Source organism: Yoonia vestfoldensis SKA53 (assembly GCF_000152785.1).
Classification (GTDB): domain Bacteria; phylum Pseudomonadota; class Alphaproteobacteria; order Rhodobacterales; family Rhodobacteraceae; genus Yoonia; species Yoonia vestfoldensis_A.
On record NZ_CH672414.1, the window covers coordinates 269182 to 324526 of the forward strand.

The 55345-nt window shown below is 61.5% G+C and carries 58 protein-coding genes and 1 other RNA gene (2 of these 59 running past the window's edge); 29 read left to right on the forward strand and 30 right to left on the reverse strand.

The window, feature by feature from the left end; genetic code table 11:
- A protein-coding gene (locus tag SKA53_RS01390) for a zinc ABC transporter substrate-binding protein (protein ID WP_007204242.1) crosses the window boundary here: on the reverse strand, positions 1-736 show its 5' portion. Its footprint begins 272 nt before the window's first position; 736 of the gene's 1008 nt are visible here — the first part of the coding sequence; the start codon lies at positions 734-736; its stop codon lies off the left edge, out of view.
- A gap of 69 nt (positions 737-805) precedes the next feature.
- Between SKA53_RS01390 and SKA53_RS01395 the strand changes: the two genes are divergently transcribed.
- The 3 genes from SKA53_RS01395 to SKA53_RS01405 are packed head-to-tail and all read left to right on the forward strand — an operon-like array spanning position 806 to position 2828.
- The gene (locus SKA53_RS01395) at positions 806-1294 is read left to right on the forward strand and encodes a transcriptional repressor (RefSeq protein WP_007204243.1); all 489 of its coding nucleotides are present in this window, start codon (positions 806-808) and stop codon (positions 1292-1294) included.
- The gene (locus SKA53_RS01400) at positions 1285-2031 is read left to right on the forward strand and encodes an ATP-binding cassette domain-containing protein (protein WP_007204244.1); all 747 of its coding nucleotides are present in this window, start codon (positions 1285-1287) and stop codon (positions 2029-2031) included. Before SKA53_RS01395 ends, SKA53_RS01400 begins: the two co-directional genes overlap by 10 nt.
- Positions 2031-2828 carry a metal ABC transporter permease gene (locus tag SKA53_RS01405; protein ID WP_007204245.1) on the forward strand — a complete coding sequence of 266 codons (798 nt, stop codon included), beginning with the start codon at positions 2031-2033 and terminating at the stop codon, positions 2826-2828. The genes SKA53_RS01400 and SKA53_RS01405 overlap by 1 nt, the downstream gene beginning before the upstream one ends.
- 67 nt (positions 2829-2895) lie before the next feature.
- Here SKA53_RS01405 and dtd read toward each other — a convergent pair whose 3' ends face one another.
- The 10 genes from dtd to SKA53_RS01455 all read right to left on the reverse strand — a co-directional run bounded on the left by dtd (position 2896) and on the right by SKA53_RS01455 (position 11055).
- The gene (dtd, locus tag SKA53_RS01410; protein ID WP_007204246.1) at positions 2896-3333 is read right to left on the reverse strand and encodes a D-aminoacyl-tRNA deacylase; all 438 of its coding nucleotides are present in this window, start codon (positions 3331-3333) and stop codon (positions 2896-2898) included.
- On the reverse strand, positions 3330-4232 hold the full coding sequence (locus SKA53_RS01415) for a carbohydrate kinase family protein (protein WP_007204247.1): 903 nt from the start codon (positions 4230-4232) through the stop codon (positions 3330-3332). The genes dtd and SKA53_RS01415 overlap by 4 nt, the downstream gene beginning before the upstream one ends.
- Positions 4233-4247: 15 nt before the next feature.
- On the reverse strand, positions 4248-5342 hold the full coding sequence (locus tag SKA53_RS01420; protein WP_007204248.1) for a hypothetical protein: 1095 nt from the start codon (positions 5340-5342) through the stop codon (positions 4248-4250).
- Between the two features lie 11 nt (positions 5343-5353).
- The gene (locus SKA53_RS01425; protein WP_007204249.1) at positions 5354-5776 is read right to left on the reverse strand and encodes a hypothetical protein; all 423 of its coding nucleotides are present in this window, start codon (positions 5774-5776) and stop codon (positions 5354-5356) included.
- 7 nt (positions 5777-5783) lie between these two features.
- The gene (locus tag SKA53_RS01430; protein WP_007204250.1) at positions 5784-6875 is read right to left on the reverse strand and encodes an SPFH domain-containing protein; all 1092 of its coding nucleotides are present in this window, start codon (positions 6873-6875) and stop codon (positions 5784-5786) included.
- Between the two features lie 24 nt (positions 6876-6899).
- Positions 6900-7853 (reverse strand): DUF2927 domain-containing protein, encoded by a 954-nt coding sequence (locus tag SKA53_RS01435; RefSeq protein ID WP_007204251.1) that lies wholly within the window; start codon positions 7851-7853, stop codon positions 6900-6902.
- Between the two features lie 3 nt (positions 7854-7856).
- Positions 7857-9050, reverse strand: coding sequence for a toxic anion resistance protein (locus tag SKA53_RS01440; RefSeq protein ID WP_007204252.1), 1194 nt, complete (start codon positions 9048-9050; stop codon positions 7857-7859).
- Positions 9050-9943 (reverse strand): 5-bromo-4-chloroindolyl phosphate hydrolysis family protein, encoded by an 894-nt coding sequence (locus tag SKA53_RS01445; protein WP_007204253.1) that lies wholly within the window; start codon positions 9941-9943, stop codon positions 9050-9052. The genes SKA53_RS01440 and SKA53_RS01445 overlap by 1 nt, the downstream gene beginning before the upstream one ends.
- Positions 9943-10146 carry a hypothetical protein gene (locus SKA53_RS01450; RefSeq protein WP_007204254.1) on the reverse strand — a complete coding sequence of 68 codons (204 nt, stop codon included), beginning with the start codon at positions 10144-10146 and terminating at the stop codon, positions 9943-9945. The genes SKA53_RS01445 and SKA53_RS01450 overlap by 1 nt, the downstream gene beginning before the upstream one ends.
- 90 nt (positions 10147-10236) lie before the next feature.
- The gene (locus SKA53_RS01455) at positions 10237-11055 is read right to left on the reverse strand and encodes a pseudouridine synthase (RefSeq protein ID WP_007204255.1); all 819 of its coding nucleotides are present in this window, start codon (positions 11053-11055) and stop codon (positions 10237-10239) included.
- 64 nt (positions 11056-11119) lie between these two features.
- Here SKA53_RS01455 and SKA53_RS01460 point away from each other — a divergent pair, with 64 nt between their 5' ends.
- The 7 genes from SKA53_RS01460 to rnpB all read left to right on the forward strand — a co-directional run bounded on the left by SKA53_RS01460 (position 11120) and on the right by rnpB (position 15935).
- Positions 11120-11566, forward strand: coding sequence for a nucleoside deaminase (locus tag SKA53_RS01460; protein ID WP_007204256.1), 447 nt, complete (start codon positions 11120-11122; stop codon positions 11564-11566).
- Between the two features lie 76 nt (positions 11567-11642).
- Entirely contained in the window at positions 11643-12296 is a 654-nt protein-coding gene (locus tag SKA53_RS01465) for a ceramidase domain-containing protein (protein ID WP_007204257.1), read from the forward strand.
- A gap of 34 nt (positions 12297-12330) precedes the next feature.
- A complete protein-coding gene (gene gatC / locus SKA53_RS01470; RefSeq protein ID WP_007204258.1) occupies positions 12331-12618 on the forward strand; it encodes an Asp-tRNA(Asn)/Glu-tRNA(Gln) amidotransferase subunit GatC in 288 nt (95 codons plus the stop codon).
- Positions 12618-14099, forward strand: a complete 1482-nt coding sequence (gene gatA / locus SKA53_RS01475; protein WP_007204259.1) for an Asp-tRNA(Asn)/Glu-tRNA(Gln) amidotransferase subunit GatA — start codon at positions 12618-12620, stop codon at positions 14097-14099. Before gatC ends, gatA begins: the two co-directional genes overlap by 1 nt.
- A 40-nt stretch (positions 14100-14139) precedes the next feature.
- Complete coding sequence (locus tag SKA53_RS01480) at positions 14140-14853, forward strand: hypothetical protein (RefSeq protein ID WP_040483054.1); 714 nt, start codon at positions 14140-14142, stop codon at positions 14851-14853.
- Positions 14853-15530: an N-acetylmuramoyl-L-alanine amidase gene (locus SKA53_RS01485; protein WP_347360067.1), complete on the forward strand. Its 678-nt coding sequence runs from the start codon at positions 14853-14855 to the stop codon at positions 15528-15530. Before SKA53_RS01480 ends, SKA53_RS01485 begins: the two co-directional genes overlap by 1 nt.
- A 10-nt stretch (positions 15531-15540) precedes the next feature.
- Positions 15541-15935: RNase P RNA component class A (gene rnpB / locus SKA53_RS15065), an RNA gene on the forward strand.
- A 200-nt stretch (positions 15936-16135) separates the two neighbouring features.
- Here rnpB and SKA53_RS01490 read toward each other — a convergent pair.
- Positions 16136-16546 carry a BLUF domain-containing protein gene (locus tag SKA53_RS01490; protein ID WP_007204263.1) on the reverse strand — a complete coding sequence of 137 codons (411 nt, stop codon included), beginning with the start codon at positions 16544-16546 and terminating at the stop codon, positions 16136-16138.
- A gap of 249 nt (positions 16547-16795) precedes the next feature.
- On the opposite strand from SKA53_RS01490, the gene rpmG reads away from it, so the two are divergent.
- On the forward strand, positions 16796-16963 hold the full coding sequence (rpmG, locus tag SKA53_RS01495) for a 50S ribosomal protein L33 (protein ID WP_007204264.1): 168 nt from the start codon (positions 16796-16798) through the stop codon (positions 16961-16963).
- 146 nt (positions 16964-17109) lie between these two features.
- Here rpmG and SKA53_RS01500 read toward each other — a convergent pair whose 3' ends face one another.
- On the reverse strand, positions 17110-17847 hold the full coding sequence (locus SKA53_RS01500; RefSeq protein ID WP_040483055.1) for a Bax inhibitor-1/YccA family protein: 738 nt from the start codon (positions 17845-17847) through the stop codon (positions 17110-17112).
- Between the two features lie 151 nt (positions 17848-17998).
- Complete coding sequence (locus SKA53_RS01505) at positions 17999-18214, reverse strand: DUF1127 domain-containing protein (protein ID WP_165474480.1); 216 nt, start codon at positions 18212-18214, stop codon at positions 17999-18001.
- A 114-nt stretch (positions 18215-18328) separates the two neighbouring features.
- Here SKA53_RS01505 and SKA53_RS01510 point away from each other — a divergent pair, with 114 nt between their 5' ends.
- Complete coding sequence (locus tag SKA53_RS01510; RefSeq protein ID WP_007204268.1) at positions 18329-19198, forward strand: LysR family transcriptional regulator; 870 nt, start codon at positions 18329-18331, stop codon at positions 19196-19198.
- Here the strand turns inward: SKA53_RS01510 and SKA53_RS01515 are convergent.
- On the reverse strand, positions 19188-20147 hold the full coding sequence (locus SKA53_RS01515; protein WP_007204269.1) for an NADPH:quinone oxidoreductase family protein: 960 nt from the start codon (positions 20145-20147) through the stop codon (positions 19188-19190). The genes SKA53_RS01510 and SKA53_RS01515 overlap by 11 nt on opposite strands.
- A 266-nt stretch (positions 20148-20413) precedes the next feature.
- Here SKA53_RS01515 and SKA53_RS01520 point away from each other — a divergent pair, with 266 nt between their 5' ends.
- Positions 20414-20785: a helix-turn-helix domain-containing protein gene (locus SKA53_RS01520; RefSeq protein ID WP_007204270.1), complete on the forward strand. Its 372-nt coding sequence runs from the start codon at positions 20414-20416 to the stop codon at positions 20783-20785.
- Between the two features lie 69 nt (positions 20786-20854).
- Positions 20855-21652, forward strand: a complete 798-nt coding sequence (locus SKA53_RS01525; protein ID WP_007204271.1) for an inositol monophosphatase family protein — start codon at positions 20855-20857, stop codon at positions 21650-21652.
- A 32-nt stretch (positions 21653-21684) separates the two neighbouring features.
- On the opposite strand, the gene guaD is transcribed toward SKA53_RS01525, so the two are convergent.
- On the reverse strand, positions 21685-22980 hold the full coding sequence (gene guaD / locus SKA53_RS01530; protein ID WP_007204272.1) for a guanine deaminase: 1296 nt from the start codon (positions 22978-22980) through the stop codon (positions 21685-21687).
- A gap of 99 nt (positions 22981-23079) precedes the next feature.
- On the opposite strand from guaD, the gene mgtE reads away from it, so the two are divergent.
- Positions 23080-24453, forward strand: a complete 1374-nt coding sequence (gene mgtE / locus SKA53_RS01535) for a magnesium transporter (RefSeq protein WP_007204273.1) — start codon at positions 23080-23082, stop codon at positions 24451-24453.
- Positions 24450-24992 carry a 5-formyltetrahydrofolate cyclo-ligase gene (locus SKA53_RS01540; RefSeq protein WP_007204274.1) on the forward strand — a complete coding sequence of 181 codons (543 nt, stop codon included), beginning with the start codon at positions 24450-24452 and terminating at the stop codon, positions 24990-24992. The genes mgtE and SKA53_RS01540 overlap by 4 nt, the downstream gene beginning before the upstream one ends.
- A gap of 53 nt (positions 24993-25045) precedes the next feature.
- Here the strand turns inward: SKA53_RS01540 and SKA53_RS01545 are convergent, their stop codons facing one another.
- The 4 genes from SKA53_RS01545 to SKA53_RS01560 form a co-directional block, all read right to left on the reverse strand.
- Positions 25046-25795, reverse strand: coding sequence for a YebC/PmpR family DNA-binding transcriptional regulator (locus tag SKA53_RS01545; protein WP_007204275.1), 750 nt, complete (start codon positions 25793-25795; stop codon positions 25046-25048).
- Positions 25796-25856: 61 nt separating this feature from the next.
- Positions 25857-27638, reverse strand: coding sequence for an SLC13 family permease (locus SKA53_RS01550; RefSeq protein ID WP_007204276.1), 1782 nt, complete (start codon positions 27636-27638; stop codon positions 25857-25859).
- Complete coding sequence (locus SKA53_RS01555; protein WP_007204277.1) at positions 27631-28551, reverse strand: DMT family transporter; 921 nt, start codon at positions 28549-28551, stop codon at positions 27631-27633. The genes SKA53_RS01550 and SKA53_RS01555 overlap by 8 nt, the downstream gene beginning before the upstream one ends.
- Complete coding sequence (locus SKA53_RS01560; protein WP_007204278.1) at positions 28548-29363, reverse strand: TIGR00282 family metallophosphoesterase; 816 nt, start codon at positions 29361-29363, stop codon at positions 28548-28550. The genes SKA53_RS01555 and SKA53_RS01560 overlap by 4 nt, the downstream gene beginning before the upstream one ends.
- Before the next feature lie 84 nt (positions 29364-29447).
- Between SKA53_RS01560 and SKA53_RS01565 the strand changes: the two genes are divergently transcribed.
- The gene (locus SKA53_RS01565) at positions 29448-30362 is read left to right on the forward strand and encodes a DMT family transporter (protein ID WP_007204279.1); all 915 of its coding nucleotides are present in this window, start codon (positions 29448-29450) and stop codon (positions 30360-30362) included.
- A 76-nt stretch (positions 30363-30438) separates the two neighbouring features.
- On the opposite strand, the gene choV is transcribed toward SKA53_RS01565, so the two are convergent.
- From choV to choX, 3 genes are all read right to left on the reverse strand, one after another.
- Positions 30439-31446 (reverse strand): choline ABC transporter ATP-binding protein, encoded by a 1008-nt coding sequence (choV, locus tag SKA53_RS01570; RefSeq protein ID WP_007204280.1) that lies wholly within the window; start codon positions 31444-31446, stop codon positions 30439-30441.
- Positions 31443-32276, reverse strand: coding sequence for a choline ABC transporter permease subunit (gene choW, locus SKA53_RS01575; RefSeq protein ID WP_007204281.1), 834 nt, complete (start codon positions 32274-32276; stop codon positions 31443-31445). Before choW ends, choV begins: the two co-directional genes overlap by 4 nt.
- A 72-nt stretch (positions 32277-32348) precedes the next feature.
- Entirely contained in the window at positions 32349-33272 is a 924-nt protein-coding gene (choX, locus tag SKA53_RS01580) for a choline ABC transporter substrate-binding protein (RefSeq protein ID WP_007204282.1), read from the reverse strand.
- Positions 33273-33355: 83 nt separating this feature from the next.
- Here choX and betI point away from each other — a divergent pair, with 83 nt between their 5' ends.
- The 5 genes from betI to SKA53_RS01605 all read left to right on the forward strand — a co-directional run bounded on the left by betI (position 33356) and on the right by SKA53_RS01605 (position 39315).
- Positions 33356-33940: a choline-binding transcriptional repressor BetI gene (betI, locus tag SKA53_RS01585; RefSeq protein WP_207327905.1), complete on the forward strand. Its 585-nt coding sequence runs from the start codon at positions 33356-33358 to the stop codon at positions 33938-33940.
- On the forward strand, positions 33937-35445 hold the full coding sequence (gene betC / locus SKA53_RS01590) for a choline-sulfatase (protein ID WP_007204284.1): 1509 nt from the start codon (positions 33937-33939) through the stop codon (positions 35443-35445). Before betI ends, betC begins: the two co-directional genes overlap by 4 nt.
- A gap of 43 nt (positions 35446-35488) precedes the next feature.
- On the forward strand, positions 35489-36940 hold the full coding sequence (betB, locus tag SKA53_RS01595) for a betaine-aldehyde dehydrogenase (RefSeq protein WP_007204285.1): 1452 nt from the start codon (positions 35489-35491) through the stop codon (positions 36938-36940).
- On the forward strand, positions 36940-38598 hold the full coding sequence (gene betA / locus SKA53_RS01600; RefSeq protein ID WP_007204286.1) for a choline dehydrogenase: 1659 nt from the start codon (positions 36940-36942) through the stop codon (positions 38596-38598). The genes betB and betA overlap by 1 nt, the downstream gene beginning before the upstream one ends.
- 72 nt (positions 38599-38670) lie before the next feature.
- A complete protein-coding gene (locus SKA53_RS01605; protein ID WP_007204287.1) occupies positions 38671-39315 on the forward strand; it encodes a thermonuclease family protein in 645 nt (214 codons plus the stop codon).
- On the opposite strand, the gene SKA53_RS01610 is transcribed toward SKA53_RS01605, so the two are convergent.
- From SKA53_RS01610 to SKA53_RS01620, 3 genes are all read right to left on the reverse strand, one after another.
- Positions 39312-39761 (reverse strand): CoxG family protein, encoded by a 450-nt coding sequence (locus SKA53_RS01610; RefSeq protein WP_007204288.1) that lies wholly within the window; start codon positions 39759-39761, stop codon positions 39312-39314. The genes SKA53_RS01605 and SKA53_RS01610 overlap by 4 nt on opposite strands.
- A gap of 167 nt (positions 39762-39928) precedes the next feature.
- Positions 39929-41329 (reverse strand): helix-turn-helix domain-containing protein, encoded by a 1401-nt coding sequence (locus SKA53_RS01615; RefSeq protein WP_007204289.1) that lies wholly within the window; start codon positions 41327-41329, stop codon positions 39929-39931.
- Positions 41330-41380: 51 nt separating this feature from the next.
- Positions 41381-42592: a multidrug effflux MFS transporter gene (locus SKA53_RS01620; RefSeq protein ID WP_040482744.1), complete on the reverse strand. Its 1212-nt coding sequence runs from the start codon at positions 42590-42592 to the stop codon at positions 41381-41383.
- A 206-nt stretch (positions 42593-42798) separates the two neighbouring features.
- Here SKA53_RS01620 and SKA53_RS01625 point away from each other — a divergent pair, with 206 nt between their 5' ends.
- From SKA53_RS01625 to SKA53_RS01640, 4 genes are all read left to right on the forward strand, one after another.
- Positions 42799-44322 carry an acyl-CoA carboxylase subunit beta gene (locus tag SKA53_RS01625; RefSeq protein ID WP_007204291.1) on the forward strand — a complete coding sequence of 508 codons (1524 nt, stop codon included), beginning with the start codon at positions 42799-42801 and terminating at the stop codon, positions 44320-44322.
- A gap of 31 nt (positions 44323-44353) precedes the next feature.
- The gene (locus SKA53_RS01630; RefSeq protein ID WP_207327953.1) at positions 44354-44707 is read left to right on the forward strand and encodes a hypothetical protein; all 354 of its coding nucleotides are present in this window, start codon (positions 44354-44356) and stop codon (positions 44705-44707) included.
- A 325-nt stretch (positions 44708-45032) separates the two neighbouring features.
- On the forward strand, positions 45033-45245 hold the full coding sequence (locus SKA53_RS01635) for a hypothetical protein (RefSeq protein ID WP_007204293.1): 213 nt from the start codon (positions 45033-45035) through the stop codon (positions 45243-45245).
- A gap of 90 nt (positions 45246-45335) precedes the next feature.
- Positions 45336-47333, forward strand: coding sequence for an acetyl-CoA carboxylase biotin carboxylase subunit (locus SKA53_RS01640; protein ID WP_007204294.1), 1998 nt, complete (start codon positions 45336-45338; stop codon positions 47331-47333).
- Between the two features lie 4 nt (positions 47334-47337).
- On the opposite strand, the gene SKA53_RS01645 is transcribed toward SKA53_RS01640, so the two are convergent.
- A complete protein-coding gene (locus tag SKA53_RS01645; RefSeq protein WP_007204295.1) occupies positions 47338-47805 on the reverse strand; it encodes a DUF4174 domain-containing protein in 468 nt (155 codons plus the stop codon).
- Positions 47806-47907: 102 nt separating this feature from the next.
- Between SKA53_RS01645 and scpA the strand changes: the two genes are divergently transcribed.
- From scpA to SKA53_RS01660, 3 genes are all read left to right on the forward strand, one after another.
- The gene (gene scpA, locus SKA53_RS01650; RefSeq protein WP_007204296.1) at positions 47908-50034 is read left to right on the forward strand and encodes a methylmalonyl-CoA mutase; all 2127 of its coding nucleotides are present in this window, start codon (positions 47908-47910) and stop codon (positions 50032-50034) included.
- Between the two features lie 65 nt (positions 50035-50099).
- Positions 50100-50711 (forward strand): VOC family protein, encoded by a 612-nt coding sequence (locus tag SKA53_RS01655; protein ID WP_007204297.1) that lies wholly within the window; start codon positions 50100-50102, stop codon positions 50709-50711.
- Between the two features lie 90 nt (positions 50712-50801).
- The gene (locus SKA53_RS01660; protein ID WP_040483057.1) at positions 50802-51482 is read left to right on the forward strand and encodes a molecular chaperone DjiA; all 681 of its coding nucleotides are present in this window, start codon (positions 50802-50804) and stop codon (positions 51480-51482) included.
- A gap of 19 nt (positions 51483-51501) precedes the next feature.
- Here SKA53_RS01660 and SKA53_RS01665 read toward each other — a convergent pair whose 3' ends face one another.
- The 3 genes in view from SKA53_RS01665 to SKA53_RS01675 are tightly spaced (at most 50 nt apart) and all read right to left on the reverse strand, a layout consistent with a single transcriptional unit that may run on beyond the window.
- Positions 51502-53049, reverse strand: coding sequence for a Ppx/GppA family phosphatase (locus tag SKA53_RS01665; protein WP_007204299.1), 1548 nt, complete (start codon positions 53047-53049; stop codon positions 51502-51504).
- Positions 53050-53083: 34 nt separating this feature from the next.
- Positions 53084-55252, reverse strand: a complete 2169-nt coding sequence (locus tag SKA53_RS01670; RefSeq protein WP_007204300.1) for an RNA degradosome polyphosphate kinase — start codon at positions 55250-55252, stop codon at positions 53084-53086.
- A gap of 50 nt (positions 55253-55302) precedes the next feature.
- Positions 55303-55345, reverse strand: partial view of a DnaA ATPase domain-containing protein gene (locus tag SKA53_RS01675; RefSeq protein ID WP_007204301.1) — the 3' portion only. Its footprint extends 620 nt past the window's final position; only the last 43 of its 663 coding nucleotides appear in the window; its start codon lies off the right edge, out of view; its stop codon occupies positions 55303-55305.

A 55345-nucleotide genomic window follows, 5' to 3' on the forward strand; every position in this document is an offset into this window, starting at 1 on the left:
CACTCAGGCCGTAGCGGGCCTCGAAATACTGATAGCCATCATGGGGCAGGATATAGGCGAGACCCGCGAAAGGGGCCAATTGCGCGGCCAGTTCAGCATCCAGCGCCGTCAGGCGGGCAATCGCCGCATCGGCATTGGCGGTATAGGTTGCGGCATTGTCGGGATCAGCGGTGCCAAGCTGATCCGCAATTGCCGCCAGCCAGACCTGCGCGACCGTCGGGTCAAGCCAAGCATGCGGATCGAAATCGCCGTGGTCATGGTCATCATGCCCGTGGTCATCATGCCCATGTTCGTCATGCCCGTGGTCATCATGCCCGTGATCATCATGGTCGTCTTTGTGGTCGTCGTGATCGTCATGCCCGTGGTCGTCCTCGGCAGCTGGCATGATGAATTGCTGGATATCGCGGATCGGCAATCTGTCCCAGCCGGTCACATCCAGCAAGGCGACCTGTGCCGCACTTGGGGCGAGCGTATCGAGAAGATCGCTCAGCCACGGCGTCAGGCTGGGACCGGTCCAGAACACCAGATCGGCTGCGCCCAGTTTGGCGGCATCGCTGGGGCGCATCGCGTAATCATGCGGATCAGCGCCAGCGGGCAGCAAGACATCAGGCGCGCCCAGATCGCCCATGACCTGCGCGGTCAGGCTGTGGACGGGGGCGAAATCGGTCATCACCTGCGGCACCTGGGCAAAGACGGCGGTGGGCGCAAGCGCGCAAAGCGACAAAAAACGAATCATATTGTGGTCCTTGTGGTGATTTCACGCTGCTGCTATATTTGATATGTTATATCATAACAAGGCGTACCCATGTCCCAAGACCCGATGGCCTTTGCCCGCCACGATCATGACAGCTGTATCAGCGTGGCTTTGGCGGCGGCGGATACTGCTTGTGCGGCGCGCAAGGTCCGTATGACCCCCGTCCGGCGGCGGGTGCTCGAAATCCTGTTGGAAAGCCACAGCGCTCTTGGGGCCTATGACGTGCTGGCGCGGCTTGACGCCGAAGGGCTGGGGTCCAAGCCGCCGGTTGCGTATCGCGCGCTGGCCTTTCTGGTGGAACAGGGGTTCGCGCACCGGATCGAGCGGTTGAACGCCTTTATCGCCTGTATGCATCCCGGTGCGGCGCATGATCCGGCCTTCATGATCTGTCGCAAATGCGGCACCGTGGCCGAGGCGCAGGCCAGTTCGCGCAGCCTGACGCAGGCGGCGGCGGCCAACGGGTTCCAGCTGGAACAGACGATGATCGAGGCCGAGGGCATCTGCCCCGCCTGCCAACCGGATGCCGCCGCATGCGCCTGATCGACGCGCGCCATATCGACTTTGGCCATGGTGGCCAAAAGGTCTTGCAGAATGTCAGTATGTCGCTGGACCAAGGCGAGATCGTGACGATTGTCGGCCCCAACGGGTCGGGCAAATCCACGTTGCTGCGCCTGCTGATCGGCGCGCTGACGCCGCAAAAAGGCAGCGTGACCCGCGCGCCCGGCCTGCGCATCGGCTATGTGCCGCAGAAACTGCATATTGACCCGACCCTGCCGATCACCGTGGCGCGGTTTCTGAACCTGCCCAAACCGGTGCCTGCCAAGGCGGCTACTGAGGCCTTGCGCACAGCGGGTGTGGCGGGGTTGGACCACCAGCAAATGTCGCAATTGTCAGGTGGGCAGTTCCAGCGCGTGTTGCTGGCGCGGGCGATCCTTGCGAATCCGCATGTGCTGATGCTGGATGAAGCGACCCAAGGGCTGGACCAGCCCGGATCTGCCGCGTTTTACCGCCAGATCGCCGCGGTGCGCCAAGACCTTGGCTGCGCCGTGCTGATGGTCAGCCATGAATTGCATGTGGTGATGAGCGCGTCCGACAGGGTGATCTGCCTCAATGGCCATATCTGCTGTGAAGGCACGCCCGAAGTCGTGACCGCAGCACCCGCTTATCGTGAATTGTTCGGCACCGGCACGGGTGGCGCGCTGGCGCTTTACCGGCATGAACATGACCACGATCACAGCCATCATCATCATCATCATCATCCAGAGGCGGCAGAATAATGCTGGATGATTTTTTGTTGCGCGCGGCGCTGGCTGCTGTTGGTACGGCGGTTGCGGCGGGCTTGCTTGGCTGTTTCGTGGTCTGGCGGCGGATGGCCTATTTTGGCGATGCGACCGCCCATGCCGCCGTACTGGGCGTGGCGCTGGCGTTATTATTTGGCACTTCGATCACGCTGGGTGTGGGCATTGTTGCGTTGTGCATGGCGGTGCTGATCCACAGCCTGAGCGGGCAGGCGGTTGCTGTCGATACGATTCTGGGCGTGCTGGCCCATGGCGCGCTGGCGCTGGGGCTGGTGGCGGTGACGCTGGTGCCAGGGCAGCGGATTGACCTTGACGCCTATCTGTTCGGCGATGTGCTCAGCGTCACCCGTGCCGATCTGGCGGTGATCTGGGGTGGTGGCGTGCTGCTGGTCGGGGTGTTGTGGTGGCAATGGTCCGCGATGCTGACCGCGACGCTGAACCCTGATCTGGCCCATGCGGCGGGAATTAACCCGCGCCGCCAGCAATTGATCCTGACGGTGCTGGTCGCTGCTGTTGTGGCGGTCGCGATCAAGGTTGTCGGGGCCTTGCTGATCACCGCGCTGCTGATCATTCCGGCGGCATCAGCGCGCAGTTTTGCCAGCACGCCGGAACGGATGGCGTTTTTCGCCATGGCGATCGGGGCGCTGTCGGCCTTGGGCGGGCTGCGGCTGGCGGTGCATTTCGACACGCAGGTTGGCCCGTCGATCATCTGCGTGGCGGTGCTGATCTTTGCTGTCAGCCGGGTCGGCAAGCATTTGCCGCGTCTGCCTATCTAGCTGCCCTGTGGCAGTGCCGAAAAACTTTCAAGCCTCCGGCGGGGATATTTACGCTCGGAAGATGTAGTCAGACATCGAGCCAGATTGTGACCGGCCCGTCATTGACCAGTGCCACCGCCATATCCGCGCCGAATGATCCTGTGGCGGTCGGGATGTCCAAGGTACCGATGTCGGCGATGAATTGGTCATAAAGCGCGCGGCCCTGATCGGGGCTGGCGGCGGCGGAAAAACCGGGACGGTTGCCGCGTGATGTGTCGGCGGCCAGCGTGAACTGGCTGACGATCAGGGCGGACCCGCCTGTGTCCAGCAGGCTTTGGTTCATCTTGCCATCGGCGTCCTTGAAGATGCGCAGCTTGGCGATCTTGGCGGCAAGGCTGGCGGATGCGTCAGGCGTGTCGCCCGCCATCGCGCAGACAAGGATCAAAAGGCCCTGTCCGATTTGGCCGATCACTGCGCCATCCACGCTGACGCTGGCGGTGCTGACGCGTTGGACCAGCGCCCTCACAGCTCGGACGCCCAGGGCGGGTTGGCACCCGCGCGGCTGACGGTGATGGCGGCGACCCTTGCGCCGAAGGCCGCAGCGCGCGCGAGCACATCGCCGTCAGCCAGCGCAATGGCGGATTTGGTCAGCAGCCCCTGCGCGTCCAGATAAGCCAGAAACCCTGCGCTGAACGTATCGCCGGCACCCACGGTATCGACCACATCGGCCTTGACGGCAGGCACGTCGAAACTGCCTGCCGCTGTGATGACAGTCACGCCATCCGCACCGCGCGTTAGCAACATGACGGCGGCACCGGTGGCGGCGCGCAGGGCTACGGCGTCGGTATTGCCAGTGATCCAAGCCAGATCCTCGTCCGAGATCTTGATGATATCGGCCCGCGCCAGCATCCGGTCCAGCCGCGCGCGATAGGCGGGTTCATCCTTGATGAAACCGGGGCGGATATTGGGGTCGATCATGATCACCGCGCGCGGTGCTTCGCGCAGCATCAACGCCTCATAGGCGGCGGCACAGGGTTCCACGACCAGCGAGATGCCGCCAAAAAATACAGCGTCTGCCCGTGTATCCGGCAGATCAGCGGGTGCCAGCATCCGGCCTGCGGTATTTTCATCATAGAACGCATAGGCGGCATGGCCGTTCGTCAGCGTCACGAAAGCCAGCGTCGTGGGCCGGTCGCTGATCGCGGCGGGGCTGGCATCGACGCCAGAGGCATGCAGCTGGTTGCGCAGGATGGTGCCGAAGAGATCCGATGACAGGCCGGAAAAGAATTGCACCGGCGCACCGAGCCGCCCGAGTGCGATGGCCGTGTTGAACACCGCGCCGCCAGCATGGGGAGCGAAACAGGCCTCTTCTCCCGCTTGGCGCGGCAACATGTCGATCAGGGCTTCACCGCAACACAGGATCATCTTATCACTTTCAGACTATTGGCTGTTAGCGATAACAAATCCTGCGCCCGCTGCCAAGATCACACCGATAACCACCGCAAAGGCGATCTTCCATGCCGAATAGGGCCGTTCGCCCTGCACCCGTCCGGTGCGTCCGTTGACCACGAATTGGTAACTTTGTCCGCGGTATTTATAGGCAGCCAGCCAGATTGGCAGCAGGATATGTTTGAAGGTCACATCGCTGATCTGCGTATCGATCTGACCGATCCTTTGATCGTCGCCGCCGATGTCGTATTTCACATCGCGCGCGATCATCCGGTCCATATAGCCGCGCGCCTGTGTAAACCCGTCTTCGAGCGCGATCTGGTAGCCTTCGGCGCGGAAACCGGCAAGGTAATCGGGCTTGTAGGGTTCAACTGCGCTGAGGTCCCACGGTTCCAGCCCGTCGGTGTGCCGTTTTGGCAGGGATGTGGAGGCCAGCACCAGCACATCGTCGAAAAACCGCGCGACCTGCCCTGACACGGCGCGCCAGCGGGTCTTGCGGATGCGGACCTGTGTGGCCTTGCCGTTACGCATCACGGTCTGGGTGACGTAATAATGCGTGCCGCGTTGGCCGGTATAGCGGCTGGCGGTCGCGGCATCGAAGGTCCAGTAAGGCACATAGATGCCGGTCATCTGCCGCCCCTTGCGCGCGTAATCCTGCAATCCGTTTGGCGCGAACCACAGGCGGCCCAGCCAGTCGTTCATCGCCTTGTGCGCGGTGGATTCATCCAGCGCAAAGGGCAACAGCCCCGCAGGCTTGATATGCCGGTGGGTGCCAGTGTCGCTGACCACGGGGCTGGCGCAAAACGGGCATTGCGTGGCGTGGATATCGGGGTCGAATTCAAACTGCGCGCCGCAACTGTCGCAGGCGACGATGCGGGTGATCTCGAGATCGGCCTGCGGCAGGCGCTGGGCCAAGGCGCGCTTGAAATCCAGTTCCTTGATGCTGCCGGTAAGGTTGGTCTGCGGCATGGCTTGGGTGGTGCCGCAATGTTGGCAGACAAGCTGGTTGGTCTGCGGATCGAACCGCATATTCGCACCGCAGGCATCGCAAGCAAAGCGGTGATCGACGGGGGTGGTCGGGGGCATAGAATTCGGGGTCATAGAATCTTGTGCATGAAACGCGGCAGCATCATGCGCAGGGCGTTGTCATACAGCACATTATGCCGCCAGAAATGGAACAACCCGTGAAATGTGCCGACCATCAAAAGCACGAGCAGGCTGTTCCACGCCAGATCAAGACTGGCAAAGCCCAACAGCGCCGCTGCGTTGATCGCCACACTGGCTGCCATCACGCCGTAAAGGCCACGGTGCATCCATGGATAGGCCATGCGCAGCGTGCCTTGCAGCTTTGGCCCCGGTTTGCCCAGCATGCCGCGCATGGCGGTCATTGCCAGCCAGACGGTCCCCGCCCCGACAAAGGCCCAGCGCAGGATTTCATTTGCGCTGCCGCCCTTGATCATGGCCAAAAGCATCATGACCATCGACCAATGCAGCAAGATTGTCAGACGGCGTTGGGTCATCTGCGGGTCATGCGCCGGGCGGGGGAGGTGGCATCACGGTGAAGAGTTGCGCCAGTTCGGTCACATCCTCGGCGGTCATCCAACCATCCTGCCCTTGGGTCCAGACCATGCTGGCGCGGGTCAATGTGCCGTCGGTCACCTTGCGGCCCATTGCTGCCTTGGAATAAGGGCCGCTGACCTGTCCGCCTTCCGCGATGTGCCAGACATGTTCGACAGGCGGTGGCGGGGCAGGGGGCGGCGTGACCGGCCCCCAAGGTCCTGTCTGCGGATTGGCCATTTGCATGCCAAGGGCGGCGCCCATGCCCATGCCCATCGCCTGCCCTGCGGCCGCGTTTTCGGTGGCCATCGCCTCGGCGGCTTTGTATTTCAGATGATCGTCCAGATTGCCCGCGATCCCGCGCGAGGTGCGCGCATCCAGCGCCTTTTCCACCGCGGGCGGCAGGCTGATGTTTTCGATATAGAGTTCGGGCAGCGACAGGCCGTAGTTTTTCAGCGTGGGATCAATGGCACCCGCCACCAGCTTGCCCAGATCGGCGGTGTTGGCCGCCATGTCGAGTGCCGGAATACCTGACGCCGCCAGCGCGCGGCTGAATTCCTGCACGATGACGTTGCGGATCTGATAGCTGATTTCATCCATCGTAAATTCGCCATCGGTGCCGACGATTTCGCGCAGGAACAGGGCCGGATCGGCCACGCGGACCGTATAAGTGCCAAAGGCGCGCAGGCGGGTCGGCCCGAATTCGGGATCGCGCAGCATGATCGGGTTCTTGGTGCCCCATTTGAGGTTGGAAAACCGCGTCGTGTTGACGAAATAGATCTCCGATTTGAACGGGCTTTTGAACCCGTGATCCCAATGTTGCAGGCTGGTCATCACCGGCATGTTGTTGGTTTCGAGCATGTAAAGGCCGGGGGTGAATACATCGGCCAGCTGGCCTTCGTGGACAAACACGGCGGCTTGCCCTTCGCGCACCGTCAGTTTGGCGCCGTATTTGATTTCATGGCCGTGACGTTCGAACCGCCAGACCATCGTGTCGCGGGTGTTGTCGGTCCAGTGGATGACGTCGATGAACTGGCCGGACAAAAAATCGAAAATGGACATGGGCGGTTTTCCTTAAATTGGGCGTCAACTGGCCCCTGCGGCGATCAGGTCGCGCGCGATGTCGGCGGCGATCGGGGCGGCGGTGGCGGGGGGCATGCCGGCGGCAAGGCGGGGGTCATAAAGGATGCGCAGCAGCAAGCCATCATGCCGCGTCAGCAGCGCGAATTCCTCGCTGTCGTTGAAGATCGAAGGGCGCGCGGTGTCGCTATCATTGGCAAGCCCCATGCCTTGGGCCAGTTCCTCGTGGATACAGGCGGCGCGTATCAGGCTGGGATGTTCGGCGCGGATCACCACGACGGCCTGCGCATAGCCGGACTGGCCGGGCGGGAATACCCCAGCGACAAGGCATAATTGGTCGCGGGGCAGGTTGATGATGCCACGCAATGTCGCGCCAGAGATATTTGGCACCAAGGCGCGGATCAGGGGCGCGGCCGCGCGGCGGTCATCCTCGTCCAGAAACAGGACGTGGAAATTGGGGTTGTCGTCGCTTTGGCGGATTGGCACGCCGGTCAGGCGTGACAGGCGCCCGGCAAAGGCCGCTACGCTGGTGCGGTCCTGATCGCGCTGGGCCAGCGGCACGGTATCGCTGAATAGCACATTCATCCGGATCGGCTGTTGCCACCGGCGCAGAGTGCTGGCGCCTTGCCGGTAGACGGAAAAATCGCTGTTATCCGCATATTCGGTGGCAAGGGCGATCTGCGCGAAATTCCGCGCCAGCATCGTGTCGGTATAGGGCGTGTCGGCTGCGCCACCATCGCTGCGCAGCAGGTTCTGTGTCAGCATCTGTGTCTGCAAATTGGCGTAATGGGCCATCAGGGCGCGGCTGGTCAGGCTGGGGTCGCGCAACACAGGTTGGTCAGGCCCGGCAATGGGGGGCTCTGGCAGCGTGACAGGCTCTGGCGCAGGCGCAGCGGCGCATCCGGCCAGAACCGCCGCGAAAATGGCCAGCGCCAGTGATTGCCGGGCCGGGGTCCTCATTGCCTAGGCGCGACCTGTGGCGATGCCGATACTGTCGCCGCCGCCGGTTTTGCGCGCGCGCGCCGCTGACAGGGTCTGTTTCAGCTCTTCTTCCATCTTTTGCATTTCGGCCTCGGCCTCGGCGCGTTTACGCTTGCCTTCGTCCGCGATTTCCAGACTTTCGTTGATTGTGGCGATCAGATTGGCATTCGCGGCCTTGACGGCGTTGATGTCGAACACGCCGCGTTCCATTTCGGTGCGGATGATCTTGTTGGCGTCGCGCAGGTTCTGCGCATTGGCGGTCAGCAATTCATTGGTCAGGTCATTGGCCGCGCGCACGGCTTTTGCCGCCTCGCTTGACCGCTGGATCGTCACCGCCTGCGCCAGCTGGGTTTCCCACAAAGGCACCGTGTTTACCAAGGTCGAATTGATCTTGGTCACCAAGGATTTGTCGTTTTCCTGCACCAGCCGGATGGATGGCAGCGATTGCATCGTCACCTGACGGGTCAGTTTCAGGTCATGCACGCGGCGTTCCAGATCGTCGCGGGCAGACCGCAGATCGCGCAATTCCTGCGCCTTCATCATCGCTGCATCTTCGGGGGCGGCTGCGACTTCGGCCTCTTTTGCGGGGATGGTCGTGGCATCCAGCTCGGCCAGTTTTGCCGCGCCTGCCGCGATATAAAGCCCCAGTTCAGTATAGAATTGCAGCGTCTTGTCATAGAGCATGTCAAGGCTTTCGATATCTTTCAGCAGCACATGTTCATGGCGCAAAAGATCATCGGTGATCTTGTCGATCTGGCCTTGGACCTCTTCGAAACGGGCGGTGAATTTGGCGATCGGTGCGGCGCGCCCGATCAGCTTTTCCCACCATGTCCGGTCGCGGCGCACGTCGAGTTCCGACACCGAAAATCCCCGGATCGTGGTGACCATATTGCGCAGGCTGTCACCGGCGGGGCCGACATCCTTGTTGCGCACACCGGCCAGCATGCTTTGGCTGATCGCCTGCAAATCGGTCTGGGCGGATGCGCCGAAGGACACGATGGAATTGGTATCCCCGATACTGATTTCGGCCATGCGGCGGGTGATTTCCGTCTTGGTCGGCGCATCGGCGCTGTCCAGCACGATCAGATCGCGGGGCAGGTCGGGCAACACCACGGCTGTGACCTTTTCAACATCGGCGACTGCCTTGGCGGCCTGTTCACGGGTAAATTCTGACATCACTCGTTCCCTTTTGTTTTCAGGCTTACGCCCTCTCGCTGCAACCGGTCCCGCAGCACGTTGATTTCAATATCCATGTCGGCATGGTCATCCACCAGTATCTTTTCGGTACGGGCGGCAAAGTTCTGCTCAAGATCGGTCAACAAAGATTCGTATTTGGCGCGCGCTGTGGTGTCATTGGTATGGCGATACAGGGCCACAAACTTGGCCGTCGCGTCACGCGCCCCCATCAGATAGACGCCCAGATAGCGGCGTACGCTGGTCAGATCGCGGGGGTCGGCCTCGACCGTGGCGATCATGTGCCGCGCGGTTTGCTGAAATATGGCGACCCGAGCGATCAGGCGGCGGTCGTTCAGGCTGGCGATGGTGGTGGTCATCTGGGCCAAATGTGCCTCGGCCTCGTCCACCACCCGCGCGACCCGGTCTTGTTGAAACCGGTCCAGTCCCGCGACCTGTTTGTCGGCCAAAGGGTCGATCCCGAAAGCCGCGACATGCAGCGCAAGCGCGGCCACCCCATATAGCGCCGACCCCATGATGTCGCTGTCGCCGGTCAGGGCCGCAAGCGCCACGCCAAGCCCGGTCAACGCCGAGGCCAGTATCTTGCGCGGCAGCATAGGGCGGCGCGCGATCTTGCGCGCGTCATAGGCGGCCTGTGCGCGCAGGCCTTCCTGCAACAGCCACGCGGCCAGCGTCAGAACCCCCGCACCGGCCAAAGCAGTGACCAGCGCCGCGGGGCCAGCACCCAATGATGTGACCACCAACACAATCGGCGGGGCATATAAAAGACGTCCGCGCGATCCCGCCGCCTTGATCCGCACCGGATCGACCGCAGCGGCGCGCGGCTGGGGTGCGGCCGCGTCGGGGCTGAACCTGCCACCAAACCGCCGTGCCATCAGGCCGAGCCCAGCCAGCCGCTTGTCACACCGAACATCAGCACGACCAATACGATATAGGAAATCCGGCGAAACGGGGCTGGCATCGGCTCTGGGTCCTTGTCTGCGGCACCACCCGCCATCACGCGCACAGCCCCCAGCACAGCCAGAAAGCCCAGCGCCAGAACGGCGACAAAGCTCAGCAGCAGGATCAGACGCAGCATGGCAATGGTACTCCTGTCATGGTTGATTACCAGATAGGAAACATCGCAGCCGATTACGAGAGTTTTACATCAAATCGCAGCGTGAAACGCTCAGCCCTGCCGTTTTTTGCCGGTAACGGGCCGGTTGACCGGCTTGCGGACCCGTGTGGGTTTGGCGCTGTCCTTGCCCAGATCCTTATCGCTCAACCCCAGCTGGTCGCGCACCACGCGGCCCTTGACCTCTTCGACGGCGCCGGCCTCCAGGTTGCCCAGCTGGAACGGGCCATAGCTGACACGGATCAGGCGGTTTACGGTCACGCCGATCGCCTCCATCGCGCGGCGGATCTCGCGGTTCTTGCCTTCACGCAGGCTGACCGTTAGCCAGGCATTTGCGCCCTGCTGGCGGTCAAAGGTCACGATCATCGGCTGATACCGGATACCGTCCACCGTGATGCCCGCGCGCAATTGTTCCAGCCGCGCCTCGCTGACCGATCCATTGATGCGCACGCGATAGCGGCGCAACCAACCGGTACTGGGCAATTCCAAGCGCCGTTTGACGCCGCCGTCATTGGTCAACAACAACAAGCCTTCGGAATTCAGGTCCAGCCGGCCGACCGACATCACCCGTGGCATGTCTTCGGGCAAAGACGCAAAGACCGTTGGGCGGTCCTTTTCGTCGCGCTCGGTTGTCACAAGGCCGGCAGGCTTGTGATACAGCCAGATGCGCGGGGCCTCGGGCGCGCGCATGGCCTTGCCATCCACCACGATCCGGTCGGCATCGGTGACATTCAGCGCAGGGCTGGTGATGACCTTGCCGTTCACGCTGACGCGGCCTTCGGTGATCATGCGTTCAGCGTCACGGCGGCTTGCGACACCGGCACGCGACAGGACTTTGGCGATCCGGTCGCCCTGGGGTGTATCATTGCTCATCGCGCACCCTTAGCCGCTTTGATCGGCCCTTGCCAGAGATTGCGCGCGCAGGCATCACTCAGCCATGGTTTTTCGCTCGCATATGGATATCGCACTGACCGAGGCGCGCGCCGCCGCCGCCCGCGGCGAGGTGCCGGTCGGTGCCGTGATCACGCAGGATGGCGCGATCATCGCGCAGGCGGGCAACCGCACACGCGAATTGAACGACCCGACCGCGCATGCCGAAATGCTCGCGATCCGCGCCGCCTGTGCCGCCTTGGGGCAAGAACGGCTGACGGGCTGCGATCTTTACGTCACGCTTGAACCTTGCCCGATGTGCGCCGCCGCTATCAGCAATGCGCGCATTGCGCGGCTTTACTACGCCGCAGCCGACCCCAAATCGGGCGGCGTGGCCCAAGGCCCGCGCATCTTCACCCATCCGCAATGCCACCACCGGCCCGATGTCTATGACGGCATCAGCGCCACAGCGGCCGAACAGCTCTTGCGCGATTTCTTCGCCGCAAAACGCTGATCGCATCTTCTTATTTCCAAAAATACTCCCGCCGGAGGCATAAAAGTTTTTCCACCCCGCCCCTGAAAGGCCCCCCATGGACTGGCACAGCCATATCGACGCCTATTGCGAAAGGATCGACCCCGGGTTCTGGTCCGAACCGATCAACGCGCTGACCAATCTGGCCTTCCTTGTGGCCGCCCTTTGGGTCTGGCCACGCACAGCGGGGCTGCCACTGGCGCGTGCTTTGGCCGCGATCGTGTTTGCCATCGGGATTGGCAGCTTGCTGTTTCACACTTTCGCGACACTTTGGTCCGCGCTCATGGATGTCGTCCCCATCGGGGCCTTCATCCTGCTTTATCTTTTCGCCGTGCATCGTGACGTGATCGGGCTGGGGCTTTGGTCTGCCTTGGGGGCGACGGCGCTGTTTATCCCCTTTGCCGCGATCATGGTGCCGCTGTTGGGGATGCTGCCGTTTTTCGGCATTTCCGCCTTTTACTGGACCGTGCCGATCCTGCTGGTGATCTACGCGCTGGCCTTGCGCAAAACGCCCCAGATCACGCGCGGGTTCCTGACGGGGGCTGTGCTGCTGGCGTTGTCGATCAGCGCGCGGTCGGTTGATGAAACCCTGTGCAATCTCCTGCCTTTTGGCACTCATTTCCTGTGGCATGTCTTCAATGCAGTGATGCTGGCATGGATGATCCTTGTTTACCGCCGCCATATGCTTGCGGGCGCGGCCCGAGACCGCTAAACGCGCAGGAAGATTGCACCGGAGAGTTCTGCCAATGTCGATTGATACCGAAACCGCCCGCCGCGTGGCCAAGCTTGCCCGCATCGAGGTTGCCGAAGAGGCGCTGCCCGCGCTCGCCTCTGAATTCAACGCGATCCTCGGGTTCATCGAACAATTGAACGAGGTTGATGTCGACGGCGTCGAGCCGATGACCTCTGTCACGCCACAGCGGCTGACACGCCGCGCTGATGTGGTGACCGACGGCAACCAACAGGCCGCCGTGCTGAAAAACGCGCCCGATGCGCGCGAAGGATTTTTTGCCGTGCCAAAGGTGGTAGAATAATGTCCGATCTGACCAAACTGACCATCGCCGGTGCCCGCGACGCCATGCGCAAAGGCGATGTCACCAGCGCCGAGATTACGCAGGCCTGCCTGACCGCCATCGAGGGTGCCGATGCCTTGGGTGCTTTCGTGCATAAAACCCCTGAGATCGCATTGGCGCAGGCGCAGGCCGCCGATGCGCGGATCAAGGCGGGGGATGCCCCCGCGATGTGTGGCATCCCGCTGGGGATCAAGGATTTGTTCTGCACCAAGGGTGTGCCGTCGCAGGCCGCGTCCCGCATCTTGGAAGGCTTCAAGCCGGAATACGAATCCACCGTCACTGGCAAGCTGTTCGATGCCGGTGCCGTGATGCTGGGCAAGCTGAACATGGACGAATTCGCCATGGGCTCGTCCAACGAAACATCCGTCTACGGGCCAGCGATCAACCCTTGGAAGGTCGACGACCGCAACCTGACGCCCGGTGGCTCTTCGGGCGGGTCGGCCAGCGCTGTTGCTGCTGACCTCTGCCTTGCCGCGACCGGCACCGATACCGGCGGGTCGATCCGCCAGCCTGCGGCCTTTACCGGCATCACCGGTTTGAAACCGACCTATGGGCGCGTGTCGCGCTGGGGCATCGTGGCCTTTGCCTCGTCGCTGGATCAGGCGGGACCGATGACCAAGGACGTGCGCGATTGCGCCATCATGTTGCAGGCGATGTGCGGCCATGACGCCCGTGACAGCACCAGCGCCGATCTGCCTGTGCCGGATTTCGAGGCGGCCCTGACCGGCGACATCAAGGGCAAGACCATCGGCATCCCCCGCGAATACCGGATGGATGGCACCCCCGCCGAAATTGAAAAGCTTTGGTCCGACGGCACCGCGATGCTGCGCGACGCCGGCGCCAAGATCGTCGATATCAGCCTGCCGCATACAAAATACGCGCTGCCCGCCTATTACGTCATCGCCCCGGCCGAGGCGTCTTCGAACCTTGCGCGCTATGACGGCGTGCGTTTTGGCCACCGCGCGAAACTGGGCGCAGGCGACGGCATTACGCAGATGTATGAAAAGACCCGCGCCGAAGGCTTTGGCCCAGAGGTGCAGCGCCGTGTCATGGTCGGCACCTATGTGCTGTCGGCGGGGTTCTATGATGCCTATTACAACCGCGCGCGCCGGGTGCGGACCCTGATCAAGCGGGACTTTGACGATGCCTTTGCCGCCGGTGTCGATGCGATCCTGACGCCTGCGACGCCGTCTGCGGCCTTTGGCATCGGGGAAATGGCGGATGCGGACCCGATCAAGATGTATCTCAACGATGTGTTCACCGTCACCGTGAACCTTGCCGGTCTGCCCGGCATCGCGGTGCCCACTGGGCGCGACGCGCAGGGGCTGCCGCTGGGGCTGCAATTGATTGGACGCCCGTGGGAAGAGGCAGAATTGCTCAACATCGCCTACCGGCTGGAAACGGCGGCAGGCTTTGTGGCCAAGCCCGCCAAGTGGTGGTAGTTTCGATTGGGTGAAATCAGGTGATATGGGTGTGGATGGCATGAAAACAGGTCTCTTGATCTTGGTCGGTGCGCTTGTTCTGTCAGCCTGCGCACAGCAGCAATTCGACCGCCCGCGCGGCGTCGGTTTTGATGACCTGTCGAATTTCGATACCGACCGCGCCCGCCGCGAGGCGGCATTGGCAGGGGCGGTCGATCCTTTCGCGCCGCCACCGGCCGTACAATCCACCCCGATCGGCCCTGTTGGCGGTGTGATAGCTGCCAGCGATCTTGCTGCGGCAGGTATCGGCCAAGGCGGCACAGGCGCGCCGCTTGCGTCATCACCTGCGCAGCCTGGTCTTGTGCCGCAGATCGCGACCAATACAGGTATTTCCGACGAACAGGATTTTGATGCTGTCGCCGGGCGTGAAACCATTGAAAGCGACGCACAGCGCCGTCAGGCCGCGATTGCCGCTCAGGAACAGATTGCGCCGCAACCCTTGCCTGAACGCCCCGCAGCCACTGGACCCAATGTCGTGGAATATGCGCTGACCGCCCCCAATGCCAAAGGGCAGGAATGGTACAGCCGGTCGCTTTTGTCCGGTCAGGCGCGGTTCCAGCGCAATTGCGCGGCCTATGCGACGGCGGATGATGCGCAGCGTGATTTCCTTGCCCGCGGCGGGCCGGAACGTGACCGTTTGGGCATCGACCCCGATGGCGACGGTTTTGCCTGCGGCTGGGACCCAGAGCCGTTTCGCCGGGCCGTGCAAAACTGATCCGCGCGGACCGTCAATCGCCCAATTGCGGGCCGCGCCGCGATGGCGCACGGCCTGACATGGTGGTGATTCATTACACCGCCATGGCCAGCGCCGCGGCTGCCTGTGACACGCTGTGTAATCCCGCCACGCAGGTTTCTGCCCATTACCTGATCGTGCAGGATGGCACATTGCTGTCGCTGGTGCCCGAGGACTTGCGCGCATGGCATGCAGGCGCGGGCCGCTGGGGGGCGGTCAGTGATGTGAACAGCCATTCCATCGGGATCGAGCTTGCCAATGACGGGGCCAGCCCCTTTGCCGCCCCTTTGATGGACGCGCTGGAAGATCTGTTGCGTGCGATCATGCCGCGCTGGGATATCCCGCCCGCGCGGGTGATCGGCCATTCCGACATGGCGCCGCAGCGCAAGATCGACCCCGGCCCGCGGTTCGACTGGCGCAGGCTGGCATTGCAGGGCCTGTCGGTCTGGCCGGAAGCAGGGCAGGCTGACCCCGCCGGTTTCGCCGCCGGTATGCGTGCCTTTGGCTATACCGCGACGGATGATCCGGATTTGTTGTTGCAATGCTTTCGCCTGCGGTTCCGGCCTTGGGCGCGCGGCCCGCTGGATGCCACCGATGCGGGCCTGATCGCGGACCTTGCCCGCCGTTTCCCCGTTGACGCGGGCGGGCAGGCTGCCTAACTGGCGCTGCGCGGATGGCTGGATGGCTGCGGGCCTGTCATGGGTTCGAGGAAAGTCCGGACTCCACAAAGCACGGTGCCGGGTAACGCCCGGCGGGGGTAACCCCAGGGAAAGCGCCACAGAGAACAGACTACCTCGTATAGCGGGGAAAAGGTGAAACGGTGGGGTAAGAGCCCACCGCGGGACGGGCAACCGGACCGGCACGGCAAGCCCCACCGGGAGCAATGCCAAATAGGGACCGCGCGCGGTGTTGATCCTGCAAAGGATATCAGCCGCAGGGAGGCTTGAGCCCGAGCGGTCCGGGTTGGCAGCTAGAGAGCGTCTGGCAACAGGCGTTCCAGATGAATGGTCATCCAGGGTGGTTCGCCACCTGGACAGAATCCGGCTTACAGGCCATCCGCGCAATTGATATTCCGACCCGATCAGGACCGGCCCAGACCAGACCAGCGGTATTGCCGTCAGGCCCATGATCCTGCCGCGCAGCCCGGTTGTGGTGACATACACGCGATTGCGTGACACCGGCACTGGGGTAACCGACACACACACCCTTGCGCGCGCGCCCCGTGTTGCGCCTTTGCGCGGGGGGCAGACGGCGCGCTGGCGGGTTACTGGCTATCCACTGCGGCGGTTTCGGCAAGGCGCAGAAAGAAACCGGTGATCTCATCCGGCGTCGTGCGGTCCAATGCGCCAGCCGCGATATCCGATTGTGACCAGATCCACGTCTTGGCGGGATCATGCAGCATCGCCCATTCCCCGAACACGCGGGCATCAGTGGGTTCCGCAACATGGACCGTCACTTCCAGATGGCGGTCATCATGGCTGATCCGGCGGATTGCGTCGCGGACCTTATCCTGAGGCCCTTCGAGCCATTGCAGATAAATATCGGCGCGGCAGATCAATGCGCCGGTGATATCGTCGCGCGCATTGGCCTTGCGCGCCTGCATCAGGATGCTGCTCAGGATCGTTTCGTCAAATCCAAAGGGTTGGGACGTATAGATCGCGCGAAACAAGCTCATTATGGCGTCTTTCCTGTATGATTGCGGCGGATGGTGCAACATGGTGCTATCACGCTATCTGGCGTTATGGGCCGTTACAATGCCTGCCAACGGGGTTGCGGGGTCAACCTCGCCCTCCGGGGGCGGGTGTCAGCAGCAACTTCGCCCTGTTAATCGCCCGTTTGCGGTTGACTCGGCCCCGCTTCGCGGTAAAAGGCAGCTTCAATCATACACCCGTGGGCCCAGCCCCGCGAAGCCGGAGAAGTGAACATGGCGAAGCCAACCACGATCAAGATCCGCCTGAACTCCACCGCGGGGACCGGGCATTTCTATGTGACCAAGAAAAACGCACGCACGATGACCGAAAAGATGGCGATCAAGAAATATGATCCCGTCGTGCGCAAGCATGTCGAATACAAGGAAGGCAAGATCAAGTAATTGATCCAGCCCCTGTGGGACAATCAAAAGGCCGCGCAATTTGCGCGGCCTTTTTGTTTGCGCCACTGGCGCCATCCAGAACAGGGCCATGCACAACAAAAAAGGGCCGGTGTTTCCACCGGCCCCTGTGTTGGCGTTGCCTGCGCTTATTCGCGGTTGCCGAACAATTGCAGCAGGAACATGAACATGTTGATAAAGTTCAGATACAGGCTCAGCGCGCCCATAATTGCGGACTTGCCCAGCCATTCCGCATCGCCATGCGCAGCATGTGCGACATATTCGGTCTTGATCCGCTGGGTGTCATAGGCGGTCAGACCTGCAAAGATCAGCACGCCAAGGATCGAGATCGCGAACATGATCGCGGGCGATTGCAGGAACAGGTTGATGATCATCGCAACCACAATCCCGATCACGCCCATCATCAGGAACGTGCCCCATGCGGACAGGTCCTTTTTGGTGGTGTAGCCGTACAGGCTAAGGCTCGCAAAGGCGATCGAGGTGATCAAAAAGATCTGTGCAATCGACATGCCGGTGAAGGCCACGAAAATCCACGCGATCGACAGGCCCATGACGGCGGCGAAAGCATAGAAAAATGTCTGTGCGGCAGCGGCCGAAAAGCGGTTGATCATGGCGCCAAAGCCAAAGATCATCCCCAATGGCGCGAACATCACGATCCAGCCCAGGATATTGGGTTGCAGCGTGATCGGGTCACGGAACACACCCAGCAGGGCAGGGGCGGTGCCGACGGCCCAGGCCACGGCGAAGGTGATCAGCATGCCCACGGACATCGTGCCGTAGACTTTGCTCATATGGGCGCGAAGGCCCTCGTCGATTGCGGCCGTGCGGACCCCACCGGCCGTGCGAATGGTATCGTATTGAGCCATGTTTCCCTCCAAAAAAAAGACAGCGACGCCGGGGGCGGCATCATTGGTCAACATATTGGCAGGCCCATGTCCATTTTCAAGACTTTCTGTCGCAGCGCGCCCCTATTCCGAGTGTTTTGCGCAAGAATGTCGCACCTGTGGCGCTGTTGGCCTATGCCAGCCAATGGCGGGGGACATCCCAGACCGGTTTGCCCGCCTCTGCCTGTGCGTCGTCAGCGGTGATCCCGATATCGCACAAGATATGCGCATCAAGCGCCGCAAGCGCGCGGCGTTGCCGTGCAAGCTGCGCTGCCTGCATGATCCGTGACCACAAAGGCGGCCGCCGCTTGGTGTCCATGCAGATACCTGCATGTGAAAAACTGGCCATGACATTTCCTTTCCTGATGAATGGCGTCGTTTACATCGTGATGCTTGATATGTACTGGCGCACACGTTATAAGTGAAATGAATGTTTGATAGCTAAACCATCAGGAATGTTGATATGCCGCGCAATCTGGACCTGACCGCGCTGCGGTCTTTCGTGGCGGTCGCTGATACCGGCGGCGTGACCAAGGCGGCGGGCCTGCTGCATCTGACGCAATCGGCGGTGTCGATGCAGCTCAAGCGGTTAGAGGAATCGCTTGATGCGCCACTGCTTGACCGCGCGGGCCGCGGTATCGCGCTGACAGCACAGGGCGAACAATTGCTTAGCTATGCGCGGCGTATGCTGGTGTTGAACGATGAAATCTATGGCAGGCTGACATCCAACGCTTATGAAGGTGAGGTCACCTTGGGCGTGCCGCATGACATCATCTATCCGGTGATCCCGCAGGTTTTGCGCCGCTTTGCCGCCGCTTATCCGCGTATGCGGGTGCAATTATCATCGTCCTTTACCAGCACCCTGCTGGATGAATACCGGCGCGGGGGCATCGACATGATCCTGACGACCGAGGACAGCGTGGGCCAAGATGGCGAAACGCTGACCGCGATCCCGCTGGTCTGGTTGGGCGCGCCGGGCGGGCAGATCTGGAAGGAACGACCCCTGCGGCTGGCCTATGAACATCGCTGCATCTTTCGCGGCTTCGTGCAGCGCCAATTGGACGCGGCGGGTATCTCTTGGGAAATCGCGGTCGAAAGCCATTCCAGCCGCACGATCGAGGCGACAGTCAGCGCCGATCTGGCCGTTCACACGATGCTGGCGGGGGCAGAGCCGCGCCATTTTGAGCGGATCGCGCATGGCGGCGCTTTGCCTGACCTGCGGGATTTCAACGTTAACCTTTACCACGCCGACACCGATAATCCGGTGATCCGCGATCTGGCGGGGTTCATCCGCGACGGGTTTTATACGTTGCAGGCCCCGGCTATGGCGTGATCACGACCTTACCGGTCGATGCACGGCTGCGCATCAGATCCAGCGCCTTTTCCGCCTGCGCCAAGGGCAGGACATGGCTGATATGCGGCTTGAGCCGGCTATCTGCCAGCCAGCCCAGCAGCTCGGCCAGAGAATCGGACAAAAGGTCGGGTCGGAATTTCAGATAGCCGCCCCAATAGAACCCGATCAGGTCTACATTCTTGACCAGCAGGATATTGGCAGGCACCTGCGGGACATCGCCACTGGCAAAGCCGATCACGACATAGCGCGCCTGCGGTCTGCACGCGCCAAGTGCCGCCTTGAACGCATCGCCACCAACAGGGTCATAAACCACATCGGCCCCGCCCAGCGCCTTGACCACGGCCTTGATGTCCTGCGTGTCGCTGTCGATGACGTGATCCGCGCCAGCCGCCTGCGCCACCGCCAGCTTGTCCGCGCCGCGCGCCACGGCGATCACCCGCGCGCCCAACGCCTTGCCGATTTCCACCGCCGTCAGACCGACACCGCCCGCGGCCCCCAACACCAGCAGCGTTTCCCCCTGTTGCAGCCGCGCGCGATGGGTCAGCGCCAGATGCGATGTGCCATAGGCGACCATGAAACCGGCCGCGACCTCGGCGCTCATGCTGTCGGGGACTGGCCGGCACAGGTTTGCGGGAAACACGCCCTGTTCCGCCATGCCGCCCTGACCACCGAAAACCGCAACGCGGGTGCCGATGGCGGGCGTCGTCACGCCGTCACCCAAGGCCGTGACCGTACCGCACACTTCCATGCCCAAGGTAAAGGGTGGCATGGGTGTGTCCTGATATGATCCTTTGGCCATCAGCAGATCAGCAAAGTTCAAACCGCATGCCGCGATATCCAGCAGCACTTCGCCTGGTGCGGGCAGCGGGGCTGCGATATCGACAAGGGCCGGCGGGTTGGTGAAGGAAGACACCTGAAATGCACGCATTGGATCGAATCCTTTTTAATGATATTACTCCAAGGTGTAGCATCGCATGTTGGCGCAATGCGACCGCGCATTGCGGTTGTCCTGTGGTCACCCTATGCATATTACCTGTACTTAAGGGTAGGATGTTAACTGCAACCGTTGCGTGTCAGAAATGAATAGTGGCATTTTCTGGGCACAGCACGAACGGTTGAATGTTCAAATTTTACGTTTTTAATCGGGCCTTTCTGATGACAAGCAGGCGGCCTCTTTGTGAATAGGAAAAAACAATGAAGCATCCTGTCGACGTCTATGTGGGCAAGCGGATCAGGCATCGCCGTTGGATGAATGGGACGACGCAACAACAGCTTGCGGAAAATGTTGGGATCAAGTTCCAGCAGATCCAGAAATACGAAACCGGCATGAACCGCGTCAGCGCGTCGCGGCTTTGGGATATCTCGAATGTATTGGGCGTCCCGGTTTCGTTCTTTTTCGAAGGCTATGATGCGCAACCTGCAGTAGAGACGCGAATCAGCGACATGCCGGGTGATATTCTGACAGATAAAGAAGCGCTGGAATTGCTGCGGTCCTATTATGCAATTCCCGAAAACCAGCGCCGCCGCCTGTTCGATCTGGCCCGCGTGTTGAGCGAAGCCGCCTAAACCAACTTGCCTGTCAACCTGTGCTGCGTTACCGCAAGGTGTCAGACACAGCACAGGTTGACGGGTAAAGTGGATCAAGCAACGCAGGCCGACCTGATCCGGGTCGCCCATCTTTTGGCAGATACGGCCCGCCCTGTGACGCTTGCGCATTTTCGCACTGCGGCCCTGGTGGCTGATACCAAAGCCCTTTCCCATTTCGACCCCGTGACGATCGCCGACCGTGCTGCCGAACAGGCGATGCGCGATGTTCTGGCGCGCGAACGCCCCAATGACGGCATTTTTGGCGAAGAATACGGCCAGACCCCGGGCACATCTGGGCTGACTTGGGTGCTTGACCCGATTGACGGCACGCGCGGCTATATCAGCGGCACGCCGACTTGGGGTGTGCTGATCGCGGTGGGCGATGCGGATGGCCCTATCTACGGGATCATCGACCAGCCCTATATCGGCGAACGGTTTGCGGGCGGTTTCGGTCAGGCAGATGTGACGGGTCCAATGGGGACCGCGCCGCTGTCCACGCGCGCGCCGCGCGGTTTGGATCAGGCGATCCTGCTGTCCACCTTTCCCGAAATCGGCACGCCTGCGCAAATGGCTGCGTTTCAGGCCGTGTCGCGGCAGGTGCGACTGACCCGCTATGGGATGGATTGCTATGGCTATGCGCTGCTGGCGGCAGGGCAGGTCGATCTGGTGATCGAGGCGGGACTGAACGCCTATGACGTGCAAGCCCCTATCGCGGTGATCGAGGCTGCTGGCGGGATCGTCACCGATTGGTGCGGCGCGCCGGTCCATGCAGGTGGACAGGTGCTGGCTGCGGCCAATGCGGATATCCATGCCGCCGCCTTGAAAATCCTGCGCAGCCACCCCTAAGGCGGGGCCGCCGTTGGCAGGCACCGGCCCTTTTATTGTACGCCCTGCCGCACCCCCGCGATCCAGACATCGGCAATCGCGCGGTCATCGCCCATCATGATCGTCGGGAACAGCGCGTCCCAGATGTCATCGGCCCGCGCGCTGCGCTGTGCGATGGCGGGGGTGGATGCAAGGTCCAGCACGGTGATATCCGCCGCAGCCCCCACGCCCAGATGCCCGATTTGGCCCGTCATATGCAGCGCCTGTGCCGATCCTTCGGTTGCCAGCCACATCAGCTGCGCGGGATGCAGCGCCGTGCCGCGCAGCTGCCCGATCTCATAGGTGGCGGCCATCACCCGCAGCATTGAAAACGACGACCCGCCGCCCGTGTCGGTGGCCAGCCCGATCGTCAGCCCCGCGCGCGCCAGCCCCATCAGGTCAAACAGCCCCGACCCGATAAAGGTGTTCGATGTCGGGCAATGCACGACGGCGGCACCGACCTCGGCCAGCCGCGCAATCTCGCGCGGCTCCAGATGGATCGCATGGCCGTAGATGCCGCGCGCGCCCAGCAGGCCGAAGGCCTCGTATGTATCCAGATAATCGCGGGCCTGCGGGAACAGATCGCGGACCCAGGCGATTTCGGGCAATTGCTCGCTCAGATGGGTCTGCATCAGGCAGGTCGGGTTCTCGGCCCAGAGCGCGCCAAGGGCGGCCAATTGATCCGGCGTCGAGGTGGGCGAGAACCGTGGCGTGATCGCATAGCTTGCGCGGCCCGTCCCGTGCCAGCGCGCGATCAGCGCGGCGCTGTCGTCATAAGCCGCTTGCGCGGTGTCGCGCAGGTCGTCGGGCGCGTTGCGGTCCATGCAGGTCTTGCCTGCGACCACGGCCATGTCGCGCGCGGCGGCGGCGGTGAAAAACGCATCCACGCTGGCGGGATGAATCGTGCAAAAACTGGTCAGCGTCGTGGTGCCATGTGCCACGGCCAGATCAACCGTCCGCATCGCGATCTCGGCGGCATAGGCGGGGTCGGCAAGGCGGGCTTCTTGCGGGAAAGTATAGGTGTTCAGCCAGTCGATCAGCTGTTTGCCCCAACTTGCGATGATGGCGGTCTGGGGGTAATGCATATGCGCATCGACAAAGCCCGCGCTGATCAGCTTGCCTGTGTAATCCACCAACCGGGCATCGGGATGCGCGGCACGCAACGCCGCCCCGTCGCCCATCGCCACGATCCGGCCTGCGTCGATCAGCACGCCACCTGCTGGATCGTATTGCACCGTATCGGCCCAATCGCCCGCAAGCGGATTACCCGAAAACCCAAGCGTCTGGCCCAGAAGGAGATGTTTTGTCATCTGTCCCGTATAGGCTGCGCAAAAGGCTGCGTAAATCGGGGAATGGCGTTGTCCCTGCGGCGGCTTTGACTATGCTGATCGCGATAACGGAGATGATTGATGGTGGATATCGACGACGACCTTGATTCAGAGGCATTCGGCATCACCGACCGGATCGTGGCCGACGTGCTGAACGCCGTGATGCAGGGCGATGCGGCGGCGATTGATGCGCTTCTTGACCCGCTGCACCCCGCCGATATCGCGCATCTGATCGAACAGATCGACAGCCGCGAACGGCGCGACCTGCTGACGCTGTGGCAAGGCGGGATCGATGGCGACATCCTGTCCGAACTTGACGAAAACCTGCGCGAAGAGATTATCCAGCAGCTGCGCCCTGACGAGCTTGCCACTGCGCTGCGCGATCTGGACAGCGACGATGTCGTCGATCTGGTCGAATACCTGGGCGAAGATCAGCAAGAGGCGGTGCTGGACGCGCTCGACGCCAGTGACCGCGTGGTCGTCGAACAGGCGCTGTCCTACCCCGAGGAATCGGCCGGCCGGCACATGCAATCCGAACTGGTGCGCGCGCCCGAACACTGGACCGTCGGCGATGCCATAGACTACCTGCGCGCGGACGTGGTGCTGCCGGACCAGTTCTACCACATCATCCTTGTCGATCCCCGGCTCAAGGCTGTGGGCTATGTCACGCTGGGCCGCATCCTCAGCAATGCGCGCGCCACGCCTCTGCGCGATCTGACCGAGGAAACATTCCGCACCTTCCATGTCGCTCAAGGCGTGGAAGAGGTGGCGCAGGCGATCAACCATTACCACCTGATCACCGCCCCCGTGGTCGATGATGACGGCCGTGTTGTCGGTGTCATTACCATCGACGACGCCATGGCCTTTTTGGAAGAAGAAGCCGAAGAAGACATCCTGCGCCTTGCCGGTGTCGGTGAAGGCAGCCTGTCGGACAATGTCTTCGAGACCACCAAACAGCGGTTTCCGTGGTTGGCGGTCAATCTGTTGACGGCGATCCTCGCATCGCTGGTGATTTCGCTGTTCGAAGAAACTATCGCAGGGCTGGTCGCTTTGGCGGTGCTGATGCCGATTGTCGCGTCGATGGGTGGCAATGCGGGTACGCAATCACTGACCGTGGCAGTGCGCGCGCTGGCGACACGCGACCTGACGCCTTCCAACGTCTGGCGGGTGATCCGGCGCGAGGCGCTGGTCGGCATGCTGAACGGATTGGCCTTTGCGGCGGTGATGGGCGTGGTCGGGACAATCTGGTTTGATGCGCCGATGTTGGGCGTTGTGATCGCCGCGGCGATGGTGGTCAACCTGCTGGTCGCGGGTCTGGCGGGCATCGGCGTACCAGTCGTGATGGACCGTTTCGGGATCGATCCGGCACTGGCCTCTGGCACCTTCGTCACAACGGTCACCGATGTCGTGGGTTTTTTCGCCTTTCTCGGGCTGGCCTCGGTCATGTTGCTATGACCTTCAAATCCGCCGCCCGCAAAGCCGCCTTTGCGCGGCGCGCGGCCGCCCACCAGCCGGATGCGGCCAGTGCCGGCCACCTGAGCGCGGTTCTGGCCGGGTACCGTGGCGTTCCCATCGCTGGCTATATCGCGATGCGCACTGAAATCGACCCGACCCCCGCCATGGCCGAGGCATCGGCGCACGGCCCCGTCGGTGTGCCGGTCATCACTGCCAAAGGGCAAGCTTTGCGCTTTCGGCTGTGGGAACCCGGTTGCGCGATGATCGCGGGTGATTTCGGGGCGCAGATCCCCGCGACAGGCGATTGGATGATCCCGCAGATCCTGATCGTGCCTTTGGTGGCCTTCAGCCGCACAGGCGGGCGGCTGGGCTATGGCGGCGGGTTTTATGACCGGACGCTGCAACAGCTGCGCGCGCGCGGTCCTGTCATGGCCGTGGGTTTCGCCTATGGCGCACAGGAAGATTCCGACCTGCCACTGGAACCCACCGACCAGCCGCTGGACATGATCGTGACAGAACAGGGCATCATCACCCCCTGATCATCTTCCGAGCCCAAATATCCCCGCCGGAGGCATAAAAGTTCTTCCGACCCTCAGCTTTCCGAAAACGCCGCCATTACAGCGTCAGAGGCTTCGAAATTCGCCGTCACGCGCTGCACGTCGTCGTCGTCTTCCAGCGTATCAAGCAGTTTCATCAGCTTGGTCAGCCCTTCGGCATCAACCTCGGTGGTCATGTTGGGCTTCCAGATCAGCTTGGTCGAGATCGATTCGCCCAAGGCCGGTTCCAGCGCGCCGGATACTTCGGCCAGATCGGTGTCAGCGCAATAGATGACGTGGTTGTCGTCGTCGCTTTGCACGTCTTCGGCGCCCGCCTCGATCGCGGCCATCATCACGGTATCGGCATCGGCGACGGATGCAGGATAAACGATCTCGCCCATCCGGTCGAACATGAAAGCGACCGATCCGGTCTCGCCCAGATTGCCGCCATTCTTGGTAAAGGTGGAGCGCACGGTCGATGCGGTGCGGTTGCGATTGTCGGTCATCGCCTCGACGATCACGGCAATCCCGCCCGGCCCGTAACCTTCATAGCGGATCTCGTCGTAATTCTCCGCATCACCGCCTTGCGATTTCTTGATCGCGCGGTCGATCACATCCTTGGGGCAAGAATTCGATTTCGCCTCTTTCACTGCCAGCCGCAAGCGCGGGTTCTTCTCGGGATCAGGGTCGCCCATCTTGGCAGCCACGGTGATTTCCTTGGCCAGCTTGGAAAACAGCTTGGATCGCAGTTTGTCCTGCCGCCCCTTGCGGTGCTGGATATTCGCCCATTTGGAATGGCCCGCCATGGGAAACCTCTTGTCATCTCTGGTTTAAAGCTGCGTCTCTATAGGACATGGGCCAGCCTGCTTACAAGGGCCAGATCAGCGGGATCACAAAGGATACGATGGGCGCCAGCGTGATGTTCAGCGGAATCCCGAAGCGCAGGAAATCCGTGAACTTGTAACCGCCCGGCCCGAACACAAGCGTGTTGGTCTGATACCCAATGGGCGTGGCGAAACTGGCGCTGGCGGCGATCATCACGGCCACGACCAAGGGGCGCGGGTCCACGCCCAATGCTGCCGCCAGCCCGATGGCAATGGGTGTCATCACCACGGCGACGGCATTGTTGGACACCATCTCGGTCAGGGTGCTGGCCAGTACATAGACTGCCAGCACCACCAGAAACGGTGGCAAAGCCATCATATAGGGCGATGCCGCATTGGCGATCATTTCCACCGCACCAGAGGATTGCAGCGCCGATCCAACCCCCAGCATGGCAAAAATCAGCGCCAGCAACCGGCCTTCGATGAATGAAAACGCCTCGTCCGCATCGATGCAGCCGGTCATCAACACCACCGTCACCCCAAGCATCGCCAGCATCAGGATCGGCGCGATGTTCAGCGCCGCCAGCACGACGATCCCCAGCAACACGGCAATCGCCACCGGTGCATGACCGCGCCGATAGGCCCGCTGCGAGGGCGCGGACACATCACCAAGGTTCATATCCTCGGCCAGACGCTGGATATCGGCGGGCGCACCTTCAAGCAGCAGCGTATCGCCCACGCGCACGACCATATCGTCGATCTGCTGGCTGACATTGGCGTCGCGCCGATGCACCGCCAGCGGATAGACCGCATAGCGCCGGCGCAGCCGCAACGACCCCAGCCTGCGGTCAGCCATCTTGCAATTGGGGGTGATCAGCACCTCGACCGTGGTGGTTTCCACTGCCGAGATCTGATCGACGCGGCGCAACTCCTTGGTGGCCTGAAGCGACAGCAATTCCGTCATTTCGGTGCGCAGGATCACGCGGTCTCCCACCTGCAAGGTCACATTCGCCAGATCACGGCGCAGCGACAGATCGCCCCGCACCACGTCGATCAGGCGCACGCCGTCGCGTTTGAACAATTGCACGCCATTCACTTCGCGCCCGATCAGGTTGCTTTCGGGGGGGATCACTGCCTCGGAAAAGAACTTTTTCTTTGACCTGTCTGACAGCATCGTGGCCATGCTGTGCCGGTCGGGCAACAGGCGCGGGGCCATGAAATACATGTAGATGAAGGTCCAGATCACCACGATCACACCGACCGGCATGATCTCGAGAATCCCGAAAGGTTCCATCCCCGAGGCCCGCGCCACCCCGTCCACCAGCAGGTTGGTCGATGTCCCGATCAGCGTCAGCGTGCCACCGACGATGGCGGCATAACTTAGCGGGATCAACAGCTTGGAGGCCGACACACCCAAAGTCCGCGACAGCTGGATAAAGACGGGGATCATCACGACGACCAGCGGCGTGTTGTTCATGACCGCACTGGCCAGCGCCACGAAGATCAATCCACCCCCGATCGCACGTGCGGGGCTCACACGGGCCTGCCGTTCGGCCAGCCGCGTCAGCGCGTCCAGCGCACCGGTGCGTACCAAGGCGCCCACGATGATGAACATCGCCGCAATCGTCCAAGGGGCGGGGTTGGAAAACGTATCGACTGCGGCCTGATAGGGCAGCACGCCCGTCACCAGCAGGATTGATACGCCGCCCATCGCGACGACCTCGGTCGGATAGATTTCGCGCAAGAACAGCACGAACATGCCCACCAGCACGGCCAGCGTCAGCCACGCCTGTTGGCTTTGGGTCAGCGTGATCAGGTCACTCATGCGCCAAAGCCTTGCCCACGACAGGCGCTTCGGCCACCCGTGGCCGTACCAATGTCAGGCCCACGGCCATCGCCGCCAAGGCCGCCCAGACCCACAGGCTGTAGTTTTCGCGCAAAAGCAGCATCGCCCAGATCACTCCGAATCCCGTTACAAGATAGCTGATCTGGCCGGCAAAGACTGCCCCGCCGCGCCGAACCAGCCAGATATAGCCGGTATACACCACGACATGGATGACCGCACCGAGCAGCATAGTTACATCGGCCAGGATGAAAGGGGCTGCGGGCACGCGCAACTGGTCAGTGGCTAGCGCCAGTGGCAGCGCAATCACCACGCCGATGGCGGAGGCCCCAAACAGCACCTGCACTGGATCAAGCCCCATCGTGCCCCATTTTGCGACGATATTGCCCTCAACCGCATAGCAGAACGGGGCGATCAGCGCCAAGGGCAGGAAGGCGACCATGGCACGGTCGGGCAGGCTCGCCTCGGGCAGGGCGATCAGGGCGACGCCGATCAGCCCCAGCGCCAGCCCCGCCATCCGCCGCCATGAAAACCGGTCATTGCCCAACGCCAAGGCCAACGGAAAGGCGATCAGCGGAATGGTCGAGATCACGATGGACATGACCCCCGCAGGCAGATGAAAGGCCGCGCGATAGCTGCTGGAATTGGGGATCAGCGTGCCGAGCGCGGCAATCATCAGCCAGAACGCCAGCCTGCGGGGCGTGACGGGCAGCCGACCAAGCGTGCGCCAGCGCAAGCCGCCGAGCAGCAGCGTTCCGATCAGCATCTGCCAGAAGATTATGCCAAACGGCTCATAGCCGCCGGTGACGGTGATCTTGGTCAGCGGTTGGGTCAACCCCCATCCTGCCCCCAAGGCCACCAGCGCCAACGTCAGCAGCCCGTGATCGCGGTTCATGCAGGCCCACTTGGCGCAAGTTTGCCGCCCTGGCGGACCATCACGACGCGGGTGGCCTTGCCGGTGCGGTCGTCGGTTTCGACATAGAGGCCCGACAGGGTGGCTTCGGCTTCGGCCGGGCTGAACCGGTCCTTGGGCATGCCGGTGATGAACCGGCGCAGGGGTTCGGCCTTGTCCATGCCGATGACCGAATTGTAATCACCGCACATGCCCGCATCGGTCTGATAGGCGGTGCCGCCCCCCAGAATCATCGCATCGCCCGTCGGCACATGGGTATGGGTGCCGACGACGATGCTGGCGCGCCCGTCGCAGAAATGACCCAGCGCCATCTTTTCGGATGTCGCCTCGCAATGAATGTCTATCAGGCTGGCCTGCACCTGTCCGCCCATCGGATATTGCCGCAGCACGGCATCGAGCGCGGAAAACGGATCGTCGAAGGGCCGTTTCATGAACACCTGACCCAAGGCCTGTGCCACCAGAACCTTGCGCCCGCCCATGGCATTGAACACCCGCGCGCCAACGCCGGGGGCGGCTTTGGAAAAGTTCAGGGGCCGGATGATGCGTGGCTCCTGTGCCGCAAAGGCCAGCATGTCCTTTTGGTCAAAGGCGTGATCGCCAAGTGTGATGACATCGGCACCCGCCTCGAGCAGCAGTTTGGCATGCGGGGCCGACAGCCCCATGCCCGAGGTCGCATTTTCGCCATTGACCACGACGAAATCGAGCCGCCAGTCGGCGCGCAGGCGGGGCAGATGGGTGGTAATCGCGGTCCGGCCTGACCGGCCCATGACATCGCCAAGGAAAAGTATCTTCATCCGCCTTTGGTAAGGGCGGATCACAGGCAGTGCCAGTGCGAAAATGTCGCTGGTATCGCGCGTTTTTTGGTGCGACCCAAAGGCATGAGTGATTTGCAAGCAGCGCGGCCCCTGCCGAACCCGGTCGCAGGTGTGCTTTGGATGGTCCTGACCGGCGTGATGTTCGTCGCGGTCACGGCCATCGTCAAACATGTCGGCGATGATGTGCCAGCCGCGCAGGCGGCGTTTTTGCGCTATGTGCTCGGGTTGGTGTTCCTGTTGCCGATGATCCGCCCGATCATGGCGGCCCGCCTGACTGGGCGGCAGATAAAGATGTTCGCGATCAGGGGGGTGGTGCATGCGCTGGCCGTGATCTTGTGGTTCTATGCCATGGCGCGGCTTCCTATCGCCGAGGTGACGGCGATGAATTATCTCTCGCCGGTCTATGTCTCGATCGGGGCGGCGCTGTTTTTGGGGGAAAAGCTGCCGCCGCGCCGTCTGATCGCGGTGCTGCTGGCACTGGTGGGGGCCGCGATCATCCTGCGCCCCGGTGTCAAGGCGGTGGAAAGCGGTCATATCGCGATGCTTGGCACGGCGGTTTTATTCGCGGTGGGTTATCTTTTGGCCAAGCGGTTGTCGGGCGAGGTATCAGCGGCGGTCGTTGTGGGGATGCTGTCGATCACGGTCACCATCGGGCTGGCACCCTTTGCCTATGCGGTTTGGGTCACGCCGACGATTGCACAGCTGGGCTGGCTGCTGCTGGTCGCCTTTTTCGCCACCGCAGGCCATTATACGATGACGCTGGCCTTTGCTGTGGCGCCGCTGACCGTGACCCAGCCGGTCACGTTCTTGCAACTTGTCTGGGCGGTGGTGCTGGGGGCGGTGGTATTCGGCGAGGCGGTGGATGGTTGGGTCGTCGTCGGCGGGCTGGTTATTATGGCCTCGGTCAGTTTCATCACTTGGCGCGAGGCGGTTGCGCGCCGGCATGTGACGCCTGTCGTGACGCAGACCAAAGTGTAAAAGCGCCTGACGGCGCGCCTCCGGCGGGAGTATTTTGGGAAATAAGAAGTCGCAAGAGGTGCGGCGGGTGCTGTGCCTAAAGCGGGGCGAGCCGTGTGATCAGCGAGCTTTGGGTGATCTGGCCGACGGGCTGGCCGTTTTCGTGACTTGCAGCGGCTGCGTGCCGATTTGTTGCAAGATGGCTTGGAACCGGCGTGGTCACGTCGATCCGGGGTCCGTCGGCGGTGCCTGCGATCATCACGTCGCGCGCGGTCAGCACGCCCAGCGGGTTCATATGGGCCACGAAATCGGCGACATAGCCGTTGGCAGGATTGGTATAGATGTCGCGCGGGGTGCCGCATTGCACGATCCGCCCGCCTTCCATGATGGCGATGCGGTTGCCGATCTTGAACGCCTCGTCCAGATCATGGCTGACGAAGATGATCGTGCGGCCACGTTGTTTTTGCAGATCGAGCAATTCGTCCTGCAGCTTGGTCCGGATCAGCGGGTCTAGCGCGCTGAACGGTTCATCCATCAGCAGGATCGGCGCATCGGTGGCAAAGGCACGGGCCAGGCCCACGCGCTGTTGCATCCCACCGGAGAGTTCGCCCACCGGCGCATTGGCGCGCTCTGAGAGGCCCACCATCGCCAGTTCCTGATCGATGCGATCGCGTAATTTGGCCTTGTCCAGACCTGCCAGTTCCAGCCCCAGCCCGACATTGTCGCGCACGCTGCGCCATGGCAGCAGGCCGAATTGCTGGAACACCATCGACACCGATTTCTGCCGCAATCGTCGCAGGTCGGTGGCGTTGCAATGGGTGACGTCATAGCTGTGATCGCCGTCATTGACCCGCACCGCCCCGCGCACCACGGGGTTAAGCCCGTTGACCGCGCGCAGCAGCGTGGATTTGCCCGACCCCGATAGCCCCATCAGCACAAGGATTTCGCCCTGCGCGACATTCAGCGAACAATCATGCACGCCCAGCACCTGATCGGTGCGGGTCATGATCTCGGCCCTGTGCAGGCCTTCGTCCATCAAGGGCAGGGCGGTCTGTGGCCGTGCGCCGAAGACGATACTGACATTGTCGAATTCAACCGCATTCATTTTTGTTTTACCCGCAACATCCGGTCCAGCATGATCGCCACCACGACGATAACAAAGCCGGATTCAAACCCCAGTGACGTGTTGACCGTATTCAGCGCGCGCACCACCGGCACCCCCAGCCCGCTGGCCCCGACCAAGGCGGCGATGACCACCATCGACAGCGACAGCATGATCGTCTGGTTCAACCCCGCCATGATCTGCGGTGTGGCAGATGGCAATTCGACCTTGAACAAGATCTGCCGTTTGGTGGCGCCAAAGGCTTGGGCCGCCTCGAGCAGCGCCGTCGGCGTCGAAGCCACCCCCAAATACGTCAACCGGATCGGCGCAGGCAGCACAAAGATCACCGTTGCAATCAGCCCCGGCACCATGCCGATGCCGAAAAACACAATCGCAGGGATCAGATAGACGAAGGTCGGCAAGGTTTGCATCAGATCCAGCACCGGCACCATCGCGCGGTACAGCTTGGGCCGATGCGCCGCCGCGATACCAATCGGCACGCCAACGCCCATACAGACAACACAGGCCGACAGCACCAGCGTCAGCGATTGCATGGTTTCGCGCCAATAGCCTTGGTTGAGGATGAAAAAGAACCCCAGCACGATCAAAAGCGGCGTTTTCCAATTGCGCTGCATCACCCATGTCAGCCCTGCAAAGACGGCGATCACGATAAACGGATGCGGGGTTTCCAGCGTCCAAAGGATGCCGTCGATCATCGCCTCCATCGCATCCGAGATGATGTCAAAGACAAACCCCAGATTGCGGTTCATCGCGTCAAAGACCGATTTGGCCCAAGCACCTACGGGGATTTTCGTGCCGGTCAGCCAATCCATTGTTCTGATCCTTGCCTTGGTGGGACAGGGCCTGCGTGACTGCGGCCCTGTCCGGTCGACTAAAAGGGTGCTTTACAGCCCAAGTGCGGTTTTCACCGCCGCCATCCCATCGCCGCCATCGCGGGTGGTGACCCCGTTCAGCCAACCATCGAGCACCGCAGGATTGGCCGCAAGCCAAGCGCTGGCCGCTGCATCAGGGGCCATGCCATCATCGCTGATCGCGGCCATGATCTCGTTTTCCATCGCCAAGGAAAATTCCAGATTGTTCAGCAATTGCCCGACATTGGGGCAGCTTTCGGCGTAACCTGCGGTGGTATTGGTGTAAACCGTCGCTTCGCCCAGATTGGGGCCAAACCAATCATCGCCGCCTTCCAGATAGACCATATCGAAATTGGCGTTCATCGGATGCGGTTCCCAGCCCAGAAACACCACCGGTTCACTGCGACCAGCGGCGCGGTCGACTTGCGCCAACATGCCTTGTTCAGAGCTTTCGACCACTTCAAAACCGGTCAAACCAAATGCATCAGCCGCGATCATATCCATGATCAGGCGGTTGCCGTCATTGCCAGGCTCGATGCCGTAGATTTTGTTTTCCAACGCATCTGCATGGGTGACGATATCCGCAAAGGTCGCGATGCCCAGATCAGCGGCGGCGCGGTTCACGGCAAGGGTATATTTCGCCCCTTCCAGATTGGCGCGCACGGTGTCGACGGTGCCTGCTTCGCGGTAGGGGGCGATATCTGCCTCCATCGTGGGCATCCAATTGCCCAAGAATACGTCGATATCGCCTTCGGCCAGCGAAATATACGTCACCGGAACTGACAGCAATTTGGTTTCAGTCTGATAGCCCAGCGCGTTCAGCACGACTGTCGTTGTGGCGGTGGTGGCGGTGATATCGGTCCAGCCGACATCAGAAAAGGTGACAAGATCGCATTCGGCAAAGGCGGGCATTGCGGCAACAATCGCAAGCGCCGACAGGCTTGATTTCAGTTTCATGGTGGTCTCCCTGTGGTTTTTTGTTGATTGACGAGTCAATAAAGAACGAATTAGGTGTCTGGTGCAACCGGAAAGAGTGAAACATGCCCAAGCTAGGAATGGAACCGATCCGCCGTGCTGCACTGATGCAGGCCACGATTGACGAAATCGGCGCCGTGGGCAACCTTGATGTGACGGTCAGTGCGATTGCAAAGCGGGCTGGCATGTCATCTGCACTGGCGCATCATTATTTTGGCGGCAAGGAACAGATCTTTCTGGCGGCGATGCGGCACGTTCTGCGCGTCTATGCCGCCGAGGTGCGCGCCGCCCTGCGCGCTGTACATGGCCCGCATGCCCGGATCGAGGCAGTCATCCGCGCGGGTTTCAGTTCGACCAATTTCCAGCCAGATGTGATCGCGGCATGGCTGAATTTTTACGTCCTTGCCCAGACGTCACAGGATGCCAACCACCTGTTGCGCATCTATCAACGACGGTTGCACAGCAATCTTGTGCATGACCTGCGGCCCATGATCGGGGATCGTGCTGAAAATGCCGCCATGCGGATCGCGGGGCTGATTGACGGGTCATATCTGCGGCAAGGGCTGGCGCGCGGCCTGGGCGTTGCATCGGACGCGACCGAACAGGTGCTGGCGCTGCTGGAGATGGAATTGAAGGAGACCGTAAAATGACGAAGCCGAACATCCTGATTATCATGGTCGACCAGCTTAACGGCACGCTCTTTCCCGACGGGCCTGCAGACTGGCTGCATGCGCCCAACCTCAAGGCGCTGGCCGCCCGCTCCACCCGATTCGCCAACAGCTACACAGCCTCGCCGCTCTGCGCACCGGCGCGGGCGGCGTTCATGTCGGGGCAATTGCCATCGCGTAACGGGGTCTATGACAATGCCGCTGAATTCGCATCAAGCATCCCGACCTATGCGCATCACCTGCGGCGTGCTGGCTATCAGACCTGCCTGTCCGGCAAGATGCATTTCGTCGGTCCCGACCAGATGCATGGCTTCGAAGAACGGTTGACCACCGATATCTACCCCGCCGATTTCGGCTGGACGCCGGATTACCGCAAACCGGGCGAACGGATCGATTGGTGGTATCACAACATGGGGTCGGTCACAGGCTCCGGCGTGGCCGAGATCACGAACCAGATGGAATATGATGACGAAGTCGCCTATCACGCGACCCGAAAGCTCTATGATCTGGGGCGCGGCCATGACGCGCGGCCCTGGTGCCTGACGGTCAGTTTCACCCACCCGCACGACCCCTATGTGGCGCGGCGCAAATACTGGGATCTGTACGAGGATTGCGCCCATCTGATGCCGCAGACCGGCCCGATCCCTTACGCCGATCAGGACCCGCACAGCCAACGCATTCTGGATGCAAACGACCGCGACAATTTCACCATCAGCGATGATGATATCCGCCGGTCGCGCCGCGCCTATTTCGCCAATATCAGCTATCTTGACGATAAGATTGGTGAAATCCTGCAAGTGCTGGACGACACGCGCCAAGAGGCCACGATCCTCTTTGTGTCCGACCACGGCGATATGCTGGGCGAACGCGGCCTGTGGTTCAAGATGTGTTTCTACGACGGATCATCGCGTGTGCCGCTGATGATCGCCAGCCCCGCGATGGAACCCGGCCTGCGCAAAGTCCCCGTCAGCACGATCGACGTGACGCCGACGCTGTGCGATCTGGCGGGCGTGGACATGTCCGAGGTGATGCCATGGACCAGCGGCGAAAGCCTTGTGCCTTTGGGGCAGGGCGGCACCCGCGATGCGCCCGTCGCTATGGAATATGCCGCCGAGGCGTCACAGGCCCCGCTGGTCAGCCTGCGCTATGGCAAATGGAAATACAATCGCTGCACGCTCGACCCCGACCAGCTCTTCGATATGGATGCGGACCCGCACGAGCTGACCAATCTGGCCAGCCACCCCGCCCATCAAGGCACGCTGACGCAACTGCGCGCCAAGGCCGAGGCCCGCTGGGATCTTGCCCGTTTCGACGCCGATGTGCGCCAGTCGCAGGCCTGCCGCTGGGTCGTCTACGAGGCGCTGCGCAACGGCAGCTATTACCCGTGGGACTACCAGCCGCTGCAAAAGGCATCCGAACGCTACATGCGCACTCATATGGACCTTAACGTGCTCGAAGAAAGCCAGCGTTTTCCACGCGGTGAATGATCATCTTCAGAGTATAAATATCCCCGCCGGAGGCATAAAAGTCATGAATACCCAACCCACAGCCAGCCATTTCATCAATGGCAAATACGTCGAAGACACCGCCGGTGACCTAATCGAGGTGATCTATCCCTATACCGGTCAGGTCATCGCAAAACTGCATGCCGCAACCCCCGCCATCGTGGATCAGGCGCTGGATGCTGCACGGCTTGCGCAACAGCAATGGGCCAGCTGGACCGGGACCGAGCGTGGCCGCGTGCTGCGCCGCGCCGCCGATATCATGCGCGAACGCAATCACGACCTGTCGATGCTGGAAACCTATGACACCGGCAAACCGTACAGCGAAACCAGCGTTGCCGATGCCACATCGGGGGCCGATGCGTTTGAATATTTCGGCGGGCTGGCGGGCAGCATCACCGGCGCATACATCCCGCTTGGCGATAATTTCGTCTATACCCGCCGCGAACCCTTGGGCGTTTGCGTCGGTATCGGCGCGTGGAACTACCCCACCCAGATCGCCTGCTGGAAAGGCGCGCCCGCACTAGCCTGCGGCAATGCTTTGGTGTTCAAACCGTCTGAAACCACCCCGCTTTGCGCGCTGAAAGTCGCGGAAATCCTGATCGAGGCGGGCGTTCCGGCGGGTGTCTATAACGTGATCCAAGGCTACGGCGCTGTCGGTGCAGCACTTGTTACCGATCCGCGCGTGGACAAGGTCTCGCTGACCGGCTCGGTTGCGACAGGCCGCAAGGTCTATGCCGCCGCCGCCGAAGGCATGCGCCATGTCACGATGGAGCTGGGCGGCAAGTCCCCGCTGGTCATCTTCGACGATGCTGATCTGGATGCCGCCGTGTCCGGTGCGATCTTGGGCAATTTCTATTCCTCGGGGCAGGTCTGTTCCAACGGCACGCGGGTTTTCGTGCAAAAGGGCATCAAGCCGGCGTTTCTGGCCCGCCTGAGCGAACGGCTGCAAGGCGTTGTGATGGGCGACCCGCTGGACCCCGCCACGAATTACGGCCCCATGGTCAGCGCAGCCCAGCGCGACATCGTCGCAGGCTTCATCGCCAAGGGACAGGCCGAAGGCGCGCGGCTGGTGACAGGCGGCACAATCCCCGATGGGCCAGGCTTTTTCCTGCCCCCAACCGTCTTTGCCGATGTGACCGATGACATGACGATCGCGCGCGAGGAAATCTTTGGCCCTGTCATGTCGGTGCTGGATTTCGACACGGAGCAAGAGGTGCTCGCGCGGGCGAATGACACGCCTTACGGGCTGGCGGCCGGTGTATTCACCGCCGACATCACCCGTGCGCACCGGATGGCGGCGGGGTTTCAGGCAGGCACCTGCTACATCAACACCTATAACGACGCCCCGGTCGAGGCTCCGTTCGGCGGCATGAAATTGTCCGGTGTGGGGCGCGAAAACTCCAAGGCGGCGATTGAACATTATAGCCAGATCAAAAGCGTCTATGTCCGCATGGACAAATGCGAGGCACCGTTCTGATGCAGGCTGATTATGTCATCGTCGGCGCCGGTTCCGCCGGTTGCGCCATCGCGTACCGTCTGGCCGAGGCGGGCAAGAACGTGCTGATCATCGAACATGGCGGGTCGGATCGTGGGCCTTTCATCCAGATGCCAGCGGCTTTGTCCTATCCGATGAACATGAAAATGTACGACTGGGGGCTGAAATCCGACCCCGAACCGCATCTGGGCGGGCGGCAACTGGTCACGCCGCGTGGCAAGGTGATCGGCGGGTCGTCCTCGATCAATGGGATGATCTATGTGCGCGGCCATGCGCGCGATTTCGATCACTGGGCCGACACAGGGGCGCAGGGCTGGGGCTATGCCGATGTGCTGCCCTATTTCAAACGGATGGAACATTGGCATGACGGCGGCCATGGCGGTGATCCGGCTTGGCGTGGCACGGATGGCCCGCTGCATATCACCCGTGGCCCGCGCAAGAACCCGCTGACACGCGCCTTTGTCGCGGCAGGCGGGCAGGCGGGCTATCAGCTCACCGCTGACTACAATGGTGAACAGCAAGAAGGTTTCGGCCCTTTTGACGCCACGATCTACAAAGGCCACCGCTGGTCCGCCGCCAGCGCCTATCTGCGCCCGGCGCTGACGCGGCCCAATTGCACGCTGACCCGCGCCTTGGCGCGACGGGTGATCATCGAAGACGGGCGCGCTGTGGGCGTCGAAGTCTCGCGCGGCAAGAAGGTCGAGGTGATCCGCGCCAATGTCGAGGTGATTATCGCCGCCTCTGCGCTCAATTCGCCCAAGCTGCTGATGCTGTCAGGCATCGGCCCCGCCGCACATCTGGCCGACCATGGTATCCCTGTCGTCGCCGACCGGCCCGGCGTGGGGCAAAACCTGCAGGATCATCTGGAACTCTATATCCAGCAGGCCGCAACCAAGCCTGTCACGCTGTTTGCCTATTGGAACCTGCGTGGCAAGGCGCGGATCGGGGCAGAGTGGCTGCTCTGGAAAACTGGCCTTGGCTCGTCCAACCAGTTTGAAAGCGCGGGCTTCATCCGGTCGCGCGCCGGTGTGGATTACCCTGATATCCAGTTCCATTTCCTGCCCATCGCTGTCAGCTATGATGGCAAGACCGCCCCCGAAGGGCACGGGTTTCAGGCCCATGTCGGGCCGATGCGGTCGGCGTCACGCGGGCAGGTCACGCTGCGGTCGGCCGACCCCGAAGCCAATCCGCGCATCCAGTTCAACTACATGTCCGACCCGCAGGATTGGGTCGATTTCCGGCAATGTATCCGGCTGACGCGCGAGATTTTCGCCCAGCCCGCCTTTGACGACTACCGCGGCCATGAAATCCAGCCGGGTGACGCGGCGCAGACCGACGCGGATCTTGACGCCTTTATCCGCGACCATGCCGAAAGCGCCTATCACCCTTGTGGGACCTGCAAGATGGGGGCTGTGGATGACCCGATGGCCGTGGTTGACCCGCAAACCCGCGTGATCGGGGTAGAGGGGTTGCGCGTCGCGGATAGTTCGATCTTTCCGCGCATCACCAACGGCAATCTGAACGCGCCATCGATCATGGTGGGCGAAAAGGCCGCTGATCATATTCTGCGCCGTCAACCGCTGCCGCCTGCCAATGACCAGCCCTGGATGCACCCCGACTGGCAGCAGAGCCAAAGGTGATTTTAACGAAATATTAACCTTCGTTAATGAAATCAATTGATCCCCGCCCCCGCCCGCCGCTAGGTCGGAGGTATGTTGAAAGTATTGATCCTTCTTGGCCTTGTGCTTGCAGGTGCCGCCCATGCCAACCCCAGCGGGACGCTGCGGGTGATCGACGCGGATACGGTGGATGTCGGCGGGCTGCGGGTGCGGCTTTTCGGGCTGGATGCGCCGGAAATCGGGCAGCCTTGCGTGCTGGGCGGGCAGACCATCGACTGCGGGCGCTGGGCGGGCGATCTGGTGCGCGCGCGGTTTGGCGGGCAAGATGCGCGCTGTACAACGCGCGATGTAGACCGCTATGGCCGGCAGGTCGCGACCTGCGATGTGGGTGGCGTGGATATGGGGCAGGTGATCGTGGCCGAAGGCTGGGCCGTGGCCTATCGGCGCTATTCCATGATCTATGATCTGGATGAAAAAGCCGCCGTGCTGGCCGCGCGCGGGCTTTGGGCGATGACGATGGACGCGCCTGAATCTTTCCGCGCAGCGCGCAATGCGGCCCCCGCGGCCCCTGATCTGGCCTGCAACATCAAGGGCAACATCTCGGGCAACGGGCGGATCTATCACCGGCCCGGCAACCGCGATTACGACCGCACGGTGATTGATGAAGGCCGCGGCGAACGTTGGTTTTGTTCCGAGGCCGACGCCCGGGCCGCAGGTTGGCGCGCCGCGCGCAACTAGGCGTCGGTCCCTTCGACGGTTTGCTGGAACCGTTCGAAAAACTGGTCGGCCATTTTCTTGGCGAAACCGCCGATGATCCGGTTGCCAAGCTGCGCGAGCTTGCCGCCGACTTTGGCTGTCGCGTTATAGGTCAGTGCGGTGCCGCCTTCGACGGTGGCAAGTACGACATCGGCGCTGCCCTTGGCGAAGCCTGCGACCCCGCCTTTGCCTTCGCCTACGATGGTGTAGCTTTGGCCGGGGATCACGTTTTCCAGCGTCACCTCGCCTTTGAATGTGGCGGATACCGGCCCGACCTTTTGCTTGACGGTCGCGGCAAAGCCCTCCTCTGGCGATCCGGTCAGCTCTTCGCAGCCCGGAATGCAGGCGCGCAATGTGTCCGGGTTGTTGAGATGCGCCCAGACTGCATCAATATCCGCTGCGATCACGCGGCTGCCCGATAGTTCCATGATGGTCCTCCCCTTTGCCGTGATCTTCGGGGGGTGGCATCTGATTTGCAATCCCCATCTTTTGCATCTTCCGAGCCCAAATATCCCCCGCGGAGCGTTTGCGGCTTTGCCGCAAAAGGGGCTCCGCCCCTCGCCCCCGGAGTATTTTGGGAAATAAGAAGGTCTGGTCAGTCCAACTGATAGGGCAACAGACCGCGCGTGTTGGGATCGACGCGCAGGTGTCGTTCCAAGGGCGGGACAGAGCGTTGGTGGCAGTTGCGCCGTTCGCAGATCCGGCAGGAAATCCCGATCGGCGCATAGGCGTCGGAGGCGGTGATATCCATGTGATCGGCATAGACGATGGCCTCTGCGTGCCGCACCTCGCAGCCCAGCCCGATAGCATATCGGCGTGTGGGTGCGTGATAGGACCCGCCTGATTTACTGACATCGCGGGCAAGGCAGAAATAGCGTGCGCCGTCGGGTGTTTCGGCCAGCTGCCGCAGGAATTGCCCTGGCAATTCAAATGCCTGATGCACGTTCCAAAGTGGGCAGGCCCCGCCGAACCGCGCGAATTGCAAGGTCGTGGCGGAATGGCGTTTGGTGATCGTGCCGGCCTGATCGACGCGCACAAAAAAGAACGGGATGCCTTTGGCGCCGGGGCGCTGCAGGGTCGACAGCCTATGCGCCACCTGTTCCAGCGATGCGCCGAACCGTGCCGCGAGCAGTTCAAGATCGTGCCGATTGTCTTGGGCTGCCTGCAGAAAGGCGTGATAGGGCATCAGCGCTGCCCCGGCGAAATAATTGGCAAGCCCGACTTTCGCGATGCTGCGCGCCTCGTCGGACTGGAACCGCGCGAGGTCGAGCGTCGCGTCGAGCAAGGGCGCTTGTGTGACCAGCGCCAGTTGCAGCAGCAGTTGAAAGGTCTGTGTCGCCGGATGCGCCGCTGTCGCAAGGGTGAGCTGGTTGGTGGCTGGATCAAAGGCGCGCAACGTATCACTCGCGGCATAGCGTACGCCTATTCCTGTCGCCGCCAAAATCCGGATTGCCGCCTGTGCGATGCTTTCACCGGGCTGGCACTGGCCCGCCATCCGTTCGGCGCTGCGGTCCACCGCATCGATGTAATTGTCGCAATAATGAAAGAAATCGCGCACTTCTTCCCAAGGGCTGGGGCGCAGGCGGGCGTCTTCGCGGCCCAAAGCCTCGTCCAGCGAGGCCAGCCGTTCATGGGTCTGCCGGTAGCCCCGGTGCAGGTCCAGAAAGGCACGGGCCAAGGCGGGCGCATTGGCCGCTACCAGCCGCAGATCGGCCAGCGCGGGGGCGCTGCCGGTAAAGACCGGATCTGCCAAGGCCTCGCGCAGGTCGCCCACAAGGCGCGCCTCGTCGCCCGATTGCAATTCGGTGACGTCGAACCCGAATTCCTGGGCCAGCCCCAGCACCACTGTCGTGGACACGGGCCTGTTGTTGTTTTCCATCTGGTTGAGATAGGGCAGCGAGACGCCGAGCTTATCGGCAAACGCCTTTTGCGTCATCGCCAGCCGGCCGCGCAATTCGCGCAGTTTGGCCCCAGCATAGAGTTTCTGGATCGCCATGGCGCACCTTTGCAACTTTGCCAGCCATGATTAGCCGCTGCAAAGCTTGCGTCAAGCGGTCTGCTTTTCTCGCCAGACAACAAAGACCACGGACAGGAAGGCCATCATCGATGTGCCCAGCATGATCAGCTGCAAGGGCAGGGTGCCTGATTCCACCGTCAGGATGCTGCCTGCGACTTGCGACAGCGCCGCGCCGCCGCCGATCATGATCGCGCCGCCCAGCCCGCTGGCTGTGCCGGCCAGATGCGGACGTACCGAAATTGATCCGGCCATGACATTGGGCAAGATCAGCCCGTTGCCCAGTCCAAGGAAACTGCAAAAGCCGAAAAACACCAGCGGATGGATCAGCCCCGCCAGCGTCAGCAAGACCGATGTACCAAGCCCCGCGATCGTGATGCCGGTGCCGATCAGCGCCATCTTGTTGATCCCCAATCTGACTGAAAACCGCCCCGACAGGAAATTGCCCATCGCATAGCCGACGGCAGGTGCGCCAAGGGCAATGCCATTCCAAACGGGCGAAAGGCCAAAAATCGTCGTTCCGACAAAAGACGCGCCCCCCAGCAGCGCAAAAAACGCCCCCGAGGCGAAAGCCGCGCACATGACATACCCCCAAAACCGCGGCGAGCGGAACAATTCGGGGTAGGACCGCACCTGCGCGCGAAAGCCCATGCCGCCTTTTGCCAATGTCTCGCCCAGATCGTAATAAACCAGCGCGAGCGTGCCGATCCCCGCCAGGACCAGAAACACAAAGGTCGCATGCCAGTCGAACGCCTGTTCCAGCGCGCCGCCGATCATCGGCCCGACCATCGGCACCAGCGCCATGCCCATCGTGACATAGCCGATCATCGAGGCCGCCTGCGCATCAGGGACGATGTCGCGCACGATCGCGCGGCCCAGTACCATACAGGTTGCAACTGCAGCTTGCAGGATCCGAAAGAACAAGAATGCCTCGACCGTGGTCGAAAACAGCGCCCCAAGGGTGGCGATCACGAAGATCAACAGCGATCCGATCACGATCGGCCGCCGTCCAAACCTGTCGGATAAAGGGCCGACAAAGATCTGCAGCACCGCCGTCGCCGCCAGATAGCCCGACAGCGACACCTGCATCACCGCATATTCGGTATCGAAATAGGCTGTCATCGCCGCCAGTGACGGCAGGAAGATCGACATGTTCAGCGCCGAAATGCCGGTGATCAGGATCAGCGTCATGATATGTGGCGGGGTGGTTCGGTCCAGAAACCGGAGGGTTGGTGATTTTGTCATTGGTCCTGATTAGGACTGGCACACGATGATGTCCATGCTCAAGACTGTCGAAGCACCTGTGCGCGGATGAACCATTGGGCAGATATATTTGCATGTTTGCATTATTGTAGCTTTGCAAAATCATCACTTTGCAAATTTTCTTAATCCCGCTTCATTCGCGCCCTGAACATGCTATGCAGGTTCAAACAAAATAGGGAGGGGCTGGGATGGACATTCTGCAGGAACTCGAAGACCGGCGCGTCGATGCCCGCCTTGGCGGCGGCGAAAAGCGGATTGCGGCGCAGCATGCCAAGGGCAAGCTGACCGCGCGAGAACGCATTGATCTGCTGCTGGACGAAGGCTCGTTCGAAGAATTCGACATGTTTGTTGCCCATCGCTGTACCGATTTCGGGATGGAACAGGACCGGCCTGCAGGGGATGGCGTCGTGACCGGTTGGGGCACGATCAATGGCCGCATGGTCTATGTCTTCTCTCAGGATTTCACCGTCATGGGCGGGTCGGTGTCCGAAACGCACGGCAAGAAAATCTGCAAAATCATGGATCTGGCGATGCAAAACGGCGCGCCGGTGATCGGGATCAACGATTCGGGTGGCGCACGGATTCAGGAAGGCGTGGCCAGCCTTGCCGCCTATGGCGACGTGTTCCAGCGCAATATCACTGCATCGGGTGTCGTCCCGCAGATCAGCCTGATCATGGGGCCTTGTGCCGGTGGTGCGGTTTACAGCCCTGCGATGACCGACTTTATCTTTATGGTCAAAGATTCCAGCTATATGTTCGTCACCGGCCCCGATGTGGCCAAGACCGTGACCAATGAGATTGTGACCGCCGAGGAATTGGGCGGCGCCAGCACCCATACCCGCAAATCATCGGTGGCTGACGGTGCGTTCGAAAATGATGTCGAGGCTTTGGCCGAAACCCGCCGCCTGTTCGATTTCCTGCCGCTGAACAACCGCGAACAGCCGCCCGTGCGCCCGTTCTTTGATGATGTGAACCGGATCGAAGACAGCCTTGATACATTGGTCCCCGCCAATCCCAACACCCCCTATGACATGAAGGAACTGATCCTGAAAATCGCGGATGAGGGCGATTTTTACGAGATTCAGGCCGAATTTGCCAAAAACATCCTGACCGGTTTCATCCGTCTGGAAGGGTCCACCGTGGGTGTGGTCGCCAACCAACCCATGGTGCTGGCGGGCTGTCTGGACATCGACAGCAGCCGCAAGGCCGCGCGTTTCGTGCGGTTCTGCGACGCGTTCGAAATTCCGGTGCTGACGCTGGTTGATGTTCCGGGCTTTCTGCCGGGCACGTCACAGGAATATGGCGGCGTTATCAAGCACGGCGCGAAACTGCTTTATGCCTATGGCGAGGCGACGGTACCAAAGGTGACCGTGATCACCCGCAAAGCCTATGGAGGGGCCTATGTCGTGATGGCGTCCAAGCATTTGCAGGCCGATTTCAACTATGCCTGGCCCACATCGGAAATCGCCGTGATGGGTGCCAAGGGTGCGACCGAAATCATCCATCGTGGCAAATCCCCCGAGGAAATCGCCGCACGCACCGCTGAATACGAGGCGCGATTTGCCAATCCGTTCGTGGCCGCCGAAAAGGGGTTCATCGACGAGGTGATCATGCCCCATTCCACGCGCAAGCGGATCTGCCGCGCCTTTGCGTCGCTGCGATCCAAGAAAACCCAGATGCCGTGGAAAAAACACGACAATATTCCGCTTTGAACCAAAGGTCAGATTGATGGCACTGCCATATATGGACAAACACCGCGGCTTTCCGGGCCGCTTGCCGGGGACGGATTTTCAATTCGTGCTGCGCCGCGCGAACAAGGACGGGGCGACACCGCTGTCCCAACGCATCCGCTATCCCGACCGCCGCCCGGCCGACAAACGCGCCGATGCGGGGTTCATGCAAGCCTTGTGGGAGGCGTTTGGCGAAGATCCTTTCGTGCGCGGTAATTTGGACGCAGGCCGGCTCAGCTGGCTGTTCGGGCGTGAAGTCATCCCCGCCGAAGACCCGTTCGACCCCGCCAGTTACGAGGCGATGTTGCGGATCGACGTCAAGGTCGCGCGGCAAAGCTTTCCCGACATTCCCGGGTTGAACGAATGATCGCTGTCGTCGCGCATGTGGTAAGGCAGGAAACCGCCGATTTCGCAGCGCGGATATTTGCGGGCTTTGGCGCCGTACAAACCTGCGCAATGATCGGGCGTGCGGTGGCGCGGTCTGGCCTGCGCGCATTGTTATCCTTTGACCAGTTCGACCCTTCCCCTGACCGGCCTGCCTGTTCGCGTGGCGGGCCGGTTTCCTTTGGAACGGCGGGACTGGGCGGAAAACCGGATGATATTGGATATCACACGCATAAGGGTATTGAGTTATCGTGCATCAGCGACGGTTCTGGCGCTGTTTCCGAGAAACCGAATAAAGGCAGAACATCATGCAGAAGAAATCCATCATCCTGGCGGCATTTGCTGCTTTCGCTTTGTCTGGCTGTCTGGAAAGCGACACCGAACGTGCCGTCGCAGGTGCAGGCGCTGGTCTGGTCGCGTCGGAATTGCTGGGCACAGACCGTGCCGGCACGATTCTGGCCGGTGCCGCCGCAGGCGTCTTTTGTGACGACGTCGGCGTCTGCCGCCCCGTCCGCCGCTAATTTCGCAGCCCGCAACAGGGCTGTCAGTCACCATTGCCGCCGTCGGGGTCATGCTCCGGCGGCGGTTTTGCGTTCTTGGGGGGACCATTGATGTTCAAGAAAATACTGATCGCCAACCGTGGCGAAATCGCCTGCCGCGTGATCAAGACAGCCCGCAAGATGGGTATCCAGACAGTCGCGATCTATTCCGACGCCGACCGCCATGCGCTGCATGTCAAGATGGCGGATGAGGCGGTCCATATCGGGCCAGCCCCCGCCAACCAATCCTATATCGTCATCGACAAGGTGATGGCCGCGATCAAGGCGACCGGCGCAGAGGCCGTGCATCCCGGTTACGGTTTCCTGTCCGAGAATGCCAAATTCGCCGAGGCGCTGGAGGCTGCGGGCGTTGCTTTCATCGGCCCGCCAAAAGGCGCGATCTTGGCGATGGGCGACAAGATCACATCCAAGAAACTGGCGCAGGAGGCCAATGTCTCGACCGTTCCGGGTTACATGGGCCTGATTGCGGATGCTGACGAGGCGGTGAAGATTTCCAATCAGGTCGGTTATCCGGTGATGATCAAGGCCAGCGCCGGTGGCGGCGGCAAAGGCATGCGCATCGCATGGAACGATCAAGAAGCCCGCGAAGGGTTTCAATCCTCCAAGAACGAAGCTGCCAACAGTTTCGGCGACGACCGGATTTTCATTGAAAAATTTGTCACCCAGCCGCGCCATATCGAGATTCAGGTTCTGGCCGACCAGCATGGCAATGCGGTCTATCTGCATGAACGCGAATGTTCGATCCAGCGGCGCAACCAGAAGGTCATCGAAGAAGCCCCCAGCCCGTTTCTGGACGAGGCCACCCGCAAAGCCATGGGCGAACAATCTGTCGCCCTTGCGCAGGCCGTGGGCTATACCAGTGCCGGCACGGTGGAATTCATCGTTGATGGCGACCGGAATTTCTATTTTCTGGAAATGAACACGCGCTTGCAGGTGGAACATCCTGTCACCGAACTGATCACCGGCATTGATCTGGTCGAACAGATGATCCGCGTGGCGGCGGGTGAACACTTACCCTTTGTGCAAAGTGATTTGAAAATCAACGGCTGGGCGATGGAAAGCCGGTTGTATGCCGAAGACCCTTACCGCGGGTTTCTGCCATCCATCGGGCGGCTGACGCGGTATCGCCCGCCCGTGGAAGAGGCGACACCCACCCGCGCCGTGCGCAACGACACCGGCGTGTTCGAAGGCGGTGAGATCAGCATGTTCTACGACCCGATGATCGCCAAGCTATGTACTTGGGGGCCAGACCGTGCATCGGCCATCGCGGAAATGCGGCTGGCGCTGGATGCGTTCGAGGTCGAAGGCATCGGGCATAACCTGCCGTTTCTGGCCGCCGTTTATGACCACGAAAAATTCACCTCTGGCACCATGACGACCGCCTTTATCGCCGAGGAATTCCCAGACGGTTTCAACGGCACGACCTTGCCAGATGACACCTGCCTGCAGATCGCGGCATCGGCTGCGGCCATGCACCGCGTATCCGAAATCCGGCGTGCGCGCATCAGCGGGCGGATGGGCAACCATGAACGCCATGTTGGCGAAGATTGGGTCGTGTCGATGCAAGGCGCGCATCACCGCGTCCATATCGCCGCCGACAAGAAAGGTGCCGATGTCACCATCGGGGCCAATACGATGCGGGTGACAAGCGATTGGACACCCGGCCAGCCACTGGCGCGGCTTGATGTCGATGGCGCGCCCTTGGTGCTGAAGATCGGCAAGATTTCAGGCGGTTTTCGCGTGCGCTATCGCGGGGCTGATCTGAAGGTGCATGTGCGCAGCCCGCGTCAGGCGGAATTGGCGGCCTTGATGCCGGAAAAGCTGCCGCCTGATACGTCCAAGGTGCTGCTGTGTCCGATGCCCGGCCTGATCGTCAAGATCGATGTCGCGGTGGGCGATGTGGTGCAAGAGGGGCAGGCGCTTTGTACGGTCGAGGCGATGAAGATGGAAAACATCCTGCGCGCCGAACGCAAGGGCGTGGTCGCCAAGATCAACGCCAGCGCCGGTGACAGCCTTGCCGTTGATGATGTCATCATGGCGTTCGAATGAACGCTCAGCGGATATTCGCGCCGCGCCGGTCCTCGATTTCCTGCTGGCGCAGCAATGTGCGGTCGATTGATCCTGTCAATTCCCGCACGCTCCAGGGTTCGGGTTTGCGTTGCAGCACGCGCCCGTCCTTGCCCACCACCGTCAGCGCGTACCCGCGCGGACGCAGATCGAGCCGGACAGAATTGCGTGCCGCAGGGTCGGTGTCGGTGATCAGCATCACGTCGCGTTCGACCAGCCGGTCGATTTCGGCCAACAACAGGTCCATCTGCTGGCGAAACATTGGGTCGTTGGGGCTGTCTGCGAACACCACGACTGCGCGGGCGATCCATTGCAGTTCGGGCAAACTGACCTCGGAGGCATCGAACACCTGCGTCCGGTCGCTTTGCCACCGTGCGATGACGGATGGCTCGGCAGCCGGCAGGCTGGTGGCGGCAACAAGCGCTGCAAGCGCGATAAAGAATAATCTTTTCATACTTACCGATATAGTCCGACCATGCCGCAAAGCTAAGTCCCAAAGGTGCAAGGACAACACCTTTTTTGCGATGGCACGTCACACAGCCAACAGGAGCCAGCGATGACCGACAAGAAAACATGGGAAAAGCTGGCCACGGGTGAATTGCGCGGCAAGCCGCTGGATGCGCTGACATGGCACACGCTGGAAGGTATTCCCGTCCAACCGCTTTATACCGCCGAAGACACGGCAGACCTGCCGCATCTGGGCGGCATCCCCGGTCAGGCCCCCTACACGCGCGGCGTCAAGGCCACGATGTATGCAGGCCGCCCGTGGACGATCCGGCAATATGCGGGGTTTTCGACGGCTGAGGAATCCAACAATTTCTATCGCAAGGCGCTGGCCGCAGGCCAACAGGGTGTTTCCGTTGCATTCGATCTGGCCACGCATCGCGGCTATGACAGCGACCATCCACGGGTCGAGGGCGATGTCGGCAAGGCCGGTGTTGCCATTGATTCTGTCGAGGATATGAAAATCCTGTTCGACGGCATCCCTTTGGACAAAGTGTCGGTCTCGATGACCATGAATGGTGCGGTGATCCCGATCCTGGCCAATTTCATCGTCGCAGGCGAAGAACAGGGCCATCCGCGCAATGTGCTGTCTGGCACGATCCAGAATGACATCCTCAAGGAATTCATGGTGCGGAACACTTACGTCTATCCGCCCGAACCCTCGATGCGGATCATCGCGGATATTATTGAGTATACGACCGCCGAGATGCCGAAATTCAATTCGATCAGCATCAGCGGCTATCACATGCAAGAGGCCGGCGCGAACCTTGTGCAGGAACTGGCCTATACTTTGGCCGACGGGCGCGAATATGTGCGCGCCGCCATCGCGCGCGGCATGGATGTAGATCAATTCGCGGGGCGTTTATCGTTCTTCTTTGCCATCGGGATGAATTTCTTCATGGAGGTGGCAAAACTGCGCGCGGCACGCCTGCTGTGGTCGCGGATCATGGCGGAATTCGACCCCAAAGACCCCAAATCCTCGATGCTGCGCACCCATTGCCAGACATCGGGCGTGTCCTTGCAGGAACAAGACCCCTATAACAACGTGATCCGCACCGCCTATGAGGCGATGTCGGCGGTGCTGGGCGGCACACAATCGCTGCACACCAATGCGCTGGACGAGGCGATCGCGCTGCCCACCGAATTTTCTGCGCGGATTGCCCGCAATACGCAGTTGATATTGCAAGAAGAAACCGGCGTAACAAAGGTGGTCGATCCGCTGGCAGGGTCTTATTACGTTGAAAGCCTGACCCATGATCTGGCCGAAAAGGCTTGGGAGCTGATCGAGGAGGTCGAGCAGATGGGCGGCATGACCAAGGCTGTCGCCTCTGGCATGCCGAAACTGCGGATCGAGGAAACAGCCGCCAAACGGCAAGCCGCCATCGACCGTGGCACAGAGGTTGTCGTCGGCGTCAACAAATACCGCAAGGACAACGAAGACCCGATCGACATCCTTGATATCGACAACGAGGCCGTGCGCCTGTCGCAGATCGCGCGGATCGACCGCACCAAGGCTGCGCGCGATGCCGCTGCCTGCGAGGCCGCATTGGCCGAACTGACCCGCCGCGCGGGCGATGGCGGCAACCTGTTGGAAGCGGCGGTGGTTGCTGCGCGCGCACGCGCCACTGTGGGGGAAATCAGCATGGCGATGGAAAAAGTGTTCGGCCGCCACCGCGCCGAGGTCAAGACGCTCGCCGGTGTCTACGGCGCCGCCTATGAAGGTGACGCGGGTTTCGCGGCCATTCAGGCCAGTGTCGAGGCTTTCGCCAAAGAAGACGGGCGCAGGCCGCGGATGCTCGTCGTCAAGATGGGGCAGGACGGGCATGACCGCGGGGCCAAGGTCATTGCCACAGCCTTTGCCGATATCGGGTTTGATGTCGATGTCGGCCCCCTGTTCCAGACCCCTGCCGAAGCCGCACAGGATGCCATCGACAACGATGTGCATGTGATCGGGATTTCCAGTCAGGCCGCAGGGCACAAGACGCTGGCCCCCAAACTGGTGCAGGCGCTGAAGGATGCGGGTGCCGATGATATCATCGTCATTTGCGGCGGCGTGATCCCGCAGCAGGATTATCAGTTTTTGTATGACAGCGGGGTCAAGGCGATCTTTGGTCCCGGTACCAATATCCCCAAGGCGGCAGAAGATATCCTGCACCTGATCCGCGCTGCGCGCGGCTGATCCAGCCCCTGCGGGGCCGGATGCCTCCGGCGGGGATATTTGTGCTCGGAAGATGAGGAGGGACCATGCTGACACTCGACCATCTTGCTGTTGTGGCGGAGGATCTGGCCGCGGGGACGGCTTGGGTCGAGGCGGCATTGGGTGTGACCATGCAACCCGGTGGCAGGCATGTCCGGTACGGCACGCATAACACATTGTTGGGGTTGGGCGATGATCTGTATCTTGAGGTGATCACCAAGGACCCGGATGCCGCCCCCTATGACGGCCCGACATGGTTCGGGCTGGATGATTTTACCGGCGCGCCGCGCCTTGGCAACTGGATCTGCCAGACCGATGATCTGGATGCTATGCTGTGCGATGCGCCCTCTGCCGTGGGGGTGCCCCGCGATCTGTCGCGCGGCGATCTGGCCTGGCGGATCACCGTGCCCGACGATGGCAGCAAGCCGTATGACGGGGCCTATCCGACGTTGATCCAGTGGGCACAGGGCACGCACCATCCGGCCCGCCGGCTGGCTGATAGCGGCTGTCGTCTGCTGCAGCTGAGCGTGACGCATCCACAGGCGGATGATTTGCGCGCGATGCTGCCGCTGGACGATGACCGGGTGGTGCTTAGGGTGGGGCCTGCGGGATTTCGCGCCGTTTTTGACACGCCACAGGGCCGCCGCAGCCTCGGCTAGCTATTTTCAGCGGTGCAGATGCAGCGAAAGGTTGCAACCTGCGCGCAGGTCGGGTTCAAGATCGGGCATCGTTTTGATCAAAGGACCCTCATGTCGATCTGGACCCGCATCGGCGAGGCGCTGGCCGCATTGGCCAATGGCGAAGGCTTGCTTGCGGTCTTTGACCGCTTGCGCACGCCGCCTGACCGCTCTGTCGCCTTTACCATCGCGGTGATCGCGCTGGGGGCCAAGATGGCCAAGGCGGATGGCCTTGTGACCCGTACCGAGGTGCGCGCCTTTCGTGAGGTTTTCGTGATCGGCCCCGAGGAGGAGGACAACGCCGCGCGTGTGTTCGATCTGGCGCGGCAGGATGTGGCGGGCTATGATATCTATGCGCGCCGCATCAAGGCGATGTTCGGGGAGCATGAAGGCCCGCTGTGTGACCTGCTCGAAGGGCTGTTTCATATCGCACTGGCCGATGGCAGCTATCACGCGACCGAAGACGCCTTTTTGCAAGAAGTCGCTGCGATCTTTGGATTTGATGAACGCCGGTTCCAGCGCATCCGCGCGCAATTCGTGCCTGATGCGCAGCGCGATCCCTATGCTGTGCTTGGGGTCGATCCGGATGCACCGATGGACCGGGTGCGCGCGGCCTGGGGGCAGCTGGTTCGTGAAACCCACCCCGACCAGATGATCGCGCGCGGTGTGCCACCAGAGGCGGTCAAGCTGGCTGAACGGCGCATGGTTGCGATCAACCGCGCCTGGGAAGATATCCGCGCGCAGCGGGCCTGATCGCGGTCGGGCTGCAACCTTAGCCGCCGAACTTGACGGTTCCTGTCGCGTTCAGCGCATTGGCCAAGGCGTTGAACCGGACTTCTGCGACCTCGCCATACAGCGGGCGGGCATGTTCGGTCAGGCGCAGGGTTAATGCGCCTGCCTTGCGGTGCCATGTCAGCGTGCCGGGCTGTTCATCCGCGGTCAGCCAGAGCATCGCGCCAAGCCGCATTGCCTTGCCCAAAATCTCGGCTTCCTTGATCTGCTCGGGGGTCAGCATGGCGAACAGCGGGTCGAACCGGGGGCTTGTGGTCTTGCTGGAATAGCGGTTCATCAGCGCCAGCCCCAACAGCACCCGTTCGTAATGTTTCAGCCCGCCCAGATTGGCGCGGGTTGCATTGTCGAATGTGACCTCGGCGCGGTAATCGGGATGCGCGCGCCAGCTGACATCATGCAGCAGGCAGGCCGCCTTGATGATCCGTTTGCGCTGCCAATTGGCGCGCGGAAACAGCGGTTTGACGAAATCATACAGGATGCGCCCGAAACCGGGCAGGCGGGCATCCTTGTTTTCGGCGAAACGGCAGGCTTCGATCAGCGGGTCGCGTTCGCGCAGCGCGCGCGGCATCTGTTCGTACAGCATCCCTTCGCGGATGCCGTAGGATGATACGGCGACATCCTTGGGCTTGAAGGTGCGCATCAATTCTTTCAGCACGATCGCGGCAAGCGGGACCAGCGACATCCGGCTGTCCGAGATATGGCAGCGGCCGCGCAATTCGGTCAGGTCGGATGTGCGGATATATTCGGCGGTCATGCTGATCTGGCGCGATGACATGCGGTATTCATGCAGCACCGTCAAAGGATAGCTGCGCCGTTCCATGTCGATCCGCGCGATGGCCCGCCACGATCCGCCGACCAGAAACAGCCGCATGCCGGTTTCAAAATTCATGTCCCTGTGCAGGTCCTGCACCGTGGCGCGGACATAGGCCTTGATGGCCTTTTTGCCGCCCTTGATTTCACGCAGTTTCAGCGGGCCGAGCGCGGATGTCAGGCGCTGGCCAACCTTGCCTTCGGCCAGATCGGCCAGTTCCATCGACGACCCGCCGATGTCGCAGACCAGCCCGTAACTGCCCGGCCAGCCCAGCAACACGCCTTGGGCGGACAATCGCGCCTCTTCGCGGCCGTCGATGACCCAAAGCTTGACGCCGGTTTCGCGTAAGACTTCGTCGCGGAAATCTTGCCCGTCTGTCGCTTCGCGCACGGCGGCGGTGGCTACGGCGGTCAGTGGCGGGATGCCCATGCCCTTGGCAAGGGCGGCGAAACGGCGGATTGCGGACACCGCGCGCTTGCGCCCTTCGGGGTTCAGATGGCCGGTCTGCGACATGCCCGCACCCAGCGCACACATGATCTTTTCATTATAGAAATAGGCAGGCGAGCGTGCCGCCCCGTCGAACACCACCAAGCGGACAGAGTTGGACCCCACATCGACCACGCCAACACGCGCCAGCGCCTGTGCGGCGGGGTCTTCGAACAACGGACGGCCAAAAGGCCCCCAGTCGATGCTGTCAGGCTCGGATTGCTGGTTCATTCTGTCCCCGCGTATGACGCATGACCCGTATCGGTCAATCGTCCGTGTGGGTCAATTGCGGAACATCAGACGCACCTGCCGATCCGCGCCCCGAAAGCGAGGGATTTTCCATGAAAAAGCGGTGACAATTAAAGGCAAATTCGCCTTCGGTGGGGGTGGCGCGGGTAAAACTGCCATCCGGTGCCATCACCCAGCTTTGCGCAACGTCAGCCATATTGGCGGCCATGATCTGGCTGACGATCTGCGCCTTGACGGTCGGGTTGCGGATATCGACCAGCGTTTCGACCCGCCGGTTCAGGTTGCGCCCCATCCAGTCGGCCGAACTGATATAGACCTTGGCCTGTTTGGATGGCAGCGCTGCACCATTGCCAAAACAGACGATGCGCGAATGTTCCAAAAACCGCCCGACGATGGATTTGACACGGATATTGTCGGACAGACCTTTTACACCGGGACGCAGCCCGCAGATGCCGCGGATCACAAGGCTGATCTTGACCCCGGCCTGCGACGCCGCATAAAGCGCGTCGATCACATCGGGTTCGACCAGTGAATTCATTTTGGCCCAGATCATCGCGGGTTTGCCGGCGCGCGCATTCACGCCCTCGGCGGCGATGCGGTCAATCAGCGTCTGTTTGAGCGAAATGGGCGAGATCGACAGGTTTTGCAGCCCTTCTGGCTGGGCATAGCCCGACAGGTAGTTGAACACCTTTGTCGCATCGCGCCCCAGATCCTGATCGCAGGTGAAAAAGCTCAGGTCGGTATAGATGCGCGCCGTGATCGGATGGTAATTGCCGGTGCCGAAATGGGTATAGGTCACCAGCTTGTCACCTTCGCGGCGCACGACGGTGCTGATTTTCGCGTGGGTTTTGTAATTCACAAAGCCGTAAACGACATGCGCACCCGCGCGTTCCAACCGGCGCGACTGGCGGATATTGGCGGCCTCGTCGAAACGGGCCTTGAGTTCGACCAATGCGGTGACGGATTTGCCATTCTCTGCGGCTTCGCATAGCGCGCTGACGATGGGGGATTTCTGCGATGTGCGGTATAGCGTCTGCTTGATCGCCACGACATCGGGGTCATGTGCTGCCTGATTAAGAAACCGCACCACCATGTCGAAGGTTTCATAAGGATGATGCAGCAGCATGTCCTTTTGTCGGATCGCAGCAAACATGTCACCGTCATGATCCTGCACCCGTTCGGGCACGCGGGGGGTAAAACTGGGCCAGAGCAGGTCGGGCCGGCTGTCCAACACCAGTTCGCCTAGGTCGGAAATGCCGATCAGCCCGTCCACCTCGACCACGGCATCGCTGGAGACATGCAGTTCCGACATGATCAGCGTTTGCAGCGCAGGCGGCGCATTGGCCGAAATCTTGAGCCGGACAACCTCGCCACGGCGACGCCGTTTCAGCGCGGTTTCAAACTCGCGCACAAGGTCTTCGGCCTCTTCTTCCAGTTCCAGATCGCTGTCGCGCAGGACCTTGAACCCGCAATTTCCCTTGACCTGATAGCCCGGAAACAGACGCGGGATATGCAGCAAAAGCAGTTCTTCCAGCGGCAAGAACCGGTGGCCCGTCGCACTGGGCAGAGAGATGAACCGCGCGATCTGGGCGGGGATTGGCAGCAGCGCGCGCAGGCTGCGCTTATCGGCGCTGCGTTCCAGTTGCAGCGCCAGCGCGAACCCTTCGTTGGGCAGGAACGGGAACGGATGCGCGGGGTCGATGGCCAGCGGCGACAAAACTGGAAAAACCTGATCAAGAAAGTAATTATCCAGAAAATCGCGGTCGTCCTTGGTCACGTCCATGCGCGACAGGATCGCGATGCCGTTGTCTTTCATTTCCGCTTCAAGCGCGCTGTATACGACCTGCTGACGCGTCATCAGGGCGCGCGCCTCGCGGTCGATTTCGACCAGTTGTTCGGCGGGGGTCAGCCCGTCCAGCGCGGGCGTGACATTGCCCGCGATGGCCAATTCGCGCAGGCCCGCGACGCGGACGGTATAGAATTCATCCAGATTGGTCGCAGAAATCGACAAAAACCGCAGCCGTTCAAGCAGCGGCACGCGCGGATTTTCGGCCTCTTCCAGCACGCGCCAGTTGAAACCGACCCAGCTGAGTTCACGGTTCACGAAACGCGCGCTGCTGGCGACATCCATGTCAAGGGCGGTGGCGGCGGGAAAATCGCTGCTCAGGAAATTTGCTTTGTTCATGCTGCCTTTTGTCCCGCGAAGGTTGCGGTTTTGTGACAATGATGCAGTGGCTAGTCGGGCTTGTCCAGCAGGCGCGCGGCAAGTCTCTGGCTG

Excerpts from the sequence above, each read along its gene's own strand:
- SKA53_RS01395 (WP_007204243.1), top strand. The coding sequence starts at position 806 with ATGTCCCAAGACCCGATGGCCTTTGCCCGCCACGATCATGACAGCTGT.
- SKA53_RS01400 (WP_007204244.1), top strand. The coding sequence starts at position 1,285 with ATGCGCCTGATCGACGCGCGCCATATCGACTTTGGCCATGGTGGCCAA.
- SKA53_RS01405 (WP_007204245.1), top strand. The coding sequence starts at position 2,031 with ATGCTGGATGATTTTTTGTTGCGCGCGGCGCTGGCTGCTGTTGGTACG.
- SKA53_RS01415 (WP_007204247.1), bottom strand. The coding sequence starts at position 4,232 with ATGATCCTGTGTTGCGGTGAAGCCCTGATCGACATGTTGCCGCGCCAA.
- SKA53_RS01420 (WP_007204248.1), bottom strand. The coding sequence starts at position 5,342 with ATGCCCCCGACCACCCCCGTCGATCACCGCTTTGCTTGCGATGCCTGC.
- SKA53_RS01425 (WP_007204249.1), bottom strand. The coding sequence starts at position 5,776 with ATGACCCAACGCCGTCTGACAATCTTGCTGCATTGGTCGATGGTCATG.
- SKA53_RS01430 (WP_007204250.1), bottom strand. The coding sequence starts at position 6,875 with ATGTCCATTTTCGATTTTTTGTCCGGCCAGTTCATCGACGTCATCCAC.
- SKA53_RS01435 (WP_007204251.1), bottom strand. The coding sequence starts at position 7,853 with ATGAGGACCCCGGCCCGGCAATCACTGGCGCTGGCCATTTTCGCGGCG.
- SKA53_RS01440 (WP_007204252.1), bottom strand. The coding sequence starts at position 9,050 with ATGTCAGAATTTACCCGTGAACAGGCCGCCAAGGCAGTCGCCGATGTT.
- SKA53_RS01445 (WP_007204253.1), bottom strand. The coding sequence starts at position 9,943 with ATGGCACGGCGGTTTGGTGGCAGGTTCAGCCCCGACGCGGCCGCACCC.
- SKA53_RS01450 (WP_007204254.1), bottom strand. The coding sequence starts at position 10,146 with ATGCTGCGTCTGATCCTGCTGCTGAGCTTTGTCGCCGTTCTGGCGCTG.
- SKA53_RS01455 (WP_007204255.1), bottom strand. The coding sequence starts at position 11,055 with ATGAGCAATGATACACCCCAGGGCGACCGGATCGCCAAAGTCCTGTCG.
- SKA53_RS01460 (WP_007204256.1), top strand. The coding sequence starts at position 11,120 with ATGGTTTTTCGCTCGCATATGGATATCGCACTGACCGAGGCGCGCGCC.
- SKA53_RS01465 (WP_007204257.1), top strand. The coding sequence starts at position 11,643 with ATGGACTGGCACAGCCATATCGACGCCTATTGCGAAAGGATCGACCCC.
- gatC (WP_007204258.1), top strand. The coding sequence starts at position 12,331 with ATGTCGATTGATACCGAAACCGCCCGCCGCGTGGCCAAGCTTGCCCGC.
- gatA (WP_007204259.1), top strand. The coding sequence starts at position 12,618 with ATGTCCGATCTGACCAAACTGACCATCGCCGGTGCCCGCGACGCCATG.
- SKA53_RS01480 (WP_040483054.1), top strand. The coding sequence starts at position 14,140 with ATGAAAACAGGTCTCTTGATCTTGGTCGGTGCGCTTGTTCTGTCAGCC.
- SKA53_RS01490 (WP_007204263.1), bottom strand. The coding sequence starts at position 16,546 with ATGAGCTTGTTTCGCGCGATCTATACGTCCCAACCCTTTGGATTTGAC.
- rpmG (WP_007204264.1), top strand. The coding sequence starts at position 16,796 with ATGGCGAAGCCAACCACGATCAAGATCCGCCTGAACTCCACCGCGGGG.
- SKA53_RS01500 (WP_040483055.1), bottom strand. The coding sequence starts at position 17,847 with ATGGCTCAATACGATACCATTCGCACGGCCGGTGGGGTCCGCACGGCC.
- SKA53_RS01505 (WP_165474480.1), bottom strand. The coding sequence starts at position 18,214 with ATGGCCAGTTTTTCACATGCAGGTATCTGCATGGACACCAAGCGGCGG.
- SKA53_RS01510 (WP_007204268.1), top strand. The coding sequence starts at position 18,329 with ATGCCGCGCAATCTGGACCTGACCGCGCTGCGGTCTTTCGTGGCGGTC.
- SKA53_RS01515 (WP_007204269.1), bottom strand. The coding sequence starts at position 20,147 with ATGCGTGCATTTCAGGTGTCTTCCTTCACCAACCCGCCGGCCCTTGTC.
- SKA53_RS01520 (WP_007204270.1), top strand. The coding sequence starts at position 20,414 with ATGAAGCATCCTGTCGACGTCTATGTGGGCAAGCGGATCAGGCATCGC.
- guaD (WP_007204272.1), bottom strand. The coding sequence starts at position 22,980 with ATGACAAAACATCTCCTTCTGGGCCAGACGCTTGGGTTTTCGGGTAAT.
- mgtE (WP_007204273.1), top strand. The coding sequence starts at position 23,080 with ATGGTGGATATCGACGACGACCTTGATTCAGAGGCATTCGGCATCACC.
- SKA53_RS01540 (WP_007204274.1), top strand. The coding sequence starts at position 24,450 with ATGACCTTCAAATCCGCCGCCCGCAAAGCCGCCTTTGCGCGGCGCGCG.
- SKA53_RS01545 (WP_007204275.1), bottom strand. The coding sequence starts at position 25,795 with ATGGCGGGCCATTCCAAATGGGCGAATATCCAGCACCGCAAGGGGCGG.
- SKA53_RS01550 (WP_007204276.1), bottom strand. The coding sequence starts at position 27,638 with ATGAGTGACCTGATCACGCTGACCCAAAGCCAACAGGCGTGGCTGACG.
- SKA53_RS01555 (WP_007204277.1), bottom strand. The coding sequence starts at position 28,551 with ATGAACCGCGATCACGGGCTGCTGACGTTGGCGCTGGTGGCCTTGGGG.
- SKA53_RS01560 (WP_007204278.1), bottom strand. The coding sequence starts at position 29,363 with ATGAAGATACTTTTCCTTGGCGATGTCATGGGCCGGTCAGGCCGGACC.
- SKA53_RS01565 (WP_007204279.1), top strand. The coding sequence starts at position 29,448 with ATGAGTGATTTGCAAGCAGCGCGGCCCCTGCCGAACCCGGTCGCAGGT.
- choV (WP_007204280.1), bottom strand. The coding sequence starts at position 31,446 with ATGAATGCGGTTGAATTCGACAATGTCAGTATCGTCTTCGGCGCACGG.
- choW (WP_007204281.1), bottom strand. The coding sequence starts at position 32,276 with ATGGATTGGCTGACCGGCACGAAAATCCCCGTAGGTGCTTGGGCCAAA.
- choX (WP_007204282.1), bottom strand. The coding sequence starts at position 33,272 with ATGAAACTGAAATCAAGCCTGTCGGCGCTTGCGATTGTTGCCGCAATG.
- betI (WP_207327905.1), top strand. The coding sequence starts at position 33,356 with ATGCCCAAGCTAGGAATGGAACCGATCCGCCGTGCTGCACTGATGCAG.
- betC (WP_007204284.1), top strand. The coding sequence starts at position 33,937 with ATGACGAAGCCGAACATCCTGATTATCATGGTCGACCAGCTTAACGGC.
- betB (WP_007204285.1), top strand. The coding sequence starts at position 35,489 with ATGAATACCCAACCCACAGCCAGCCATTTCATCAATGGCAAATACGTC.
- betA (WP_007204286.1), top strand. The coding sequence starts at position 36,940 with ATGCAGGCTGATTATGTCATCGTCGGCGCCGGTTCCGCCGGTTGCGCC.
- SKA53_RS01605 (WP_007204287.1), top strand. The coding sequence starts at position 38,671 with ATGTTGAAAGTATTGATCCTTCTTGGCCTTGTGCTTGCAGGTGCCGCC.
- SKA53_RS01610 (WP_007204288.1), bottom strand. The coding sequence starts at position 39,761 with ATGGAACTATCGGGCAGCCGCGTGATCGCAGCGGATATTGATGCAGTC.
- SKA53_RS01615 (WP_007204289.1), bottom strand. The coding sequence starts at position 41,329 with ATGGCGATCCAGAAACTCTATGCTGGGGCCAAACTGCGCGAATTGCGC.
- SKA53_RS01620 (WP_040482744.1), bottom strand. The coding sequence starts at position 42,592 with ATGACAAAATCACCAACCCTCCGGTTTCTGGACCGAACCACCCCGCCA.
- SKA53_RS01625 (WP_007204291.1), top strand. The coding sequence starts at position 42,799 with ATGGACATTCTGCAGGAACTCGAAGACCGGCGCGTCGATGCCCGCCTT.
- SKA53_RS01630 (WP_207327953.1), top strand. The coding sequence starts at position 44,354 with ATGGACAAACACCGCGGCTTTCCGGGCCGCTTGCCGGGGACGGATTTT.
- SKA53_RS01635 (WP_007204293.1), top strand. The coding sequence starts at position 45,033 with ATGCAGAAGAAATCCATCATCCTGGCGGCATTTGCTGCTTTCGCTTTG.
- SKA53_RS01640 (WP_007204294.1), top strand. The coding sequence starts at position 45,336 with ATGTTCAAGAAAATACTGATCGCCAACCGTGGCGAAATCGCCTGCCGC.
- SKA53_RS01645 (WP_007204295.1), bottom strand. The coding sequence starts at position 47,805 with ATGAAAAGATTATTCTTTATCGCGCTTGCAGCGCTTGTTGCCGCCACC.
- scpA (WP_007204296.1), top strand. The coding sequence starts at position 47,908 with ATGACCGACAAGAAAACATGGGAAAAGCTGGCCACGGGTGAATTGCGC.
- SKA53_RS01655 (WP_007204297.1), top strand. The coding sequence starts at position 50,100 with ATGCTGACACTCGACCATCTTGCTGTTGTGGCGGAGGATCTGGCCGCG.
- SKA53_RS01660 (WP_040483057.1), top strand. The coding sequence starts at position 50,802 with ATGTCGATCTGGACCCGCATCGGCGAGGCGCTGGCCGCATTGGCCAAT.
- SKA53_RS01665 (WP_007204299.1), bottom strand. The coding sequence starts at position 53,049 with ATGAACCAGCAATCCGAGCCTGACAGCATCGACTGGGGGCCTTTTGGC.
- SKA53_RS01670 (WP_007204300.1), bottom strand. The coding sequence starts at position 55,252 with ATGAACAAAGCAAATTTCCTGAGCAGCGATTTTCCCGCCGCCACCGCC.